The organism is Lysobacterales bacterium (assembly GCA_019634735.1).
Lineage (GTDB): Bacteria > Pseudomonadota > Gammaproteobacteria > Xanthomonadales > UBA2363 > Pseudofulvimonas.
This window is the reverse complement of sequence record JAHCAT010000006.1, coordinates 1-57,671: the sequence shown is the minus strand read 5'-3', so window position 1 is coordinate 57,671 and position 57,671 is coordinate 1. Positions and strand designations below refer to the sequence as shown.

The 57,671-nt window shown below is 71.0% G+C and carries 44 protein-coding genes, 1 pseudogene and 1 riboswitch (1 of these 46 running past the window's edge); of the genes and pseudogenes, 30 read left to right on the top strand and 15 right to left on the bottom strand.

Annotation, left to right across the window (positions count from 1 at the left end; all coding sequences use genetic code 11):
- Positions 1 to 206, bottom strand: the 5' portion of a protein-coding gene (locus KF823_07310) for a fused MFS/spermidine synthase (protein MBX3725712.1). 2,821 nt of this gene lie to the left of the window's left edge; 206 of the gene's 3,027 nt are visible here — the first part of the coding sequence; it begins with the start codon at positions 204 to 206; the stop codon falls past the left edge of the window.
- A gap of 431 nt (positions 207 to 637) precedes the next feature.
- On the opposite strand from KF823_07310, the gene KF823_07305 reads away from it, so the two are divergent.
- From KF823_07305 to KF823_07275, 7 genes are all read left to right on the top strand, one after another.
- A complete protein-coding gene (locus KF823_07305; protein ID MBX3725711.1) occupies positions 638 to 1,045 on the top strand; it encodes a pilin in 408 nt (135 codons plus the stop codon).
- A 135-nt stretch (positions 1,046 to 1,180) separates the two neighbouring features.
- The gene (locus KF823_07300) at positions 1,181 to 1,588 is read left to right on the top strand and encodes a pilin (GenBank protein ID MBX3725710.1); all 408 of its coding nucleotides are present in this window, start codon (positions 1,181 to 1,183) and stop codon (positions 1,586 to 1,588) included.
- A gap of 112 nt (positions 1,589 to 1,700) precedes the next feature.
- Positions 1,701 to 3,524 (top strand): hypothetical protein, encoded by a 1,824-nt coding sequence (locus KF823_07295; GenBank protein MBX3725709.1) that lies wholly within the window; start codon positions 1,701 to 1,703, stop codon positions 3,522 to 3,524.
- Positions 3,525 to 3,532: 8 nt separating this feature from the next.
- The gene (locus tag KF823_07290; protein ID MBX3725708.1) at positions 3,533 to 3,991 is read left to right on the top strand and encodes an acyltransferase; all 459 of its coding nucleotides are present in this window, start codon (positions 3,533 to 3,535) and stop codon (positions 3,989 to 3,991) included.
- A gap of 15 nt (positions 3,992 to 4,006) precedes the next feature.
- Complete coding sequence (locus KF823_07285; GenBank protein ID MBX3725707.1) at positions 4,007 to 5,503, top strand: acyltransferase; 1,497 nt, start codon at positions 4,007 to 4,009, stop codon at positions 5,501 to 5,503.
- A 165-nt stretch (positions 5,504 to 5,668) separates the two neighbouring features.
- Positions 5,669 to 6,820 carry a glycosyltransferase family 4 protein gene (locus tag KF823_07280; protein MBX3725706.1) on the top strand — a complete coding sequence of 384 codons (1,152 nt, stop codon included), beginning with the start codon at positions 5,669 to 5,671 and terminating at the stop codon, positions 6,818 to 6,820.
- Positions 6,817 to 7,734: an NAD-dependent epimerase/dehydratase family protein gene (locus KF823_07275; protein ID MBX3725705.1), complete on the top strand. Its 918-nt coding sequence runs from the start codon at positions 6,817 to 6,819 to the stop codon at positions 7,732 to 7,734. Before KF823_07280 ends, KF823_07275 begins: the two co-directional genes overlap by 4 nt.
- Before the next feature lie 19 nt (positions 7,735 to 7,753).
- On the opposite strand, the gene KF823_07270 is transcribed toward KF823_07275, so the two are convergent.
- Genes KF823_07270 through KF823_07255 form a run of 4 tightly spaced genes read right to left on the bottom strand, consistent with a single transcriptional unit; the run spans position 7,754 to position 11,108 of the window.
- On the bottom strand, positions 7,754 to 8,656 hold the full coding sequence (locus KF823_07270; GenBank protein MBX3725704.1) for a hypothetical protein: 903 nt from the start codon (positions 8,654 to 8,656) through the stop codon (positions 7,754 to 7,756).
- Positions 8,657 to 8,713: 57 nt separating this feature from the next.
- Complete coding sequence (locus KF823_07265; GenBank protein ID MBX3725703.1) at positions 8,714 to 9,475, bottom strand: class I SAM-dependent methyltransferase; 762 nt, start codon at positions 9,473 to 9,475, stop codon at positions 8,714 to 8,716.
- On the bottom strand, positions 9,472 to 10,251 hold the full coding sequence (locus tag KF823_07260) for a class I SAM-dependent methyltransferase (protein MBX3725702.1): 780 nt from the start codon (positions 10,249 to 10,251) through the stop codon (positions 9,472 to 9,474). Before KF823_07260 ends, KF823_07265 begins: the two co-directional genes overlap by 4 nt.
- Complete coding sequence (locus KF823_07255; GenBank protein ID MBX3725701.1) at positions 10,248 to 11,108, bottom strand: glycosyltransferase family 2 protein; 861 nt, start codon at positions 11,106 to 11,108, stop codon at positions 10,248 to 10,250. Before KF823_07255 ends, KF823_07260 begins: the two co-directional genes overlap by 4 nt.
- Before the next feature lie 100 nt (positions 11,109 to 11,208).
- Between KF823_07255 and KF823_07250 the strand changes: the two genes are divergently transcribed.
- A complete protein-coding gene (locus tag KF823_07250; protein MBX3725700.1) occupies positions 11,209 to 12,621 on the top strand; it encodes a type II secretion system F family protein in 1,413 nt (470 codons plus the stop codon).
- Positions 12,622 to 12,945: 324 nt separating this feature from the next.
- Here KF823_07250 and KF823_07245 read toward each other — a convergent pair whose 3' ends face one another.
- On the bottom strand, positions 12,946 to 15,948 hold the full coding sequence (locus tag KF823_07245; protein ID MBX3725699.1) for a hypothetical protein: 3,003 nt from the start codon (positions 15,946 to 15,948) through the stop codon (positions 12,946 to 12,948).
- Between the two features lie 298 nt (positions 15,949 to 16,246).
- Here KF823_07245 and KF823_07240 point away from each other — a divergent pair, with 298 nt between their 5' ends.
- Positions 16,247 to 16,651, top strand: a complete 405-nt coding sequence (locus KF823_07240) for a globin (protein ID MBX3725698.1) — start codon at positions 16,247 to 16,249, stop codon at positions 16,649 to 16,651.
- A gap of 370 nt (positions 16,652 to 17,021) precedes the next feature.
- Positions 17,022 to 19,469, top strand: coding sequence for an EAL domain-containing protein (locus tag KF823_07235; protein MBX3725697.1), 2,448 nt, complete (start codon positions 17,022 to 17,024; stop codon positions 19,467 to 19,469).
- Between the two features lie 243 nt (positions 19,470 to 19,712).
- Here KF823_07235 and KF823_07230 read toward each other — a convergent pair.
- Positions 19,713 to 20,721, bottom strand: a pseudogene (locus KF823_07230) (IS30 family transposase).
- Positions 20,722 to 20,994: 273 nt separating this feature from the next.
- On the opposite strand from KF823_07230, the gene KF823_07225 reads away from it, so the two are divergent.
- Positions 20,995 to 21,150: a hypothetical protein gene (locus KF823_07225; protein ID MBX3725696.1), complete on the top strand. Its 156-nt coding sequence runs from the start codon at positions 20,995 to 20,997 to the stop codon at positions 21,148 to 21,150.
- Between the two features lie 444 nt (positions 21,151 to 21,594).
- On the top strand, positions 21,595 to 23,100 hold the full coding sequence (locus tag KF823_07220; protein ID MBX3725695.1) for a sigma-54-dependent Fis family transcriptional regulator: 1,506 nt from the start codon (positions 21,595 to 21,597) through the stop codon (positions 23,098 to 23,100).
- Positions 23,101 to 23,206: 106 nt separating this feature from the next.
- Here KF823_07220 and KF823_07215 read toward each other — a convergent pair whose 3' ends face one another.
- Together KF823_07215 and KF823_07210 are read right to left on the bottom strand one after the other, a co-directional pair.
- A complete protein-coding gene (locus KF823_07215; GenBank protein ID MBX3725694.1) occupies positions 23,207 to 23,419 on the bottom strand; it encodes a type II toxin-antitoxin system HicB family antitoxin in 213 nt (70 codons plus the stop codon).
- Between the two features lie 59 nt (positions 23,420 to 23,478).
- Complete coding sequence (locus tag KF823_07210; protein MBX3725693.1) at positions 23,479 to 23,688, bottom strand: hypothetical protein; 210 nt, start codon at positions 23,686 to 23,688, stop codon at positions 23,479 to 23,481.
- Positions 23,689 to 23,847: 159 nt separating this feature from the next.
- A riboswitch (cyclic di-GMP riboswitch) is annotated at positions 23,848 to 23,942 on the top strand.
- Between the two features lie 136 nt (positions 23,943 to 24,078).
- Here KF823_07210 and KF823_07205 point away from each other — a divergent pair.
- The 7 genes from KF823_07205 to KF823_07175 all read left to right on the top strand — a co-directional run bounded on the left by KF823_07205 (position 24,079) and on the right by KF823_07175 (position 33,581).
- Complete coding sequence (locus tag KF823_07205; protein ID MBX3725692.1) at positions 24,079 to 24,567, top strand: spore coat protein U domain-containing protein; 489 nt, start codon at positions 24,079 to 24,081, stop codon at positions 24,565 to 24,567.
- The gene (locus KF823_07200) at positions 24,567 to 25,307 is read left to right on the top strand and encodes a molecular chaperone (protein MBX3725691.1); all 741 of its coding nucleotides are present in this window, start codon (positions 24,567 to 24,569) and stop codon (positions 25,305 to 25,307) included. Before KF823_07205 ends, KF823_07200 begins: the two co-directional genes overlap by 1 nt.
- A gap of 5 nt (positions 25,308 to 25,312) precedes the next feature.
- A complete protein-coding gene (locus KF823_07195) occupies positions 25,313 to 28,027 on the top strand; it encodes a fimbrial biogenesis outer membrane usher protein (protein MBX3725690.1) in 2,715 nt (904 codons plus the stop codon).
- Entirely contained in the window at positions 28,018 to 28,473 is a 456-nt protein-coding gene (locus KF823_07190) for a spore coat protein U domain-containing protein (protein MBX3725689.1), read from the top strand. The genes KF823_07195 and KF823_07190 overlap by 10 nt, the downstream gene beginning before the upstream one ends.
- Before the next feature lie 134 nt (positions 28,474 to 28,607).
- The gene (locus tag KF823_07185; protein MBX3725688.1) at positions 28,608 to 30,503 is read left to right on the top strand and encodes a PAS domain S-box protein; all 1,896 of its coding nucleotides are present in this window, start codon (positions 28,608 to 28,610) and stop codon (positions 30,501 to 30,503) included.
- Positions 30,500 to 31,762: an EAL domain-containing response regulator gene (locus KF823_07180; GenBank protein ID MBX3725687.1), complete on the top strand. Its 1,263-nt coding sequence runs from the start codon at positions 30,500 to 30,502 to the stop codon at positions 31,760 to 31,762. Before KF823_07185 ends, KF823_07180 begins: the two co-directional genes overlap by 4 nt.
- A 160-nt stretch (positions 31,763 to 31,922) precedes the next feature.
- A complete protein-coding gene (locus KF823_07175) occupies positions 31,923 to 33,581 on the top strand; it encodes a HAMP domain-containing histidine kinase (GenBank protein MBX3725686.1) in 1,659 nt (552 codons plus the stop codon).
- A gap of 331 nt (positions 33,582 to 33,912) precedes the next feature.
- Here the strand turns inward: KF823_07175 and lpxL are convergent, their stop codons facing one another.
- The gene (lpxL, locus tag KF823_07170; GenBank protein MBX3725685.1) at positions 33,913 to 34,947 is read right to left on the bottom strand and encodes an LpxL/LpxP family Kdo(2)-lipid IV(A) lauroyl/palmitoleoyl acyltransferase; all 1,035 of its coding nucleotides are present in this window, start codon (positions 34,945 to 34,947) and stop codon (positions 33,913 to 33,915) included.
- 266 nt (positions 34,948 to 35,213) lie between these two features.
- Here lpxL and waaA point away from each other — a divergent pair, with 266 nt between their 5' ends.
- Together waaA and KF823_07160 are read left to right on the top strand one after the other, a co-directional pair.
- Entirely contained in the window at positions 35,214 to 36,542 is a 1,329-nt protein-coding gene (gene waaA / locus KF823_07165) for a lipid IV(A) 3-deoxy-D-manno-octulosonic acid transferase (protein ID MBX3725684.1), read from the top strand.
- A 107-nt stretch (positions 36,543 to 36,649) separates the two neighbouring features.
- Positions 36,650 to 38,233: an AbgT family transporter gene (locus KF823_07160; GenBank protein MBX3725683.1), complete on the top strand. Its 1,584-nt coding sequence runs from the start codon at positions 36,650 to 36,652 to the stop codon at positions 38,231 to 38,233.
- Between the two features lie 432 nt (positions 38,234 to 38,665).
- Here KF823_07160 and KF823_07155 read toward each other — a convergent pair whose 3' ends face one another.
- Positions 38,666 to 40,924 carry an EAL domain-containing protein gene (locus KF823_07155; GenBank protein ID MBX3725682.1) on the bottom strand — a complete coding sequence of 753 codons (2,259 nt, stop codon included), beginning with the start codon at positions 40,922 to 40,924 and terminating at the stop codon, positions 38,666 to 38,668.
- A gap of 114 nt (positions 40,925 to 41,038) precedes the next feature.
- Positions 41,039 to 42,418, bottom strand: a complete 1,380-nt coding sequence (locus KF823_07150) for a YfcC family protein (GenBank protein ID MBX3725681.1) — start codon at positions 42,416 to 42,418, stop codon at positions 41,039 to 41,041.
- 336 nt (positions 42,419 to 42,754) lie between these two features.
- On the opposite strand from KF823_07150, the gene KF823_07145 reads away from it, so the two are divergent.
- The gene (locus KF823_07145) at positions 42,755 to 44,134 is read left to right on the top strand and encodes an MFS transporter (protein ID MBX3725680.1); all 1,380 of its coding nucleotides are present in this window, start codon (positions 42,755 to 42,757) and stop codon (positions 44,132 to 44,134) included.
- Between the two features lie 395 nt (positions 44,135 to 44,529).
- On the opposite strand, the gene KF823_07140 is transcribed toward KF823_07145, so the two are convergent.
- The gene (locus KF823_07140; GenBank protein MBX3725679.1) at positions 44,530 to 44,970 is read right to left on the bottom strand and encodes a winged helix-turn-helix transcriptional regulator; all 441 of its coding nucleotides are present in this window, start codon (positions 44,968 to 44,970) and stop codon (positions 44,530 to 44,532) included.
- A gap of 147 nt (positions 44,971 to 45,117) precedes the next feature.
- On the opposite strand from KF823_07140, the gene hppD reads away from it, so the two are divergent.
- From hppD to KF823_07105, 7 genes are all read left to right on the top strand, one after another.
- Entirely contained in the window at positions 45,118 to 46,200 is a 1,083-nt protein-coding gene (gene hppD, locus KF823_07135; GenBank protein MBX3725678.1) for a 4-hydroxyphenylpyruvate dioxygenase, read from the top strand.
- Positions 46,201 to 46,223: 23 nt separating this feature from the next.
- On the top strand, positions 46,224 to 47,534 hold the full coding sequence (gene hmgA, locus KF823_07130; GenBank protein MBX3725677.1) for a homogentisate 1,2-dioxygenase: 1,311 nt from the start codon (positions 46,224 to 46,226) through the stop codon (positions 47,532 to 47,534).
- Positions 47,531 to 48,190, top strand: coding sequence for a hypothetical protein (locus KF823_07125; GenBank protein ID MBX3725676.1), 660 nt, complete (start codon positions 47,531 to 47,533; stop codon positions 48,188 to 48,190). The genes hmgA and KF823_07125 overlap by 4 nt, the downstream gene beginning before the upstream one ends.
- A gap of 94 nt (positions 48,191 to 48,284) precedes the next feature.
- Entirely contained in the window at positions 48,285 to 49,265 is a 981-nt protein-coding gene (locus KF823_07120; protein ID MBX3725675.1) for a fumarylacetoacetate hydrolase family protein, read from the top strand.
- 164 nt (positions 49,266 to 49,429) lie between these two features.
- Positions 49,430 to 50,089: a maleylacetoacetate isomerase gene (gene maiA, locus KF823_07115; protein MBX3725674.1), complete on the top strand. Its 660-nt coding sequence runs from the start codon at positions 49,430 to 49,432 to the stop codon at positions 50,087 to 50,089.
- Positions 50,086 to 50,997 (top strand): rRNA methyltransferase, encoded by a 912-nt coding sequence (locus KF823_07110; protein ID MBX3725673.1) that lies wholly within the window; start codon positions 50,086 to 50,088, stop codon positions 50,995 to 50,997. Before maiA ends, KF823_07110 begins: the two co-directional genes overlap by 4 nt.
- A gap of 84 nt (positions 50,998 to 51,081) precedes the next feature.
- Positions 51,082 to 52,302 carry a hypothetical protein gene (locus KF823_07105; GenBank protein ID MBX3725672.1) on the top strand — a complete coding sequence of 407 codons (1,221 nt, stop codon included), beginning with the start codon at positions 51,082 to 51,084 and terminating at the stop codon, positions 52,300 to 52,302.
- 110 nt (positions 52,303 to 52,412) lie between these two features.
- Here the strand turns inward: KF823_07105 and KF823_07100 are convergent, their stop codons facing one another.
- A complete protein-coding gene (locus tag KF823_07100; GenBank protein ID MBX3725671.1) occupies positions 52,413 to 53,807 on the bottom strand; it encodes a M28 family peptidase in 1,395 nt (464 codons plus the stop codon).
- 258 nt (positions 53,808 to 54,065) lie between these two features.
- Complete coding sequence (locus KF823_07095; GenBank protein ID MBX3725670.1) at positions 54,066 to 54,752, bottom strand: fumarylacetoacetate hydrolase family protein; 687 nt, start codon at positions 54,750 to 54,752, stop codon at positions 54,066 to 54,068.
- A gap of 108 nt (positions 54,753 to 54,860) precedes the next feature.
- On the opposite strand from KF823_07095, the gene KF823_07090 reads away from it, so the two are divergent.
- Positions 54,861 to 57,671: S8 family serine peptidase (locus KF823_07090; GenBank protein ID MBX3725669.1), on the top strand; the 2,811-nt coding region annotated here is incomplete at its 3' end.

Genomic DNA, 57,671 nt, shown 5'->3' with positions numbered 1-57,671 from the left:
ACGCCGAAGGCGCTGACCAGCCAGGCGCCGATCGCCATGCCACCCATGAAGATGGCCAGCACCAGGGTCTGCGCATAGGCGGCGTGGCCCAGACTGAGCCCCAGATAGTGCGACCAGATCGCCTGGTAGATCAGCCCGGCGAAGCCGGACAGCACGAACAGGGCGAGGAGCGCGCGCTCCAGCCCCAGCCTGCGGACGTGGGTCATGGGTTCCTCCCGAAAACCGGGCCAGCCTACGCAGGAATCGGGCGGTTCGCCAGCAATCCGCCGGAGGTGACACTGGATGGTTCGTCCGCGGATCCTGGCCCGGCGCTTGCGAGGTAGCCGGCGACACCCTTGATGCAAAAGGTGATTCGCATCACACAGTGCCCCATTGCGGTCGGATGGGTGACGCAGGGGGTCACTTTGTGACCAATGTCGTCAAGGGGTGCGGGCGGCGGCGGGCGCAGCGCCGGGGAATTGTGTCGGCGTCGGGGGTCTGGCGGGGGGGAATGCAAACTCCCGTGACCTGTGTCTCGTTGGCAGGGTTGGCACGCGGCATGCTCAATCTCCTTCGCCGGCGCGGGCGTAACACCGCCCGGTGCCGAAGCACGCTCAACACCACTGTTGCTACTCCTAGGAGAGTCACCATGCAGAACATCCGTCGCAACCAGGGCTTCACCCTGATCGAGCTGATGATCGTCGTCGCGATCATCGCCATCCTGGCCGCCATCGCGCTGCCGGCCTACCAGAACTACGTCGCCCGCTCGCAGGTCACCGCCGGCCTGTCCGACATCCGTGGCGGCGTGACCGCGTTCGAAGAGTACGTGCAGCGCGGCAGCGCCGCGGCGATCACCCTGGCCAACCTGGGCCTGCGCACCCCGACCGCCCGTTGCTCCACCGTCGCCGCCGCCGCGGGCGAGACCGGCAACATCACCTGCAAGCTCGCTGGCAACCCCAAGGTCGAGGGCAAGATCGTGACCCTGACCCGCGAGACCAGCGGCAACTACGCCTGCACCGTCACCGGCGGCCTGGATAGCCGTTACCTGCCGACCGGCTGCCAGTAATCGAGTCATCGCTGTTCCCGCCAGGAGGGTTCGCCCTCCTGGCGTCTTCTCCAGCCTGCAAGGGGGCCGGCTGCTTAGCACCACCGATTCCCGCCGTCACTGCGGCCGCAGGCCGCGCCGACCCGAGCAGCCGTCATGAATACCCGTTCGCAAGGCTTCACCCTGATCGAACTGATGATCGTGGTGGCCATCATCGCCATCCTGGCCGCGATCGCCCTGCCGGCCTACCAGAATTACACCATCCGCTCGCAGACCGCGGCCGGCCTGTCGGACATCGCCGGCGCCCGCTCGGCGTTCGAGTCCCTGGTGATCGCCAACAGTCTCACCACCTTCGATGTCGCCGACATCGGCCTGCGTCCGGCCACCACCCGCTGCCGGGTGATCGACATGGCACCGGGCGCCAGCGGTTTCATCCGCTGCGAGCTGGAAGGCCATCCCATCATCGCCGGGCAGACCCTGACCCTGCAGCGCACCACCGGTGGCTCCTGGGACTGCCAGACCACGGTGACCGATCCGCGCTACCGTCCCGCCGGCTGCACCTGAGCCTATACTGGCCCCGGTCGCGCGTCGCCTGTCGGCGCCGCCGAAGTCGATCGATGCGACCGGCGCCGCGTGCGGCCCGGTCGACCACGAGGGGGCCACCGGATTGAATGCCATGCTGCGGGCGGTCGCCGCCCTGCTTGTCCTGCTGCTGGGCCTGACCCTGCTCTACCTGCCCGGCCTGTCCGGCGGTTTCCTGTTCGACGACTATCCCAACATCGTCTTCAAGGAACAGGTCCACGCCGCCAGCCTGTCGCCCGAGACGCTGCGGCGCGCGGCCGGCAGTTACCGTGACGGCCTGGGCCGGCCCCTGTCCACGGTGAGCTTCGCCATGGACCATGCCGCCGCCGGCGGCCTGGAGCCGGCCCGCTTCAAACGCACCAACCTGGCCATCCACCTGGTCAATGCCCTGCTGGTGTTCCTGCTGGTGCGCCGCCTGCTGCGACTCGATACGGGCCGGCGCTGGGGGCCCTGGGCGGCGTTGCTGCTGGCCGCCGCCTGGGCGGCGCATCCCCTGCAGGTGTCGACCGTGCTGTACGTGGTGCAGCGCATGGAGATGCTGGCGGCGCTTTTCATGCTGCTGGCCCTGGTCGCCTACCTGCGCGGCCGCCAGGACCAGATCGCCGGGCGGCGCGGCTGGCCCTGGCTGGGAGTCGCTGCCTGCTGGTCCGGCCTGGCCGTGCTGGCCAAGGAAAGCGCGGTGGTGCTGCCCCTGCTGCTGTTCGCGGTGGAGGCGCTGCTGCTTCGCTTCCGCAGCGCCGGCGGCGTTTCGGCGGCGCTGCGCGGCGCCTGGCTGGCGGTGCTGGCGGCGGGCTTCGTGGTGTTCGCGTTCTGGCTGCTGCCGCGCTTCGGCGCAGCCGAAGGATTCGCCATTCGCGACTACGACGGTTACCAGCGGGTGCTCACCCAGATGCGCGTGCTGCCCGGCTACCTGCTGTGGTCCGTGTTGCCCTTGCCGGGCTTTCTGGACTTCTACTACGACGCCTATCCGGCATCGCGCGGCTGGTTCAGCCCGGCCACGACGGCGCTGGGCGCGCTGCTGCTGGCCGGCCTGCTGGCCCTGGCCTGGCGGCTGCGCCAGCGCGCGCCGCTGGCCGCCCTGGGCATCGTCTGGTTCTTCGCCTGCCATGCCCTGACCAGCAACTGGGTGAACCTTGAGCTGGTCTTCGAGCACCGCAACTACCTGTCGCTGCTGGGCGTGCTGCTGGCTGCCGCCGATCTGCTCAGGCGCCTGCCCTGGGGCAAGCTGCGCCCGGTGCTGGTCGGCGTGGCGCTGGCGGCCCTGGCCGCCGCCACCTTGCTGCGCACGGCGACCTGGGGCGACCCCACCCTGCTGGCCCTGGACCTGGCCGAGCGCAATCCGACCTCGCCACGTGCCGCCACCGACCTGGCCGAACAGTACATGCACGCCAGCGGCTACGACCCGGAGCACCGCGCCTACGGCCTGGCCAGGGCCGAATTCCAGCGTGCCGCCGACCTGCCGGGCGCCTCGCCGCTGCCCGAACAGGGCCTGATCCTGCTCGCCACCGCCGCCGGCCAGCCGGTCGATCCGGCCTGGTGGGCGGCGATCGAAGACAAGCTGGCGCATCGGCGGGTTGGACCCCAGGAAGTGGTGGCGGTGACTGGCCTGCTGCAGCGCCACCAGGAAGGCCTGACTCTGGATGCCGAGGCGCTGTACCGGGTGCTGGCGCTGTTGCTGGTGCGGCGCCCGGACCTGCCGGCGCACATGGCCATGGCCCTGGCCGACCTGGCCATGAAGGACCTGGACGATCCGGAGCGCACCCGTGCCGCCCTGCGTGAGGTTGCCCGGCGCAGCGCGGGCGACCCGGCCTATGTGCGCCAGGTCGCCGGGGTCCTGGCCGCCGACGGCCATGCCGAGGAGGCCGCCTGGCTGCTGCAGGCCGCGGAACGTCTCGCCGCCGACGCCGACGGGTCCTGAGTGCCGGCATGAGTGCGGCGGCCGGCGGCGGCGACTACCGCCCGGACATCGAGGGCCTGCGCGCTTTGGTGGTCTGCCCCGTGGTGGCCTGCCATGCCGGCGCGCCCGGCATGGCAGGCGGCTTCATCGGCGTCGACGTGTTCTTCGTCCTGTCCGGCTTTCTGATCACACGCCTTCTGGTGGCCGAGCACCGCCGCAGCGGTGGCATCGACTGGGCGCGCTTCTACGCGCGGCGCTTCCGCCGCCTGCTGCCGGCCCTGCTGCTGATGCTGGCGGTCACTGCGCTGGCCGCACTGCTGTTGCTGCCGCCGCACCTGCAGGGCGACCATGCCATGGCGGCGGCCAGTTCCGCCCTGTGGCTGTCCAACCTGCATTTCCTGACCGCGGCGGTCGATTACTTCGGACCGGCCGCAGCAGGCAACCCCTTCCTGCACACCTGGTCGCTGGGCGTCGAGGAGCAGTTCTAACTGGTCTGGCCGGCGGTGGTCGCCGGACTGATGGTGGCCGGTCGCGGCCGGCCGGCGACCGGCTTTGCGGTGCTGTTGCTGGTCAGTCTGTCCGCCTGTCTGCTGGTGCTCCCTTCCAATCCGGCAGCCGCGTTCTATCTGATGCCGACACGGGCCTGGCAGTTCGCGGCCGGCGCCCTGGTCTGCCTGTCGGCTCCGCGCCCTGGCGACGGTCGATGGGCGGGTGCGGCCGGCGTCGTCGGTCTGGGTCTGATCCTGGCCGGCGTGGCCGTGCTGGACGAACACCAGCCCCATCCCGGCCTGGCCGCCCTGTTGCCGACGCTGGGCACCGCGCTGGCGTTGTGGGCGGGTGGCCTGGCACCGCGCGCCTTCGCCAGCCGCCTGCTTTCGGCACCCATGGCGCAGGGCCTGGGCCGGCTGTCCTACGGCTGGTACCTGTGGCACTGGCCGGTGCTGGTGATCGGCGGCCACCTGCTAGGCGCCGGGCGTCTGCTGCCGAACCTGGCCCTGGTCCTGCTGGCCCTGCTGCTGGCCACCGGCAGCTACCGTCTGGTGGAGGCGCCCCTGCGCCGCCAGGAGTGGTTCCTGCGGCCGCCCAGGCGCGGCCTGCTGGCCGCGGTCGGCGCCATGGCGCTGGCGGTGACCCTGGCCCTGCACTGGCAGGGACTCGCCGCCGGCCTCGCCCAGGGCCGCGTGGAAGCGGGGCGGTCGGTGGCGGTGGTGGAGGCGCCGGTGATCTACGCCATGGATTGCGACGACTGGTTCAACAGCGACCAGCTCAAGCCTTGTGCCTTCGGCCCCGAGCGGGCGCCCCGGACCGCCGTCGTGCTGGGCGACAGCGTCGGACTGCAGTGGTTTCCGGCCCTGGCCGAGGTGCTGGCCGCGCCGGACTGGCGGCTGGTGGTGCTGACCAAGTCGGCCTGCCCGATCGCCGATGTCGAGCTGTTCTATCCGCGGATCGGCCGCATCTACAGCGAATGCACGCGCTGGCGCGCGGCGGCCCTGGACTGGATCGAAGCGCAGCGCCCGGACCTGCTGGTGATCGGCTCCAGCCACACCTACCCCCTGGATGCACAGACGTGGCAGGCGGCCACGGCCCGGGTGCTGGACCGGGTGGTGCCGGCGGTCGGCCAGGTGCGCCTGCTGCGCTCCACACCTCGCCTGCGGTTCGATCCCCGTCAATGCGTCGCCCGGCAGGGACTGCTTCTGGAATGGCTGGGCACCAGGCGTGGTTGCGAGGCGCCGCCGCTGGATGAGGTGGAGAATGCGCGCGTGCACGACGCGCTGCGCGCCGCCGCAGCAGCCTATCCGACGGTGGCGGTGATCGACCTCAACGCAGCCGTATGTCCCGAAGGTCTGTGCCGCGCGCTGCATGAGGGATACCTGGCGTTCCGCGACGAGCAGCACCTGAACGGCAGTTTCGCGCGCCGCCTGGCGCCGAGGCTCGCCGCGGCCCTTGCGATCGGCGGGTACGCCGGGGGCCCAGCGGAGAGTGCCGGCACGACGCGCTGAACCGGCGCGCTGCGCCGGCCGGCGCCCGGCCGCTGTTGGCAACCCGGTATCCCGTCGTTGTCCGGCGTCATGGCGGCAGCCCGGAAGCTGGACTGGCCGTCGTACCATGCGGCCTGGGCCGGCACGGCGCCAGCAAAGGGGGGCAGGGTGGAAACGGTGGGTGAGATGCGACTGGCCGACCAGGCGCCGGATGCGGACATCGTTCGCCGGTTGCTGATGGTCAGCACCTCCTACCCCGCCGGCCCCTCCGACTGGCGGGGACTGTTCATCCGCCACCTGACCCACGCGCTCGCCCGCCGCCGCGATCTCGCACTGCGCAACTGGAATCCGCCGGGCGAACTGCCGGACAACGTCGCCGACGCCGCGACCCCCGCCGAGTCGGCCTGGCTGGCCCGCCTGATGGCGGCCGGCGGCATCGCCCACCTGGTGCGCGCCGGCGGCCTTCGCGGCCTGTGGCAACCGCTGCGCCTGCTCGGCCATCTGCGCGCGCTGTACCGCCGCGAGACGGGTCTCGACCTGCGCCATGTCAACTGGCTGCAGAACGCGCTGGTGCTGCCCGGAGACCGGGTGCCGCTGCTGACCACGGTGCTGGGCACCGACATGCAGCTGTTGCGCCTGCCCGGCATGACCTGGCTGCTGCGGCGGGTGTTCCGACGGCGGGCCACGGCGATCTGCCCCAATGCCGAATGGATGGTGCCGGAGCTGGAGCGTCGTTTCGGCGATGTCGCCCGGGTTCGCTTCGTGCCGTTCGGCATCGATCCGTGCTGGTTTGCGGTGCAGCGCGCGCCCGCGGCGCCGGCGCGCTGGGTGTGCGTGAGCCGCATCACCCACGGCAAGATCGGCACCTTGTTCGACTGGGCCGCGCCGCACTTCGCGGACGGCCGTCGCGAGCTTCACCTGTATGGCCCCATGCAGCAGGACATGCGCCTGCCGCCCTGGGTCATCCACCATGGCCCCGCCACCCCCGAGCAGTTGTGCGCGCAGGTCTTTCCGGCGGCGCAGGGCCTGATCACGCTCAGCCAACATGCGGAAGGCCGTCCCCAGGTGATGCTGGAAGCCATGGCCGCCGGCCTGCCGATCATCGCCTCTGGCATTGCGGCGCATCGAGACCTGCTGCGTCACGGCGAGACCGGCTGGTTGTGCGAACGCGCCGAGGCGCTTGCGCCGGCCTTGGAGGCGTTGGAGCAGCGCGAGCGCAACCACGCCATCGGTGTGGCGGCGCAGGAATGGGTCAAGGCGCAGATCGGCACCTGGGACGATTGCGCTGCGCGCTACGTCGCGCTGTACCGTGAGCTGCTCGCAAGGGACCGGCCATGAAGATCGCGGTGCTGGGCGGCGGCGGATTCATCGGTCGTGCCACCTGCGCACGACTGGCCGCGGGTGGCCACGAGGTGGTTGCGCTGCTGCGCCGACCAGCGCCCGGGCTGGCCGTGGCCTGCCAGGTCGCCGATTTCAGCGATCCGTTGCAGTTCCGCGAGGCGCTCGAGGGGTGCGATTGGCTGGTCCATGCCGCGGCCGGAAGCACGCCAGGCAGCACCCTGGGCCAGCCGCGCGCGGAGATCGCCGCCAACCTGGCGGTATCGCTGGCACTGGTCGAAGCGCTGCAATCGGTGGCCGGCTGTGGGGTGCTGTACCTGTCGTCCGGCGGCACCGTCTACGGCGACTGCGGCGATGCGCCGGTGCGGGAAGCCCAGCCCCTGCGGCCGCGCTCCTACCATGGCGCGGCCAAGGCGGCGGTCGAGCTGTTCCTGTCCGCCTATGCCAGCCAATACGGCGGCGCGGTGGTGGTCCTGCGGCCCAGTAACGTCTATGGGCCCGGCCAGGGGCAGCGCGGCGGTTTCGGAATCGTGCCCACCGCGATGGCGGCGGCGCTTTCAGGGGAGCCGGTCACGCTCTGGGGCGATGGCTCCACCGTGCGCGACTACCTGTACATCGACGACCTGGTCGACCTGATCGAGACGGTGGTCCGCGCCGGTGCCTTCCCGGGTTTCTCGGTCTTCAACGCCGCAAGCGGTCAGGCCGTGAGCCTCGTCGACTTGCTGGACACTGTGGCCACGGTGTGCGGCAGGTCGATGCACCGGGTCTTCCAGCCGGGTCGGCGGGTGGACGTGGCGACCATTGCACCCTCGTCGGCGGCGGCGTTCGAGTCCCACGGTTGGCAGGCCCGTACGTCGCTTGAGCAGGGACTTCGCCGGACCTGGTCCTGGTTCCAGGAGCCCGGGCCGCTCTGACAGCAAGTGCGGATGCTCATCAGCCAGATCTTTGCGACTTCGTTGGCACGAAAGGCGCGAACAGCAGGCCAAGCACAAGGTCGCCGGACAATAAGCTGACCCGTCCGGCAATAGCCAGGTAGGCAACGACATCCGCCCCCGCATCGTGTGCGAGCGCGGCGAACACCAACTCACGCACGCCCAGACCGGACGGACTCACCACAGTGGCGTAGCCCACGAACCAGGCGATCATGTACAGGGCCAGCAGGCGGGCACCCTCCGCGGGCTGCAGCGCCGGGTAGGCGGCGGCGAAGCACAGCCACGCGCCGTACATAGCGATCCAGCTCGCCACGAAGGCGAGGGCGGCATGTCCTGCGTCCTGGGTGCGGGCGCGCGCTGCGCTCCCGACGACAACCCTGAGCGCGGCCCCGGTCCGGCCGCGCATCGGCGCCACCTTTCGAGTCAGCCATGTGGCGCGCGCGAGGCGCCACCCGACTGCGTACAGCGCGAGGCCGGCGGCACCGGCGAGTACGGCCAGCGGTACGTCCCCTGGGACCAGCAGGACCAGGGCCGAGGTCAGCAGGGCAAAGTAGATGGCCAGTCCCATGTGCAGGACATTGACGACCAGCCAGGCGCCGACCGAGCCGCCTGGCCGGCCACCGGCGATCTGGTAACCGATGCCCCATATCCTGCCGGGCAGATGCCGCAGCAACTGCGATGTGAAATGCAGGTGGCCGAGCTGGAGCGGCGATAGGCCGGTGATGCCGGACACCCGTGCCAGGGGCCGGAATGCCTCGAAAACCAGGAGAGATGCCACCGCCACCAGAGCGAATCCCGCCAGCATCATCGGGCGGTCGACCTGGCCAAGGCCCTCCCGGAAAACGGGCCAGGTCCGCCACAGCAGCACGCCGACCCATGCCAGGGCCGCGCCACTGACCACCACGCCCAAGATCGTCCGCCAGCGACGGTTTCTATGGCTTTCCGGGCCGAGATCCATGCCTCAACGACCCGGCTGCTTCCAGAGCAGCCAGATGTACCCCGGGAAGAGAGGGCGCAGCAGGGTGAACCAGGCGCGCGCCAGCCATCTCGTAGGCCGGCGGGAGAAAAGGTAGCCCGCCTGGTAGCGATCCGGGTCGGCAAGGATCGCGCCGGTGCGATCCTCGATTCTGAACGCCCGGGCCAGCCGGCGCAGAGCGAAGTAGCCCAGGTGCCGCTCGTAGTAGCGGTCACCCCGCCGCATCAGCCGCAGGTAACCATTGGCCATACGTTGCGGAAGCCAGGACAGCAGGGGCAGGTGGTAGTGCTGCTCGATCAGCGCCCACCGGTTTGTGGCGGCGAAATAGCACACGCCTCCCGGGGCCAGCACGCGCTCGATCTCCGCAATCAGGCGCGTCGAATCCGGCACATGCTCGTAGACCTGCGAGCAGATGACGATGTCGAAACTGCCGTCCGCAAGGTCAAGCGCCATGGCGTCGGCCACCCGGAAGCTCAGGTTGCCGCCGGCACGCGTTCGCATCGCTGCTGCAACCGCATCACTGTCGATGTCGACGCCCAGCACCGTACCGACGTGGGGTGCCATGAACGCGTCGATGATGCCGGCCGAACACCCAAGGTTCAGCAAACGGGCCTGTGCCAGGCGGTCCGGGCCCAGGGCCTCGCCCAGGACGGCCAGCATCGTGGCCGCCTTGCGCTGCCTGCCCTGTTCGGCATGCATCTGCGGGTTGATCGCCGCGTAGCCGTGCTGGTAGCCGCGGTCGGTCATCCGACGGCACCCCGGCAATCAGGGATTGCCCGGCCGTCAGAACCGGCTGTCTCCTCTGCCCGCGCGACCAACACGAACCCGCTGGTGAAGGCCTCCCAGTCGGGCAGGAGGTGGCCAAGCAGCCAGCCGGCAAGGTTGACCAGCGGGATCAGCGCAAGCAGCGCAGGTGCGAGCAGCGCGCCCGGATGCCGTCGCCGTGCCGCCGTCAGCACGGTTCCGGCCAGGGCGATATTGAACAGCAGGGCGGCACTGGCGACGCTGCCAAGCGAAGGTTGTAAGTGGCGGATCGCCAGGCCCGATGCCGCCAGTTCGCGCTCCAGGCCATGGCGGGTGTAGCGCTGGTAGTCGTGCGGTGCATCGTGGAGGGGATAGAGAAAGGGCATGCTGACGATGGCGATGCCGCCCGGCGTCAGAACACGCCTCGCCTCCGCCAGCGCCTCCCGCGGGTACCGCAGGTGCTCCAGCACTTCCAGCATGACCACTGTGTCGAACGTCGCCGAGCGGATGGGCAGCCGCGCGGCATCGCCGAACAGGTCGGGTCGTGCACGGTACAGTCCGGCGCCGGTGGCCGGATAGTCGAGCGCCACGTATTCGGCGTCCTCAGGCAGGTGTCCACGCACCCAGCGGTCCGCGCAGCCCACGTCGAGGACTCGCCCGCGGGCATGTTCGCGGACCCAGGGGGCCAGGCGACGGGCCGGTCCAAGCAGCCACTGCGGATGCAGCGGCGTGCGCCGCAGCGGCGCCAGCAGCCTGCGCGCGAGGCCGCCGACGCTCATTCGCGCTCGTCGCGCCGGTAGGTGAGGCTGGTGATCTGCTCGGACACCAGGCCGACCAGGAACACGATCACCGCGGCGCTCAGCAGCAGGGCGCTCATGTTGGTGAAGCGGCCCTGGGTGGCAAAGGTGTAGGCGTAGTGCCCCAGTCCCAGCATCGCGAACGCGAAGGCGGTCGGCACGAACAGCTTCAGCGGCGAATACAGGGTGGCGATCTTGAAGATGATCAGCAGGAAGCGCAGGCCGTCCTTGATCGGGCGGATATGGCTGGTGGTGCCCTCGCGGCGCGCCACCGGCACCGGCACGTAGGCCACCGGGAAGGCGCTGCGGAAGAACGCCATGGTGATGGTGGTGGGGTAGCTGAAGCCGTTCGGAAGCAGGTGCAGGAACTCGCGGAACCGGGTTGCGCGCACGGCGCGGAAGCCCGAGGTCAGGTCCAGCACCGGATGGCCGGTCATCCAGCTCGCCAGGCGGTTGTACAGGGCGTTGGCCAGGCCGCGGTGGCGGCTGGCCTGGCCGCTGCTGTCGCGGGCGCCCACCGCCATGTCGTAGCCCTGGTCGAGTCGGGCCAGCAGCTCGGGGATGTGCGCCGGGTCGTGCTGGCCGTCGGCGTCCATGAACACCAGGACCTCGCCGGTCGCCGCGCGGGCGCCGCGCTTGATCGCCGCGCCGTTGCCCATCGAGTACGGTGAGGACAGCACGGTGGCGCCGTGGCTGCGGGCCACGGCGGCGGTGTCGTCGGTGGAGCCGTCGTCGACGACGATCACCTCGGCGTCGGGCTGCCGGCTGCGCAGGCCCGGCAGCACCCGGGCCAGGCCGATGGCCTCGTTCTTGGCGGGCAGGATGATGCTCAGCTTCATTCGGAATCCCCTCAGGCGGCAAGGTTAAACGAATCGCAGCGGTCGAAGGCGGCGGGGGAGGCCGCCCGCGCAGGTCCCGGCCCGCGTGTCCCGGAACGTGATGCCGGTCCCGTTTGTCGGGTCCAGGTGCGCGGAACCGGAGCCAACTCCTGTGCTGGCGTCCACAATCCGCCCGGAAGTGCCTGAGATTGCTTGCCTGGCGCCCAGGGGTCCGGTAAAACGGCAGTCTCTATCCGAGTGTCTGTGGGGAGACATTCCCGTGGCGACAGCGACTGCAACCCGGGGCGCGACCCGCGCCGCCGTGTCCCAGACCCAGCCTTTCCTGTGGCAGGGCAAGGACAAGCGCGGTGTCATCCTGAAGGGCGAGGTGGTCGGCAAGTCCGAAGCCCTGATCCGGGCCGACCTGCGCAAGCAGGGGCTGTCGGGCATCCAGGTCCGCAAGAAGCCCAAGTCGATCTTCGGCGGCGCCGGCAAGACGGTGAAGGCCAAGGACATCGCCTTCTTCTCGCGCCAGATCGCCACCATGATGGCCTCCGGCGTGCCCCTGGTGCAGAGCCTGGACATCCTCGCCCAGGGCCAGAAGAACCAGAAGTTCAAGAAGCTGATCGAGGCCATCAAGACCGATGTCGAGGGCGGCTCCACCTTGCACGAGGCGCTGGCCAGGCATCCGGTGCAGTTCGACGAGCTCTACGTCAGCCTGGTCAAGGCCGGCGAGGGCGCCGGCGTGCTCGACACCATCCTGAAGACCATCGCCGACTACAAGGAGCGGATGGAGTCGATCAAGGGCAAGATCAAGAAGGCCATGTTCTACCCGGCCATGGTCCTGGTGGTCGCCATGCTGGTCACCGCCCTGCTGCTGATCTGGGTCATCCCGCAGTTCCAGGAATCGTTCCGCGCCTTCGGCGCCGACCTGCCCGGTTTCACCCTGCTGATCATCAGTCTTTCCGAATGGATGCAGTCGAACGGCATCTACCTGCTGGTCCTGGTCGTCGGTGCCATCTCCGGCCTGATCTATGCGCGAAAACGCTCGCGCAACGTCGCCCGCACCATGGACCGGCTGATGCTGAAGATCCCCATCGTCGGGCCGATCATGCACAAGGCGGCGCTGGCGCGTTTCGCGCGCACCCTGGCGATCACCTTCAAGGCCGGCGTGCCCCTGGTCGAGGCCCTGGAGTCGGTGGCCGGTGCCACCGGCAACATCATCTACACCGAGGCCACCCTGCGCGTGCAGCAGGACGTCGCGGTGGGCCATGCGCTCAACCTGGCGATGTCGCAGACCAACCTGTTCCCGCACATGGTCATCCAGATGACCGCGATCGGCGAGGAGGCCGGCGCGCTCGACGCCATGATGGTCAAGGTCGCCGAGTTCTACGAGGAAGAGGTCAACAACGCGGTCGACGCCCTCAGCTCGACGCTGGAACCGCTGATCATGGTCATCATCGGCGCCATCGTCGGCACCCTGGTGGTCGCCATGTACCTGCCGATCTTCCAGTTGGCGGCAACCGTCGGCTGACGCCGCGCAGCGCCAGATGCATTCCGCACGGGGCGCCTTCGGGCGCCCCGTTGCGTTTCCAGCAACCCCGCACCCGAACGCGGTTCCCCTGCCACCACCGTGGCAGGAGCGCGCTCGCGCGCGAAAGATGCCGGGGTCAGGCGCGGGCAGGGTGTGGCGGCTGTGGCCAGGGCGTGGCAATGGTTGCGCGCGGGTGCCTCCTGCGGCAGCCGGGGCGCTGGGCGGCATGGCGTCACGCCCCGAGGCATCCCTGCGGCCGCTGGGGCTGAGGCCCGGCCTGGACCTCAGCGCACCACGGCCCCGGATCTGCCCAGGTTCCCAGCCTCAGCGGGGGACGACCGGGCTGTCCGGCGTCCCCGACTCGAACCCGTTGGCAAATAGCAGCTCCGAAGGCGGCTGATACAGCCCCATGTCGGCCGCGGGGAACAGGAAATCGTCGTAGCCGCCCCCCACGGCCAGAAGATCCACGCCGTCCAGCCAGGTGGCAGCGTGCGCGCCACGCGCCGTGGGCGCGTTCGTAGGGCTGATCGGCAACCAGCGATCGCCGCTGGGTGCCAGTCGTGCACCATCCGCCAGGCCCTGGTCCGACTGGAAGCCACCCCAGACCACGACCGAATCCCCCGTCCATGTGGCCGTATGGCCCCAGCGTGCCGAGGGTGCACCCGCGCCGGGCAAGGTGGACCACGCATCGTCGCCGGGGCGCCAGAACGCGCCATCGCCCAGTTCGCTGCCATCCGGCCCGAGGCCACCCCAGACCATGAATCCCTCGCCGGTCCAGACACCCGTCGCATGGTTGCGGGCGCCCGGGCTGCCCGCGTATGGCAGGGGCTGCCACTGGTCGCTGGCCGGTGAATAGATGAAACCGTCGGCAAGTGTGTCCCGACTCCTGATTCCGCCCCACACCAGCAAGGCGTCGCCGGTCCACGCGCTGGCGTGGTGCCAGCGCCCCGGGGGGCCCGGGGCGATCATCTGCCAAGTGTCGGTATCAGCATGGTAGCGCCCGCCCGCTCCAGATCCCTGGCCATTGATGCCGCCCCCCCAGACCAGCAGCTCCGTGCCGGTCCAGGCCCCACTGGCGAACCGGCTCGATAGTGGTGAACCTGTGGCGTTCATCGAGTGCCAGGTGTCGGTGTCCGGCCGATAGCGTCCACCGACGTTGGTCGGTGGTCCCCCACCCCCCCAAACGAGTACCTCGCTGCCGGTCCACGCGCCGACCATGCCGATCCGCGTGCCCGGCGCACCGATCGAGGTGGTCTGCTGCCAACGGAAGGTTGCCGGGTCGAAGCGCATGCCGGTCCTTCCGAAGTCGTCACCCCAGATCACCAGTTCCGCACCGGTCCAGACCGAGGCGTGGCCGACCCGCGGCCACGGCCCGTCACCGCCCGGCAGCGCGGTCCAGTTCGCGGTGGTTGGGTCGAATCGTGCGCCGCTGTCGAGGATGGTGGTCAAGGGGGAGCCACCCCAAAACATCATTTCCGTACCGGTCCAGACCGCGGCTACCTGCCGCCGCCCGATGGTCGTGGGGGCATAGGGAATGGGCGTCCATGTATCGAGGTCCGGACGGTAGCGTCCACCGTCACGCAGTGCGATTCCTGAGGGAATCGGCCTGCCGCTCCAGACCAGGACCTCGTCGCCGGTCCAGACCATCGCGTGACCGTCGCGCGAAGAAGGTGCGTCCACGGTCGACATCGGGGTCCACTGCAAGGCGCCGGGTGTCCAGCGGGCACCCACCGGGACGAAATGGCCGCCCCAGACGATCAGCTCCGTGCCGGTCCATACGGCCGCCTGCCCCTCGCCGGGCATGGCCCCCGCGGCGGGCAGCGGGATCCAGGCGCTGCTGTCTGGATCCAGACTGGCGCCATACATGAACGGCCCGGGGCCACCGGTAGGCGACGAGCCAGCCAGAACCACCAACCGGTCCCCGGCCCAAACCACCGCTGGCCGGTTGCGGGGTTGGGGCGCGCCCGCAGAGGGCAAGGGCGACCAGGTCCAGGTCGAAGGATCGAACACGGCGCCGTTGGCCAGCACGGTCGTGCCGCTTCTGCCGCCCCACACGTACATGTGTTCACCGGACCAGACGGCTGCATGTTCGTGTCGCGGCGACGGCGCTCCGGCCAGGGGCAAGGCGGTCCATGCGCCGGTGGCCGGATCCCATGCGGCGCCGGAGTCCAGCGGATCGCCGACCTCGTTGCGGCCGCCCCACACGATCATCTGCGTACCGGTCCAGACGGCAGTGTGGTCTTCCCGGAGTCCTGCCACCGCATCGGGTGGAATCGGTGTCCAGCGGTCCAGGGTGCGGTCGTAGCGACCGCCATCGTCGTGCACGCCAAAGCGCCAACCGCCCCAGACGACCAGCTCGGTGCCGGTCCATACCGTGCTGTGCCGGATCCGGCCTGCGGGCGGATGCCAGCCGGTCAGCCATTCGCCCGCGTCGGTGGTGCCCTGCGTTCTGAGTGGCGCCTGCAGGCTGAAGTCGCCCGAAGGTGGGCCGACGGGTGCGAGATCGGATCGGCGCAGCACGGCCCAGGTCTCGTCGCTCGAACGCTTGTCGAACTGCCAGTAGGCAAGGACGATCTCGTCCTCGCTGGCCGATTCCAGATGGATGACCTGCCAGCCGTGCCGGGTTTCCTCCAGCACCGGACGGGCAGGGCCGTTGAGGCAGGCGCCGGGCGCGGTGCAGGTCTGGCCGGGATGGAAAGGCGCCAGCAGGTCGGGCCAGAACGTGGCGTCCACCAGGGTGTCGGCACTCGTGCCATCGCGCCACGCCGGTGCCTGCGATGCGGTGACGAACCGGCGCCGCTCGACCCTTGCATCGGGCGGTGGCTGGTCGAGCGGCCGCAGCAGGGCGGACTGGGCCGCCTCACGCGGGCCGGACTGCAGCTGGTCATCCGCGTGGACCGCCTCGTCCAGTGCCGTCCTTACCAGGTGCGGCCAGGCCAGGCAGCGGGCGGCGCGCTGCGGGTCGTCGTCGAGTGCGGCGAACAGGGCGGCAAGGCGGTCGGGCGCCACGCTCTGCTGCGCCATCCGGTCCAGTTCGCGCTGGACGTCGCCGGCGGTGATGCGAAGCCCGTAGCGCTGCTGCAGGACGCCGGCCATCAGCGGAAGATCGCGGGCCTGTTCCTGGCTGCGCTGGCGCTGCAGGTGGGCGGATGCGTCCGGACGCGGGCCGGGATTCTCATCGGGCCAGATGCGCGCCGCCTGGTAGACGGCCTCGACGCTGGCCAGGCAGTCGGCAAGACTCTCGGCCTGTGTGGCATCCGCCTGTGCCCCCAGGGAGGACCAGCCTGCCGCGGTCAGCAGGGTGATGGCGATGGCGCGGATCGTCATGGCTGACTCCGAGGGGTGGAAGGGCGTTGATGCATCTTCGTGCCTTTTGCGGCGCATGCGCAAATTTCGAGGCGATCGCGCGCCGCCACAGCGGGCAGCGGTAGGGCCCCGTGACGTACCAGGCAGATGTTGCCGAACGGGGGCGCGGGATCGCGGGTGGGTGCGGTCTGCCGCACGTTCGCGGAGGTCGCGGGTCGGGGGCCGACGCATCGGGGCCCGTTGTCAAGGGCCTGGGTCAAGGCGCTCCCGGCCGCCTCGGCGGACACTGCCAGCGTGCCCGTCTCCGTCCGATGCCGCCATGTCCGATTCCTTCGACGACCTCCAGAGCAGCTACGGCCGCGCCCTGCGCGGCGGGCCGGTGATCGAGGCCTTCTACCGGCGCTTCCTGACCAGCCACCCGGACATCGCGCCGATGTTCGCGAACACCGACATGGGCCGGCAGCGCATGGCGCTGCGTCGCGGGCTGAGCATCGCCATTTCCCATGCCGGCGGCAGTGCGCTGGTGCAGCGGCCGGTGCAGCACATGGCCGATGTCCACTCCCGTCGCGGCCATGCGCCGGTGCCGCCGCACCTGTATCCGTACTGGGTTGATGCGCTGGTCGTGACCCTGCGCGAGCACGACCCCGAGTTCACGACGGCGCTGGAAGCGCGCTGGCGCCGGGCGCTGGCCGTGGTGGTGGCCACCTTCACTGCGCGCTACTGAGCGTCCGGGCAGCCGCTTGCCGCCTCGCCGCCCCGCCGCCCCGTACAGTTCGGTACGGTTCGGTACGGCCGGCTTGCGCGCCGCTGTCGGCCGCTGTCGGCCGCTGTCGGCCGCGCCGTTTGCAGCTTGCCAGGCGCACGCCAGCACCCCGGCGACCTTGCCGACCGCCCCGGCGACTGTGGGACATGCGGCCGGCGCCGGCCTGGGCTACCCTTCGGGCCTGCCAGCGGCCTGGCCGGGGAGTCCGGGGAACGTGCATGAGCAAGCCAAAACGTCAGCGGCGGCTGCGCCGGTGACGGCGCCGGCGGACGCCTGCCCGGGCGCCGTCAGCGCCGTTCCCGCTGCCGGCGGCGAGGACGGTCGCGCCGGCATGCCCGCGCTGCCCCGTGTGCTGCCGCAGCTCGCCCAGGTCGCCGAGCGCACCGGCATGGCGGTTCTGCTGACCGATCCCGATGGCCGGATCACCTGGTGCAACGCCGGATTCTCCCGCCTGCTCGGCTGGACCGCGCCCGAGGTCCTGGGCCGGCCGATATGTGCGCTGCTCGACGAGAAGCGCGTGCCGGCACCGGTGCGCGCGCGCATCAGCCAGGCGCGCCGCGAGGGCGAGCCCCTGCACCTCCTGGTCTGGCGGTGCCGGCGCGAGGGCGCCAGCCTGCCCCTGGACATGGACATGGCGCCGTTGCGCGATGCCGCTGGCGAGCTGAGCGGCTTCGTGCACCTGGAGACCGACGTCTCCGGGCTGCTGGCGCGAGAGGAGGCGCTGCGCTCGCTGGTCGCGGCCCTGCCGGCGGGCATGGTGGTGCACGACCCCGAGGGCCGGATCCTGCAGGCCAACGCCATGGCGCATGCCATCCTGGGCATGGATGCCGATCTGCTGGCGGGCAGTTCGCCGCATGAACGGCGATGGCAGTTCGCCGACGGCGAGGGCCGGCCGTTGCCGGTCGAGCAGATCCCGCCCCTGGTCACCCTGCGCACCGGCGAGGCGATCGCCGATTTCCCGCTGGGCATCGCCCTGGCGGACGGCGAGCGCCGCTGGCTGCGCGTCAACAGCCAACCACTGCGCGGTCTGGACGGCGGCATCGAAGGCGTGGTGTCCTGCTTCACCGACGAAACGCGGGCGCGGCGCCAGGAGCGCTGGCTGAGCCTGGCGATGTCGGCCGCCCAGATCGGCCTGTGGAGCGCCCATCTGGCCAACGGCCGCATCGAGGGCGACGAGCATTGGCATGCCCTGCTTGGCCTCGAGCCGGACCTTGCCACGGCGCTGCGCTGGGACGACCTGATCGCCGCCGAGGACCTGCCCGCCCTGCGCGAGCGCCTGGATGAATACCTCACCCATGGCCGCGGCCTGTTCCAGGCCGAATTCCGGGTCGCCGACCGTGCCGAGGGCGCCTGGCGCTGGATGCTGGCGTGTGGTGCCGTCACCGAGCGCGACGGCGAGGATGCGCCGCTGCGCATGGCGGGCGTCCTGCTCGACATCTCCGGGCGGCGCGAGGCCGAACTGTCGCTGCGCCGCGCCGCCACCACCGACGCGCTGACCGGGCTCAGCAACCGCGACGTCGTCACCATCCGCCTGCGCGAGGCCCTGGTGGCGGCGCGCCGGGCCGGCCGTTTCGGCGCCCTGGTGTTCATCGACCTCGACGGCTTCAAGGGCATCAACGACAGCTTCGGCCACCTGGTCGGCGACGAGGTGCTGCGCGAGGTGGCGCGCCGGCTGAGCGCGGCGGTGCGCAGCGGCGACACCGTCGCCCGTCTGGGCGGCGACGAGATGGTGGTGCTGCTGCCGGTCTGCGGCGAATCGGCCGACGATGCCGAGCAGACCGCCCTGGAGCTGGCGCGCCGGCTGATCGAGGAGATCCGCCGGCCGTTCCAGCTGAACCAGCGCGCCTTCCGGCTGGACGCCAGCGTCGGCGTCACCGTGTTTCCCAAGGTGCTGGTCGAGAGCCACGACGACCTGATCCGCGAGGCCGACACCGCCATGTACGCGGCCAAGGCGCGTGGCGCCGGCCGCGCGGTGGCCTTCCACCAGCAGATGCACGACGCGGTGCGCGCGCGCCTGGAGCTGGAGCAGGACATGCGCGTGGCCCTGGAGCGCGGCGAGTTCCAGCTCGCCCTGCAACCCAAGGTCGATGGCGAGCGCAGGCTGTGCGGCGCCGAGGCGCTGATCCGCTGGAAGCACCCGCAGCGCGGCCTGGTGATGCCGGCCGAGTTCATCCCGCTGGCCGAGGAAACCGGCCTGATCGTGCCGGTCGGTGCCTGGGTGCTGGCCGAAGCCTGCCGCCTCGTCGAGGCCAGCTCGGTGTTCGGGCCGCCGGTGCCGCTGGCGATCAATGTCAGCGCCCGACAGCTGCAGGAGGACGGCTTCGTCGAGGCGGTCGAACTGTCGTTGTCGCGCTTCCGCATCGACCCGGGCTGCCTGACCCTGGAGCTCACCGAGGGCAGCATGCTCGACCACTCGCAGCTGATGCGCGAGCGCCTGCGGCGGCTGGCCGAGATCGGCGTGCGCCTGTCGCTGGACGATTTCGGCACCGGCTACTCCAGCTTGCTGCACCTGAAGAACCTGCCGTTCCACGAGGTCAAGGTCGACCAGGGCTTCGTGCGCAACGCCGATGCCGACCGCGGCGATGCCGCCATCGTCCGGGCCATCGTCCACATCGCCGACGAGTTCGGCCTGGTCGCGGTGGCCGAGGGCGTGGAGACGCCCGAACAGTGCGAGCACATGCGCCGCGCCGGCTGCGGCGTGCTGCAGGGCTTCCTGTTCGCGCGCCCGATGCCTGCCGCGCAGTTCATGCAGCAGCACCGCCTGGGCGCGCCGCTGTAACCCCGCGCCGCTTTGCTTCCCTTTCCACCTGGGAGAGGGAGCGGGGGAGAGGGCCGGGGCTGGCCATGATCTGCTTCGGCGCCGGACCGGGATGTCTGGGTTTACCGGAAACGTGCCGCTGCCCCGCTGGCGTGCGGAAGCCGTCCTTGGCGTTGTCGTCGCACATCCCTGTGTGCTGAGTTTCGCTTCTTGCTCTCCAAGAGAAAGTAGCGGCGGATTCAAGCTGGAAGTGCAACGCCTTGACTACTGTGCTGTCTTGCTCGTGGCTTCGGCCAGAGTCAACGCCAGAGCAAAGGTTTGAAGTGGTGTTCGCCAGTCCAGTGTCTTGCGCGGGCGAGTGTTGAGCAGATTCGCTATCGCATCGAGCTCTTGCTGGCTGTGGGCCGACAGATCTGGAACCTCTTTCGGCAGGTACTGGCGAAGCAGTCCGTTGGTGTTCTCGCAGCTACCCCCTCTGCCAAGGACTGTGTGGATCGCAGAAACACACCTGAACCCTGTCTGTCACTCAGTTCTGCAGTATGCTCGCCATCTCCTTGCCCTGATCGTAGGCTGGTCCGTCGCATGGGTCTGGCAATCGAGTTCAACTTCTGGTGAAGCCAGTCAGAGCAGCTTCCGCTGTCGCGCTCTCCATCTTCGCCAGCAATTCATCAACCGGCTGTGGCGTTCGAACAGACGCCCACCGAAGACTGGTTGGTGCGGATCCCTGTCGAAATCGCCCTCCCAGTGACCGGGTATCAGCCGCCTCCACCTCTGGAGGGCGCACGTGAATGCTCACGATGTCTTGCAGTACTCCGCGCCTTTGGTGCCCGGCTGCAGTGACGGCGTGCCGCGACCTTGGCGAAGCAACTTCACCAACTCCCTGGCGCAATTCGCCGCGAGGAGCGTAGATCGCTGTGTAGATTGTCTCGTGGCTAGCTTGCAAGGCGGGCTGCCTCGGGGTGCCTCCTCACGCTTGAGTGCGTGGCTGCGCGACTCGTTCCGGGGACCATCTCCTTGCTCGAGCAGCCGGCGAACGCCTGCCCAGAGCAAGGTCCCTTTCCTGCAGCCTGTGGCCTTCGCGCCGCCTGGCGCACTCGGCGGCTTTCTCACGCCTGCTCGATGAGCGTCAGCTCCCCAGCAATGCGGGAGGGACGACCATCCGCCCGACCTCATGGGCGGCCTTGTAGTCGTTCCGCCGGAGCTCACGAGTGATCGTGCTGGCAGATCGGCCAAGACAACGAGCAATTTCCCGTGCGCTTCTCTCGTCGCACTTTCATTGCCATGATCGTGCCGCGCTCTTCGGCGCTCAGTTGGTGGTAGCTGGAAGGCATCAGATTCTTCGCTCGAGCAGGGGTGGGGGGTGCTGTACTCCAGTCTAGAGACCACCAGCCGAGAGAGAAGGGCGCCCCAGGCGGTCCGCCCCACGGGCATCCTGCCCGTGGGGTTCGCGTGCCCCGTCCGGGCCGACGCTCAAGGGCCATCCATCGCCCCCGCGTCGGACGGCGCCTCGGGCGCCGTCCGCGCCTTCGGCGCGGCTGATCCGGCCGTGCCCCGCCGGACCGCGTGGGGCCCCGGGAAAAGCGCGGACATCCTGTCCGCCAACGCCAACGCCAACGCCAACGGCAACAGCAACAGCAACGGCAACAACAACAGCAACAGCAACAGCAACAGCAACAGCAACAGCAACAGCAACAGCAAATGACAGAGCGAGAGCCAGAGCGAGAGCCAGAGCGAGAGCGAGCGTGTCAGGGGCAGCGAGCGCGACATCGGCCCTCTCTACCTTGCGACGGCACCGCACTTCTCCCCTCCCCCGCCTGCGGGGGAGGGGCCGGGGGAGAGGGGCGGGGCTTGCCAGGGTCTTCAGCCAGAGCGAGAGCGAGCGTGTCAGGGGCAGCGAGCGCGACATCGGCCTTCTCTACCTTGCGACGGCACCGCACTTCTCCCCTCCCCCGCCTGCGGGGGAGGGGCCGGGGGAGAGGGGCGGGGCTTGCCAGGGTCTTCATCGGAGCCAGACCCGGGCGCAAGGAATCCCAGGAGGGTGCGGTGATGACCATTGCCGGGAAAGCTGCCGCTGCCATGCGCGGCCGGAGGCCGGTACGGCGGCCCGGATCGCCTTTTGCCGCGGCGCGGGCTAACCTTGGCGGCCATGACCCCCACCCCCGCCGCCCTGGTCGTCGAGGACGAGGCCGATCTGCGCGAGCTGATCGAACTGTCGCTGGCCGGCATGGACCTGGACGTGGTCGGCGTCGGCACGCTCGCCGAGGCCAACGAGCAGCTCGCCCGGCGCAGCTTCTCGCTGTGCCTCACCGACCTGCGCCTGCCCGACGGCATGAGTCTGCCCTTGGTCGAGAAGATCGGCCGCGAGCACCCGCACACGCCGGTGGCGGTGCTGACCGCCTACGGCAACGTCGAGACCGCGGTGCAGGCGCTCAAGGTCGGCGCCTTCGACTTCGTCGCCAAGCCGGTCGACATCCAGCAGCTGCGCCGCCTGGTCGAGACCGCCCTGCGCCTGGGCGCGCAGCGGCCGGTGGCGGACGCCACCGCACGCCTGATCGGCGAGTCGCCGGCCGTGCAGCAGGCGCGCGCCACCATCGCCAAGCTGGCGCGCAGCCAGGCGCCGGTCTACATCTCCGGCGAATCCGGCAGCGGCAAGGAACTGGCCGCGCGCCTCATCCACGAGCTGTCCCCGCGCGGCCACGGGCCGTTCGTGCCGGTCAACTGCGGCGCGATTCCCGCCGAGCTGCTGGAGAGCGAGTTCTTCGGCCACAAGAAGGGCAGCTTCACCGGCGCCGCCGCCGACAAGCCGGGCCTGTTCCAGGCCGCGCACGGCGGCACCTTGCTGCTCGACGAGGTCGCCGAGCTGCCGATGCCGATGCAGGTCAAGCTTCTGCGGGCCATCCAGGAGAAGGCGATCCGGCCGATCGGCGCCAATGTCGAGCAGCCGGTGGACGTGCGCCTGATCAGCGCCACCCACAAGAGCCTGCACCAGCTCGTCGAGCGCGGCGCCTTCCGGCAGGACCTTTACTACCGCATCAACGTCATCGAGCTGCCGATGCCGCCGCTGCGCGAGCGTCGCGAGGACATCCCGATCCTGGCCCGCCACATCCTGGGCAAGCTCGACCCGGGCGGCCGGGTCGAGCTGTCCGCCGAGGCGATGGACGCGCTGCGCGGCTACGGGTTCCCGGGCAACATCCGCGAGCTGGAGAACGTGCTCGAGCGCGCCATGGCCCTGTGCGACGGCGACCGCATCGGCGTCGACGACCTGCACCTGCCGCAGGCCAGCCCGGTGCCTGGTGCCCAGGCGGCGCAGCCCGGCATGGCTGCCGGCACCGTCGTGATGACGGGCGCGGCGGCCATGCCCTCGCCCGGTGCCGCCAATCTCGGCCCCGGCTGGGGCAGCGGCGGCGGCGCCTTCGCGCCCGGCGTTCCGGTGCCCGCGCAGGTGCCCGTGGCAGCGCCGCCTGCGGGGGCTGCCGGCGCCGCGGAACCCGGGCGCGATGCGCCGCTCGAGGACTACATCGAGCAGCTCGAACGCGACCGCATCATGAAGGCGCTGGAAGCCAACCGCTACAACAAGACCAAGACCGCCCAGGCGCTCGGTATCACCTTCCGCGCGCTACGCTACCGGCTGAAGAAGCTCGGCATCGAGTAGGGCCGATCGCCCGCTCGGCGGCGAGCCGCCGGCTTCATCGCGGCTTCGGCGGAGTCCACGCTTCCTGCAGCCCGCGCCTGTTCCAGGGCGGGTAGGTCAGTCAAGGTCAGGCGGCGATGTCGACGTACTCCACGACGCTCGCCGGGCTGGGGATCGACAGTCCGTCCGCCCTGAGGCCTTCCGCGTGGAACCCGATCGTCTCCCGGATTCCGGCTTCCACGGCGGCTACCGTCTCACCGGTGGCAGTGCAGCCTGGACGGTGGGGCACGTAGGCCGACCAGTTGCCTTCGGCCTTTTCGATGACGATGGCAAAACGCATGGGGTGACCTCTTCTGGGCGGCTTGCTTGAGTACGCTGTTCGAGGTTCCAGGCGCCAGGTCATCGCTGGGCTTGCCGCCGCGCTGGCCGAGGAGGAAGCGCGGTGGCCTGCAGCAGGTGGCTGCCGTGCTCGCCACGGAACTGCCGCTGCGCCATCCGCCGCAGTTCGTCGCAGGTGGCCCGGAAGAACCGTGCGCCGGCGGCGGTATCGCCGCGCGCGGCCTGGTCGAGCAGCAGGGTCAGGTCGGCATCGTCGGCCATGACGCGCATGCCTTGGGGAGTGCGGACGCCATGATCGCGCAATCGGGGCGTGCTGCCCATCGACGGGCGCCACTGGGCTGCGGCAGGACGAATGCACGTTCTGCAAACATTTGTGAAGCGTGACTTCACACTCAGTCGCTGTCGCCGCGGCAGCGCAACATGGCACCCGCACGACAAAGGCAAACCCATCGAAAGGTGGGGACGCAAAGTCACCGGCCTAACGGCCCGGGTCATCCCGGGCCCACGGTAGCGGGACCGCCGAACGCAGCGCGGAACGCCTCCAGGGCCCCGGGTCAGTCCCGTTCGCCCCGGCATCAGGCTCCGCTCGGGCGAACTCTGTCTTTCGTGCGCCGTTGCACCCGGCACGGGTGCGTTTTCCACGAAGCAAGGAGCCTCACCATGAACCTGATCCGCACCTCCCTGGCCGCCGCCGTGGCCGCCGTCTGCTGCGCTTCCCTGGCCCAGGCCGGCACCGCCGGCGACGACTTCCAGGTCAGCGCCGAAGTCATCGCCGCGTGCAGCATCAACGCGTCGGACCTGAACTTCGGCGACTACAACCCGGTCGTCGGCACCGCGGTCGATGGCTCGTCCACGATCTCGGTGACCTGCACCAATGGTGCCGCCTACAGCATCGGCCTGAGCGCCGGCGCCAGTGGCAACGTCGCGGCCCGCGCCATGGACCACGACACCGAGAACGCCACCCTGTCCTACGGCCTGTTCAGCGACGCGCTGCGCGAGGAGATCTGGGGCGACGTGTCCGACACCGTCGACGGCGTCGGCACCGGTGCCAACCAGAACGTCACCGTCTACGGTCGCGTGTTCGCCAGCCAGTCCACCGCCCTGGTGGGCAGCTACGCCGACACCATCACGGCGACGGTGGAATTCTGATGGCCGCAGGTCCGGAACAGCCGGTCGTCCAGGCGCCCGGCGGCTGGCGCCGGCTGCTTCCGGGCCTGCTCCTCGTCCTGTGCGCCTTTGGCGCACAGGCCGTGGAGATCCAGCCGATCCGGCTGCAGGTGGCCGCCGGCGCCCAGGCCGGCGACCTGTCGGTGCGCAACCCGCGCGCCGAGGTGCTGCGCCTGCAGGTCGATCTCATGCACTGGCGGCAGGGTCCGGACGGCGACGTCCTCGAGCCCGCCACCGATGCCCTGGTGGTGCCGCGCATGCTCAGCCTGGAGCCGGGTGCGACCCAGCGTCTGCGGGTCGGGTTGACCGCCGGTCCCCGCGACCGCGAGCGTGCCTATCGGCTGCGTATCCGCGAACTGCCGCAGCCTGCGCCCCCGGACTTCGTGGGGGTGCGTACGATCATGGAATTCAGCGTCCCCATATTCTTCGACGGTGCCGCTCGCGGTGCGCCGCCCGAGCTCGCCTGGCAGGCCAGCCGCGACGGCACCGGTGCGGTGCTGCTGCAGGCCCGCAACGACGGCGCGCGACATGCCCGCTTCTCCCGCGTACGTCTGCTCGACAGCGCCGGCAACGAACTGGCGCGCTCCGAACGCCCCCACTACGTCCTCCCCGGCGCCAGCACGCGCTGGCGGCTGCCGGTCGAAAGCGCGGTGCCCGACACCCTTCGCCTGGGACTGAGCGAGGGCGGCAACGAGCGCCAGACGGCCCTCCGCCTGGAGTGATGGCCATGAAGCGCGTCCCTTCCCGGCTGGCCGTGGCGCTGGCCCGGCCGCTGCTGGGCCTGCTCTGCGCGGTCGCCGTCGCGCAGGCGCAGGCGCAGACTGGGCCGCGCGAGCTGTGGCTTACCGCCAGCATCGGCGGCGCCGATGCCGGCCTGGTGGTCCTGGTCCTGGTCGACGCCGACGGCCGCCGGCTTCTGCGGCGCCTGGACCTGGGCCTGCTCGGCATCGCCGTGCCGCAGGTGCCGGCGATCTCGCACCAGGGCGAATGGTTCGTGCCGGAAACCGCGCTGGCTGGCCACCGCCTGGTGGTCGATGAATCCACGGGCCGTCTCGACGTGCAGCCGGCCGCCGCGTCGGCAGTCGTGGTCACGACCACGCCGCCGGCACCGCCGCCGGTGCGCTCGCGTCCGGAAACGCAGGCCAGCACCGGCTGGGTGGCGCCGCCGCCGGCAGCGGCCGAGCCTGCGCCCGTGGTCGCGCCGGCGGTCACGGAGCCGGCCGCGCCGCCCGCCGATGCCGTGGCGTGGCTGCTCGATGTCGAGATCAACGGTCGGCCGGTGTCTGGCGTGCACGCGGTCAGCGAATCCGGGGGCCGGCTGTGGCTGTCGCCGGGCCTGCTCGAGGCCGCCGGCGTGCGTCCGCCCCCCGGCGCGCGGCCCGGCGAGCCGATCGCACTCGACAGCCTTGCCGTCGGCACGCCGAACCTGGACACCACCCAGCTTCGCCTGGCCTTCGAGGTCGACCCGGACCGGCTGCCGGCACAGCGCATGGACCTTGCCGACGACTTCCGGCCCGGTCCGCCACCGGGCGGGCTGTCGGCGGTGATCGGCTACGACCTGGGCTATGCGCATGCCACTGGCAGTCCCGGCAGGCTGGGCGCCGCGCTCGATGCCGCGCTGTCGGCCGGTCGCGCCACCTGCGGCAGCGGCCTGCTGGTGTCGAACCGCGGCGATGCCCTGCGCCGCGGCGACAGCCGCTGCCAGTTCGACTGGCCGGAACGGATGATGTCGCTGACCGTCGGCGACGCCATCGGCGGCGATTCCGCGCTGCTCCCACCGGTGCGCTATGGCGGCGTGCGCATCGGCTCCGATTTCGAGACCAACCCCTACTTCAACACCCGGCCGCTGCTGGCTGTGGAGGGCAGCGCCCGCCTGCCGTCCACCGTGGAGCTGTACCTGGACCAGCAGCTCGCCCTGCGCAGCGAGATCGCACCCGGTCCGTTCCGCATCGAGGACCTGCCGGCGCACACCGCCAACGGCGAGCTGCGCGTGGTGGTGACCGACGCGCTGGGTCGGCAGTCGGTGACCAGCGCGCCGGTGTTCGTCGACCCGCGCCTGCTGCGTCCGGGACTGGTCGACTGGAGCGCCGAGGCCGGACGGCTGCGCCTGGACTACCTGGGCGAGGGCGACCGTTATGGCGAGCGTTTCGCCAGCGCCCGCTTTCGCCGCGGCATCAGCGACCGGCTGACCGTGGGTGGCCAGGTGCAGGTGCGCGAGGAGGGTGGCCTGGTCGGTGCAGAGCTGGCCTGGCAGGCCGGTGCGCGCGGCATGCTGGAGGCGGCCGTGGCGGCCAGCCGCGACGATGACGGGGCGGGGCTGGCCTGGTTGCTGGGCTATGCCTGGCGCGGCCGCGCGCTGTCGTTCGGGCTTCGCCACTGGCAGGCTGACGACGGCTTCTCCAGCCTCGCCTGGGACGAACCGGGCCAGGCGCCGGAGCGCCTCACCCAGGGCTGGCTGGGTTGGCGGGTGAGCGACACCGTGTCGCTTTCGCTGTCGCTGCTGGAGCGCCGCCAGCGCGCGCTGGACGACCAGCGCCTGGCGACCCTGGGCCTGAACCTGCGGCTGTGGCACTGGTCGCAACTGCTGGTCTCGGTTTCCCACCCGCTCGACGGCAGCGACGACCTGCGCGCCAGCCTGGTCCTGAGCGTGCCGTTCGGCCGCGGCTATCACGGCCGCGCGGGCGTCCATCACGATGGCGAACGCACCGGCCTGCGTGCCGGTGTGCAGTCGCCCTGGCCGGACGACACCGGCGTCGCCTGGCGACTCGATGCAGAGGCCGGCGGCCACCGCGATTCGCTGTCCGGCAGCGCCCTGTGGCGTGGCCGGCGTGCCCAGGCGCAGGTCGCCGGCTTCCACGACCTGGACGGCGCCACCTCGCTGCAGGCCGGCCTGACGGGCAGCGTGCTGCTGGCCGGTGGCGGCGTCCATCTGGCCCGACCGGAGACCGGCAGTTATGCCCTGGTCCGGGTGCCGCAGGCCGGCGTGCGCGTGCTGCGCGACAACCGCGTGGTGGCGGTGACCGGCGACGACGGCGTCGCCCTGGTCCCGGGCCTGCGGCCGTTCCAGCGCAACCGGGTCGCGCTGGAAGGCGCCGACCTGCCGCTGTCGCTGCGCACCGGCCATGCCGCCCTCGATGTGGTGCCCGGGCGTCGCCAGGTGGTGACAGCGGATTTCGCGGCGACGCGTGTGCGCTGGCTGTCCCTGCGCATCGCCTTGCCCGGCGGCGCCGTGCCACCGCCGGGTGCGGCGGTGCGCGGCGCCGGACTGGCCGGGGACTCGGTGCTGGGCTTCGAGGGCGAACTGTTTCTCGAGCTGGCCGCCGACGTGGCACCCGATGCCCTGGTGCTGAGCTGGCCCGGCGCGACCTGCCAGGTCCGCTTGCCGACGCTGCAGTGGAAGGACGAGCTCGCCGTCATCGAGGAGATTCTGGAATGCGCATGATGCCCTTGCTGCCGGACGGACCGGCACGGCTGCTCGGCCTGCTGCTGGCCGGTTGCGTGCCACCCCTGCAGGCGGCCTGCGTGGTGTCGGCGACGGGCCTCGCCTTCGGTCCGGTCAATCCCCTGTCCGGCGCCCCGGTCGACAGTGCCGGAACCCTGACCGTGAACTGCGCGGAAACCACCGCCTACAGCATCGCCCTGGTGCCCGGCACCGGGCCGGGGGGATTGCACGAAATGACCAGTGGTCCGGACAGCCTGCTGTTCGGCCTGTATGTCGATCCGCTGCGCAGCATTCCGTGGGGCGACGGCAGCGGCGGCAGCCAGGTGGTCGCGGGCAGCGCCGGACCGACCGGCAGCGCGCATACCGTCCACGGGCGGCTGCCGCCGCAGCCGCTGGCGCGCGCCGGTCACTATGCGGGCGTGGTCGTCGTGCAGGTGACCTGGTGAGCGCGCAGCCGCCGCCCGAGGGGTGCCGGCCCGGCCCGCTTGGGGCGCGGCTGCCGGCCCGCACCCGTCGACGGCCCGCCGGCCGCGCCCCATCCGGCACGCCCGACGGCAGTCCGGCGGGGCCTCTGGCCGCCATGGTCGATGCCATTCCGGCCGACATCGTGCTGGTCGATGGCCAGGGCCGGGTCGTGGCCAGCAATGCGCCCGGCCTGGGCATCGCGGATCCGCCTGCGCGCGGCGACGACTTCGTCGCCCACTACCTCCACCATGGGGAGGGCGTGGTGCCGCCCTCGGCCTGGGAAGCGGCGGATGCCGTGGTGGAACTGCTGACCGGACGCCGCGGCGCGTTCGACATCGAGTACGCGTGGCCCGACGGCGTGGAAGAGCGTTGGCTGCGCCTGGTCGGGCGGCCGGTTCCGCCGGGCGCCGGGGATGGCGCGGTGCTGGTGCGGATGGACATCACCGCAAGGCGCGACGCGCAGGAGGCGGTGCGCCGCAGCGAGGAGAAGTACCGGCTGCTGTTCCGGCGCAATCCGCATCCGATGTGGGTGTACGACCTGGAGTCGCTGCGCTTCCTGGAGGTCAACGGCCGCGCCGTGGAGCGCTATGGCTGGAGCGAACGCGAGTTCCTGTCCATGACCATCGAGGACATCCGGCCGGTCGGCGACCGTGCCCGGCTGGCGGCGTTCGACGCCACGCGCCGGGAAGGCATGGTCAATGCCGGCGTGTGGACCCACCTGTCCCGCGATGGCGAGACCCTGCTGGCCGAGGTGCACGCCGACGACATCGTCTACGCCGGGCGACCGGCGCGCATCGTCATGGCGGTCGACATCACCGAGCGTCGCAGGCTTGAGGAGCAGCTTGCGCAGTCGCAGCGGCTCGAGGCGCTGGGCCAGCTCACCGGCGGCGTCGCCCACGACTTCAACAACCTGCTCACCGTCATGCAGGGCAACGCCGAGCTGCTGACCGAGGCGCTCGCCGGCGAGCGCCCGGACCTGGCCGAACTGGCCGGCATGATCGGCGCCGCGGCCGACCTGGGCGGCCAGCTCACCAGCCGGCTGCTGGCGTTCGGCCGGCGCCAGCCGCTGGCGCCGACCCGCATCGACGTGGCGGCGCTGGTCCAGGGCATGCTGCCCCTGCTCCGGCGCAGCCTGGGCGGCGGTGTGGACATCACGGTCGCCGGCGCGCCCGCGCGCTGGTGCGCCCTGGCGGACGCCGGCCAGCTGGAGAACGCGCTGCTCAACCTGTGCCTGAACGCGCGCGACGCGATGCCGGCGGGCGGCCGCCTGCTGCTGGAGACCAGCGACGTCTTCCTGGATGCCGACTACGCGGCCGGCCACCCTGGCGTGCAGGCGGGCGACCACGTACTGCTGGCGGTGACCGACACCGGGTGCGGCATCGCACCGGCGGACCTGCCCCGTGTCTTCGAGCCGTTCTTCACGACCAAGCAGCGCGGCCACGGCACCGGTCTGGGCCTGTCGATGGTCTGGGGGTTTGTGAAACAGTCGCGCGGCCATGTCGCGGTGTACTCCGAAGCTGGGGTCGGCACCACGGTGCGGGTCTACCTGCCGCGCGCCGATGCCGTCGCCGGGCAACCGCGCGCGCTTCCGGTGCCCGCCGAGCCACCGGCCCGTGGCTCCGGCGAATGCGTGCTGCTTGTCGAGGACGACGACCTGGTACGCGAATACGCCCGCGAGCAACTGCTGGCCCTGGGCTACCGCGTGCGGGTCGCGGCGTCGGGCAGCGAGGCGCTGGCGCTGCTCGGGCAGGCTCCGGACATCGATGTGCTGTTCACCGACGTGGTGATGCCGGGTCGGCTCGATGGCCGGCAACTGGCGACCGCCGCGCGCGACCTCCGCCCGGCCCTGCCGGTGTTGTACGCCTCTGGTTTTCCGGAGAACGCACTCAGTCTCGACGGTCGCCTGGAGGCGAACGTGGTGCTGCTGAGCAAGCCCTACCGCCGGGCCGACCTGGCCCGCAAGCTGCGCCTGGTGCTGGACGCCTGCCCCTCCCCTGGAACGACGCAATGAAAGCGCAACGACTGCTGGTGCTGGACGACGACGCCCTGGTCGCCGGGACGATCCGACAGATCGCGCTTTCGGCCGGATTCGAGGTGCAATGCGCCGGCGACGGCGAGGCGTTCCTGCACGCGCTGGCGCAGTTCCGCCCCGACCACCTGGTGCTCGACCTGGTGCTGCCCGGAATGGATGGCGTGCAGGTGATCGAGCGGCTGGCGCAGGTGGGCTGCCGCGCGCGCCTGGTGATCGTCAGCGGGCTCGACTGCCGGGTGCTGGAGGCCGCCAGCCGCACCGCAGGGGAGTTGGGCCTGGCGATCGCCGGCATCCTGTGCAAGCCATTCCGTCCTGCGCAGCTTCGCGCGCTGTTGCGGGATGCGGGCGAGTGCCCTGCCGCTGGGGGATCGACCGAGCCGTGTCCGGAACAGGCCGGTGCCGACCAGTCCCTGGCCGAGGATCTCGCCGATGCCATTGCCGAACGCGATCTTTCGGTGGCCTATCAGCCCAAGATCGATTGCGGCAGCGGAAAGCTGGCGGGGTTCGAGGCGCTGGTGCGCTGGCAGCACCCCGTGCTTGGCACCATCGGGCCGGCGCGTTTCGTGCCCATGGCCGAACGGCTGGGCCTGGTCGACGGCCTCACCGACTGCGTGCTCGACATTGCGCTGGACTGGTATGCGCGCCTGCGCGACACATTGCCGGCCTCGGCCCTGGAACCCGGCCTGCAGCCCCAACTGTCGGTGAACCTGTCGCCCCGCACCCTGTCGGACACTGGCTTCGTGGAGCGGGTATCGGCGCGTTGCGAGCGGGCCGGCCTGGTGCCTGCCGAGGTCATCTTCGAGCTGACCGAAACGGCGGCGATGGACGACCCCGTCGCTTCCCTGGGCCTGCTGACCCGTCTGCGCATGAAGGGCTTCCAGTTGTCGATCGACGATTTCGGGACCGGGTTCTCGTCCATGCTGCAACTGGTCCGGCTGCCGTTCTCGGAGGTCAAGGTGGACCGGTCCTTCGTTTCTTCGGCGACCCGCTCGCACGAATCGCGGGCCGTGGTGAAATCGATCATCGATCTGGGCCACAGCCTGGGTCTTCGGGTCGCCGCCGAGGGCGTCGAAGACGAGGCGACCATGAATCTGCTCGTCGATGCCGGCTGCGACCTGGCCCAGGGCTACCTGGTGGCGCGCCCCTTGTCGCCCGAGTGCGTGCTGCCCTGGATCCAGGCCCGCTGGCCGGCCGCCGGCGCCAGGACCGCGCCGCGCCCCGTCCGCATCCCGGCCTGACCTGCACGCCGGGCGGCGCCGGCATAGCCGGTGTCCGCCGTTCGCGTCGCAGCCGCCCCCAGGGTGCCAACGGCGGATTCACGCCGCGCGGCCGCTTGGTCGCGGTTGCCGCCATGCGGCTATGCTTGTGCCGCCAGCGCAGGGCAGCAAAGGAGCGACGATGGAACAGCGGCGCAACAGCCTGGTCGCCACCTTCATGGACATGGTCCAGGCAGGCCAGATCGCCGCACCGCAGCGGCGCGAGCTGTACTACCTGCGCGCCTACCGCCTGCTGCTCGGCCTGCTGGCGGTGGCGCTGACCTTCGGCGCCTACGACCGCGAATGGGTGCGCTTCGGCGACCTGCACGTGACCCGCGCACTGGCGATCTGCTACCTGGGCGCCGGCCTGGTGCTGACCCTGTACGCGCTCAACGAGAGGATCAGCGGCGCGGTCGAACTGGTGCTGGGCCTGCTCATCGACATCGTGGCGATCTCCCTGGCCATGCTGCTGACCCGTGGCCTGGAATCCACCGTGCCGCTGCTGCTGCTGGTGTCGCTGGCGGCGACCGCCAACTACCTGCCGGTGCGGCTGGCGATGGGCGCCGCGGCGCTGGCGGTGATCGCCATGCTGGGTGCGGTGTTCTCGCACGGCATCGGCGGTGGCGCCATGGAACACGTCACTGCGAACGCCGCCGCGATCAGCGTGGTCTGCTTTGTGGTCGCGGCGGTCGCCTCGCTGATGGGTCGTCGCGCACGCCTGGCCGAGGCGCTGGCGGAGCGGCGTGGCGCCGAGCTGGTCGACCTGGACCGGCTGAACGACCTGATCGTGCAACGCATGCGCACCGGCGTGCTGGTGCTCGATCGCGAGGGCCGCGTGCAGCGCATGAACGAATCGGCCTGGCGCCTGCTCGGAACCCGACGGCGCGGCGTCGCGCCGGTCGGCCAGTACAGCGTGCCGCTGGCGGAAGCCTGGCAGCGCTGGCGCACCAGCGGCGAGCAACCGCATAGCCACACGGCGCTGAACGAGGGCGGCGATCCGGCGCTGGCGCGTTTCCTGCGCCTGTTCGCCGAGAGCGACGGCCTGACCGTGGTGTTCCTGGAGGACACCCGGCTGCTCGAGCTGCGCGCCGAGGAGCTGACCCTGGACACGCTCGGCCGCCTGAGCGCCAGCATCGCCCACGAACTGCGCAATCCGCTGGCGGCGATCCAGCAGGCAGGGCAACTGCTGGGTGAATCCAAGGACCTGCCGGCGCGCGACCGGCGCCTGGTCGAGATCATCGACAAGCACGGCCAGCGGCTGGAGCGGATCGTGCGCGGCGTGCTCGACCTCGCCAAGCGCGAGCGCGCCAAGCCGGAGACCGTCGAGCTGGAGACCTGGCTGACCCGCTACCTGGACGAGTTCCGCCTGACCCGGCTGCCGGAGGGCGACGAGCTGGTGATACGCACGCCGGGCCGCGCCTGCGAGGTGCTGTTCGACCCGGTGCACCTGGAGCAGGTGGTCGGCAACCTGCTGGGCAACAGCCTCAACTACGGCCGCCATCCGGAGCGGCCCCTGCGCATCACCGTGTCGCTCAAGGCCGCCGAGGATGGCGCACTGACGCTTTCGGTGGCGGACAACGGGCGCGGCATTCCCGCCGATCGCGTCGAGCAGGCGTTCAAGCCGTTCTACACCACCGGCGCCGGTACCGGCGGCACCGGACTGGGCCTGTACCTGTGCCGGGAACTGTGCCAGGCGAACAGTGCCGACCTCGACTACCGCGACGCACCCGATGCCCAGGGCGGCGCCTGCTTCGTGATCCGCTTCCATCGTCAGGCCCTGATCCATCACGACGCGGCCTGATGCCTGATGCCTGATGCCGGGACTCGGGACCCGGGACCCGGGACTCGGGACTCGGGACCGGGGACAGGGGACAGGGGACCGGGGACCGGGGACCGGGGACTCGGCCCACGGGACTTCGGACATGGGACCCGGAACCGGGAAAGTCGACACCGGCATCCGTGATTCGCACCCGGACTTGGGAGCCGAGTTCCAGGCCCCTGCCATGCGGGCGACGACACTCGCCTTCTCATCGCTTGCGTGGGAGACGACGACAACGCGCCCAGCGCGAAACGCATCCCGCTGCCCTGATCCCTCGTCCCCGGTCCCCGGTCCCCTGTCCCCGGTCCCCGCCTCAATAGACGCCGGGCTCGCCCGCAGGCCGTGTCTTGAACCGCTTGTGGATCCACAGGTACTGCTCGGGTGCGGCACGCACCATGGCTTCGATCGCCGTGTTGACGCGGCCGGTGTCGGCGACCTCGTCGGCCGACGGGAAATCCGCGAGCGGCGCGCCGATCTGCAGTTCGTAGCCGGCCGATCCGGGCAGTCGCCGGTGCGAGAACGGCAGCACGGCAGCGCCGGACAGGCGCGCCAGGTGGTGCGTTGCGGTGATGGTGCTGGCCTGGACGCCGAAGAACGGGGCGAACACGCTGTCCTTGCCGCGCATGTCCTGGTCCGGGGCGTACCACAAGGTGCCGCCGGCGCGCAGGTGGCGCACCGTGGCGCGCAGCTCGCGACGCCCGAACATCGCCTGTGCGTAGCGCAGGCGGCGACGTTTCACGGCCCATTCGAACACCGGCGAACCGTGTTCGCGGTACAGGCCGGCCAGCGGCACCTGCTGCGCGACCAGGCGGGCGCACAGCTCGAGGTGGCTGAAGTGGCCGCCGACCAGCAGGGCGCCGCGGCCCTTCGCCTGCACGGCGGCCAGGTGTTCCAGTCCGCGCAGGCGACAGGGAATGCGCGCGAACGCGCGGTCGCTGGCCATCCAGCTCAGCGCGAACTCGGCCAGCATCCGCCCCAGGTCGGCGAAGTGGGCGCGCAGCAGGGCCTCGCGCTCGGCAGCCGGCAGATCGGGAAAGCACAGGGCGAGATTGCGTCGGGCGATGCGACGCCGTGCCGTCATGAGCGGGCGCAGTGCCGTGCCGAGCGCAGCACCCGCCGGCAGGGCCAGCCGCCACGGCAACCGGCCGATCAGCCAGACCAGGCCCAGGCCCAGCCAGGCCGGCCAGTGCCACGGCGCCAGCAGGCGCAAGGGCAGGCGCAGGGCAGGGGCGGCGCTCACGTCGCGAACAGGCGGCAGTCCATGGCGGCATTGTAGGCGCCGTCGCCCCCATGACCTGCGCCCCCGCCGGCGGCCACGCGCACGGACCCGCACGCGCGGCGCGCGCATCGACGTCTGCCGCGCCCCGGATCAAGACGCGCGCCGCCGCCTCTCTCATCCACCCGCCGTCGGCGGGAGCAGAATGGCCACGCCCCTTCCCCCCATTGCGCTGGCCTCACGCTGCCACGCTGCCATCCCTCTTGCCGATCTCCGTGCCAAGGTCCGCACGACCCCACTGCCCGGCCCCCGATCCCCCGCCCTGGCCGCGATCTCCCGCCCCCGGTCCCCGGTCCCCGGTCCCCGGTCCCCAGTCCCCAGCCCGCTAGAATCCCCACATGCCCGGCCCGACACCGATCAAGCAGCCGCACTCCTGGCCGACCCGCCTGCGCCTGCTGCTGCTGCGCCTGGTCTACACGACTTTCATCTACCTGGCGACGCCGATCATCCTGTACCGCCTGCTGGTGCGCGGCCTGAAGCTGCGCAGCTATCTGCAGCGATGGTCGGAGCGTTTCGGCCATTTCCCGCGCCCGGGCTTCCCGACCGATTCGATCTGGGTGCATGCGGTGTCGGTGGGCGAGCTGAACGCTGCCATCCCGCTCATCCATGCCCTGCGCGAGCGTTACCGGGACTGGCCGATGGTAGTGACCACGGTGACCCCGACCGGGTCGGAGCGTCTGCGCCAGGTGTTCGGGGACAGCATCTTCCACGTCTACCTGCCTTACGACATCCCGGCCGCGGTGCGGCGCTTCCTGGACCGCGTGCGGCCGCGCCTGGCGGTGATCATGGAGACCGAGATCTGGCCCAACCTGTATTTCATCTGCCGACGCCGCGGCATCCCGGTGGTGATCGCCAATGCCCGTCTGTCGGAGCGCTCGCTGCGCGGCTACGGCCCGGTGCAGCCGCTGGCCGGCGAGGCGATCCGTTCGGCCACCTTCATCGCCGCGCAGTCGCAGACCGATTACGATCGCTTCCTCAGCCTTGGCGCGCAGCCCGAGCGCCTGGCCATGGTCGGCAACCTCAAGTTCGACTACGAGCTGCCGGAGGCGACCGTGACCGCGGGCGCGACCTGGCGCGCGCAGGCCGGCGCCGACCGCCCCATCTGGGTCGCGGCCAGCACCCACGAGGGCGAGGAGCAGGCCGTGCTGACTGCGCATGCCCAGGTCCTGCAGCGTTTTCCGGACGCCCTGCTGGTACTGGCGCCGCGCCATCCGGAACGCTTCCGCGCCGTCGCCAACGCGGCGGAAGCGGCCGGCTTGCAGGTGCGCACCCGCAGCGAGCACCAGGTCGCGGAGCCCGGCACCCAGTGTTTCGTTGCCGATTCGCTGGGCGAGCTGATGACCTTCTTCGCCGCCTGCGATGTCGCCTTCGTGGCCGGTTCGCTGGAGCCGATCGGCGGCCACAACGTGCTGGAGCCGGCGCTGGCCGGGCGCGCCATCGTGGTCGGTCCGCACACCTTCAATTTCGCCGAAGTCACCGACCTGCTGCTCGAGGCGGGCGCCGCGCTGCGCGTGGACGGCCCGGAGGGCCTGGCGCCGGCGGTGATCGAACTGTTCGAGGATCCGGCGCGCTGCGCCGACATGGGCCGGCGCGGCGCGGCCCTGATCGCTGCCGAGCGCGGCGCACTGGAGCGAACCCTGGCCGTGATCCGGCACATCGCCGGGTAGCGGGGTCGCGCGCCTGCCCGCCGCCTTGGTTCGCCCGGCGGACGGCGGCCGCCGGCAGCGGGCCGCTGCGGTAGGATGCCCGCTGGCCTGAAGGAGGGATCCGCGCCATGAACACCCCCGAACCCGTGCCGGCACCGGTGCGCCGCAGCTTCGTGACCCGCTTCCTGGACGGCGTCGAGCGCGTCGGCAACAAGCTGCCCGATCCGGCGATGCTGTTCCTGATCGCCATGATCATCGTCTGGGTGCTGTCGGCGATCTTCGCCAGCATGCAGTTCGCTGAGGTCGACCCGCGCACCGGCGACCCGATCCAGATCCGCAACATGCTGGCCGGCGCCAGCCTGACCACCTTCATGGCGGACATGGTCCGCACCTTCGTCAACTTCGCGCCGCTGGGCGTGGTCCTGGTCGCGATGCTCGGCCTGGGCGTCGCCGAGCACACCGGCTTCATCAACGCCGGACTGCGCTCGATGCTGTCGGTCACCCCGAAGATGCTGCTGACCCCGATGCTGATCGCGGTCGGCGTGCTCAGCCATGTCGCGGTCGACGCCGGCTACGTGCTGGTGATCCCGCTGGGCGCGGTGATCTTCTACGCCGCCGGGCGCCACCCGCTGGCCGGCATCGCGGCGGCCTTCGCGGGTGTCTCCGGTGGCTTCTCGGCGACCTTCTTCGTGCCGTCCAGCCTGGACCCGCTGCTCGCCGGCCTGACCCAGGAGGCGGCGCGCATCATCGACCCCTCGGTCCAGGTCAATCCGCTCAACAACTACTTCTTCACCACCGCCTCGACCTTCCTGATCATCCTGGTCGGCTGGTTCCTGACCGACAGGGTGATCGAGCCGCGCCTGACCGCCACGGCGGTCGACGGCGACACCAGCCAGCTGCCCTCGATGCAGCCGCTGGAGCCGCGCGAGCGGCGCGGCCTGCGCTGGTCGCTGCTGGCCATGGGCGTGGCGATCGCCGCCTTCGTGCTGACCCTGCTGCCGGAAGGCACGCCGTGGGCCGCACGGCCCGACCAGGTCACCGCCGGCCAGAACCCGCTGCTGGTGGCGGCCGCGCCGCTGATGCAGTCGATCGTGGCGCTGATCTTCGTGCTGTTCCTGATTCCCGGCGTGGTCTACGGTTATGCCGCCGGCACCGTGAAGAACCACCGCGACATCATCGCCGGCATGAGCAAGGCGATGAGCGGCATGGGCTACTACATCGTCATGGCCTTCTTCGCGGCGCAGTTCATCTACGCCTTCGGGCAGTCCAACCTGGGCGCGCTGCTGGCGATCAAGGGCGCCAACTGGCTGCAGGCGATGGGCTTCCCGATGGCGCTGACCCTGATCGGCATCGTCCTGCTGTCGGGCATGGTCAACCTGGTGGTCGGCTCGGCTTCGGCGAAGTGGGCGCTGATCGGCGCGATCATGGTGCCGATGCTGATGCAGCTCGGCGTGTCCCCGGACCTGACCCAGGCCGCCTACCGCGTCGGCGATTCCAGCACCAACATCATCACCCCGCTGCTGCCCTACTTCCCGCTGATCGTGGTGTTCTGCCAGCGCTACGTGAAGAACGCCGGCATCGGCACCCTGCTGGCGCTGATGCTGCCCTTCTCGGTCACCCTGCTGGTGGTCTGGACCGGCTTCCTGCTGCTGTTCTGGGGCTTCGGCATTCCGCTGGGCGTGGGCGCCAGCTACGTCTACCCCGTTCCCTGAACTCAGATCCAGGTAACCCGCTTACCCTCTCCCCCGCCCCTCCCCCGCAGGCGGGGGAGGGGAGAAGTGCGGTGCCGCGGCCCGCTCGCGAATAGGCTCTCTGCCTCCTGCCTCCTGCCTCCTGCCTCCTGCTCCCAGGTTCCCGTTCCTGGTCCCTGTTCCCTGGTCCCCGGTCCCCGGTCCCCGGTCCCTGGTCCCTGGTCCCCGGTCCCCGGTCCCTGGTCCCCGGTCCCCGGTCCCCGGACCCTGGTCCCTGGTCCCTGGTCCCCGGTCCCCGGTCCCTGGTCCCCGGTCCCCGGTCCCCGGTCCCCGGTCCCCGGTCCCCGGTCCCTGGTCCCCGGTCCCCGGTCCCTGGTCCCTGGTCCCCGGTCCCCGGTCCCCGGTCCCCGGTCCCCGGACCCTGGTCCCCGGTCCCCGGTCCCCGGTCCCCCGCTACAGCATCGCGGCAGTGCGCAGCAGGTCGCTGGCGTAGAAGGCATCCGGGGCCATCGGCCGGGCGATGTGGTAGCCCTGCGCGGCGTCGCAGCCTGCCTGGCGCAGCCATTCCAGGGTGCCGGCATCCTCGATCCCCTCGGCGGTGACCGTGGCGCCGAGCACGTGGGCAAGCTGGATGCTGCTGCGCACGATCGCCTGATCGCCGGGTGAGCCGAGCAGTTCGGTGATGAACGAGCGGTCGATCTTGAGTTCGTCCGGCGCCATCCGGCGCAGGTAGACGAACGAGGCGTGGCCGGCGCCGAAGTCGTCCAGCGAGATGCGGATGCCGCGCTGGCGCAGGCGCTGCACCGAAGCCAGCACGATGTCCGCATCGCGCATGACGTCCGTCTCGGTCACCTCCAGCACGAGCTGGTTGCCCAGGTCGCCGACCTGCCCCAGCAGGTCGGTGACCAGGTCGTCGTCGGCGAGGTCGTTGACCGAGACGTTGACCGCCACCGAGATGTCCAGGCGCTGGTCGCGCAAGCGCTGCAGGTGCTCGACCGCACGACCGATCATGTAGCGGGTGAGGGCGCCGACCATGCCGGTGCGTTCGGCCAGGGGCACGAAACGCGAAGGCGGCACCGGGCCGCGGACGGGATGGTGCCAGCGCACCAGCAGTTCGGCGCCCACCACCCGGCCGCTGGCCAGGTCCAGTTTGGGCTGCAGGGCATGGCCGACGGCGCCGCTGGACAGGGCATCGCGCAGCTCGGCCAGAACGGACAGGTTGATCGGGTCGGGCTCGAGGCGCGGCCCGTACAGGAGCACCTGCCCGCCGCGGTCGAGCGCAGCCGTGCAGGCCATCTCGGCGGCGCGCAGGACCTGGCTGGCCTCGCTGCCGTGGTCGGGGAACAGGGCCACGCCTGACGCGAAGCGCGGCTCCAGGCTGACCCCCTCGATCAGGACCCGGCGCGACGCCCGCTCCAGGTGCTCCTGCAGGCGCGCGCGGGCGCCATGGCCATCGCCCACGTCGGCCAGCAACAGCGCGAACTGCCCGCGTCCGACGCTGTAGGCGGTGGCGTCGCGCCCCGTGTCGGCGAGCGCGAGCCCGACGCTGGCGACCATGGCGTCGATCGCCGCATGGCCGGCGACCGCGTGCACGAGATCCAGCCCCAGCAGGTCGATGCGGGCCAGGGCCCCGGTACGCCCGGCGGCCAGTGCGGAAGGCAGGGCCTGCGTCAGCGCCAGGTTCAGGGCGTTGCGGTTTGGCAGGTCGGTGTGCGGGTCGTTGTAGGCCAGGTAGTGCACGCGCGCCTCGGCGTCGCGACGCAGCACCGCCTCGCTGTCGGCGCGGCGCAGGTGGCGCTCGGCGTGACGGTGCGCGCGGCGCCACCACACCAGCGCCAGGATGGCGGCGAGCAGCAGGGGGACCCCCAGGGCGATACCCAGCATCAGGCCGGAACGGAACGAGGGCGGCTCGGGGCCCAGGCGCGCCAGCCACGCCAGATAGAGACGGTCGTGGACGCCCGCCGCGCGGACCTGGGCCAGGGCCTGGTCGATGGCCGGCACCAGGGCGGCCTGGTCGGGCCGGACCGCGAACGCGTAGTCCAGGCTGAGCACCGGCGGACTGAGCGCCACCACCTGGTCCAGTCCGTGGCCGAGGATCGCTTCGTAGCCGATGGTCATCGGCGCGACCGCGTAGTCCGCCTCGCCGCGCGCGACCGCCGCGACCGTGTCCGACTCCACATGCAGGGGGATCAGAACCGGGCGAGGTCGCAGGGCGGACAAGGCCTCATGGGCGAGCCCGGCATGCTGGACCGCCACCCGGCGACCGGCGAGTTGTTCCAGATCGTCGACGAAGGCGCCGCCGGCACGGCCGAACACCAGGTGGTAGCGGGTGAGGTAGGGCTGGCTGAACGCGAAGCGCCGCTTGCGCGCTTCGGAGACGAACATCGGCACGATGTCGACCTGGCCGTCGGCCAGGGCGCTCAGGGACTCGCCCCAGTCGCCCAGCCGGTAGTCGACGCTGGTGCCGAGTTCCGCCGCGATCGCCGCGAGCAGCTCGACATCGAAGCCGGCGGCCGCGCCGGTCGCATCGAGGAAATGGAACGGCCGGTAGTTCGCGTCGCCGGCCATCACCAGGCGTTCGGGGGGTTCCGGCTGGCTGCCGGCCGGGGCCGGGACGGCGAGCGTCAGGAGGGCCGCCAGCAGACAGGTCCGCGCGGCGGCACCGGGGTCACGGCCACGGATGCGGACCTGCAAGGCGGCCGGTCGCTTCAACGCGCGGACTCCTCGTCGACGGAAGGCACTGCACTTGGGAACTTGGCAGCATTCCGCAGCGGGGTCAACCGTTGCCGCCGCGCCCGCCCGCGACGGCAGCCCGGCGGAGCGGGTTCAGGCGTAGCCGATCCAGACCGCGACCACCAGGGCCGCCGCGGCCAGCACCATCAGCTTGAGGAACAGCGGCGCAACGAAGCGCAGCCAGCGGTCGTAGGGAATGCCGGCGACGCCCAGGATCGCCATCAGCACGATGTTGGTCGGGATGATGATGTTGGACAGGCCGTCGCCGAACTGGAAGGCCAGCACCGCGACCTGGCGTTCCAGGCCGACCACGTCGGCGAGCGGCGCCATGATCGGCATGGTCGCGAAGGCCTGGCCGGAGCCGGACGGGATGAACAGGTTCATCAGCGTCTGCAGCACCAGCATGCCGACTGCGGACAACTCCTGGCCGAGTGCCGCCAGCGGCATCGAGGCGCCGTGCACGATGGTGTGCAGCACCTGGCCGTCCTCGAGGATCATGCCGATCGAGCGCGCGAAGCCGACCAGCAGGGCGACCACCGCCAGTTCCGAGGCGCCGATGCCGAACTGCTTGGCGGTCTCGCTGGCGCCCAGGCCGCCGACCAGGCCGGCGGCCATGGCCACCGCCAGCCAGATCGCGCCCAGTTCGGTCAGGTACCAGCCGTGCCGGGCGATGCCGTAGACCATGGCGACCAGGCCGGCGACCGTGATCAACAGCACCAGCCAACGCTTGCGGTCCAGCGCCGGATAATCAGTGGCGGCCGCATGGCGGGCGCTCTCGACGTCGGCGACCAGGCTCGCCGCGGGGTTCGCGGCCACCTTCGACGCATAGCGCCAGATGTGGTGCACGGTGACCGCCACGAACGGCACGAACAGCACCAGCCGGTACTCCCAGCCCGACGTCGGCGGCAGTCCGGCGACGCCCTGCGCCACCATCACCGTGTAGGGGTTGGTCCAGGCGATGCCGTAGCCGACGCCGTAGCCGCAGATCATCACGCCCATCGCCGTCATCGCGTCCATGCGCATCGCCACGCACAGCGAGATCAGCACCACCGCGAACGGGATGTACTCGGTGGAGACGCCGAGCGTCGCCGAGCCGGCCGCGAACACGCTGGTGCCGAACACGATGAGCATCGCCGGCGAGTGGCCGATCAGCCTGAGCAGCCGGCCGAGCACGGCGTCGATCATGCCGGTCGCGCGCAGCACGCTGATCGCGCCGCCGACGATCAGCAGGAAGAAGATGATCGCCTGGGCGTCGGCCAGCGCCCGCGGCACCGTGGTGAACAGGGCGGTCGGCGACAGCCAGACCCGCTCCTCGTGCACCTGGTAGCTGCCCGGCACCACCATCATCCGGCCCGCCGCATTGGGCTCCTGCTGGAAGCTGCCCTGGGGCAGCAGCCAGGTGGCGACCAGGGCCACCGCCATGATCGCGAACAGCAGGACGAGGGTGTGCGGGATGCGGAGGCGACGGGACATGGGCGGACCTGCGGGCCGAAGCGGCGACCAGGCATGCTAGCAGGCCGCGCCGCGCACGCCGCCGCGGCGCGCTGCCGTCCTCGATGCGCGCACCTTCGCCACGCAGGAGCGCCGCACGCCGAATCCCGCACCCCGAGTCCCGAGTCCCGAGTCCCGAGTCCCGAGTCCCGAGTTCCGGGTTCCGGGTTCCGGGTTCCGGGTTCCGGGTTCCGGGTCTCGAGTCCCGAGTCCCGAGTCCCGAGTCCCGAGTCCCGAGTCCCGAGTCCCGAGTCCCGAGTCCCGGCCCTGGCCCTGGCCCTGGCCCTGGCTCCCCCGGCGCCGGCTCGGGCAGGTAAAGTGCGGCGCACGCAGGTCAGGAGGAAGCCCGCCATCGACACGTCCGCAGCCCACCGGTCCGCCCTGCCGCGGCCCACCCCCCTGTACCGCTGGCTGGCCCTGCTGTTCGTCAGCCTGGCCATGTTCGGCAACTACTACGTCTACGACGCGCTGAACCCGGTGATCGACCTGCTGCGCGAGCAGGAGGGCTTCACCTACAAGCAGATCGGCCTGCTGTCGACCGCCTACAACGTCGCCGCCGTGCTGGCCTTGCTGGGCTGCGGGATCCTGATCGACCGCTGGGGGACCAAGCGCGCGCTAGCCCTGTTCGCGCTGATCTGCCTGCTGGCGGCGGCGCTGACCGCCGCCACCAACCGCTACGAGCTGATCCTGTCCGGCCGCTTCCTGCTCGGCCTCGGCGCCGAACCGCTGATCGTCGCCGCCACCACGGTGCTGGCGAAGTGGTTCAAGGGCAAGGAGCTGGGCCTTGCGTTCGGCCTGAACCTGTCGATCGCCCGTCTAGGCTCGGCCTCGGCCGACTGGTCGACCGGCTTCGCCGCGCCCCTGTACACCAACTGGCAGGATCCGCTGTGGCTGGCCACCGCCGTCACCGCCGTGTCGCTGGCGGCGGGGCTGCTGTACTGGATGGCCGAGAAGCGTGCCGAAGGCCGGTTCGACCTGGGCGACGCCGGTCCTGTCGAGAAGCTGGACCTGCGGCGCATGTTCAGCTACAGCGCCTCGTACTGGTACATCGTCGCGCTGTGCGTGGTGTTCTACTCGACGGTGTTCCCGTTCCGCACCTTCGCGATCGACTACTTCCAGCAGGCGCACGGCATGGACCGGCAGACCGCCGGCCTGCTCAGCAGCATGCTGCCGATGGCGGCGATCATCGCCACGCCCCTGTTCGGGTTGTGGGTGGACAGGGTCGGACGGCGCTCGCTGTTCATGGCGGTCGGCTCGCTGGTGATGCTGCCGCTGTTCCTGGCGGTCACCTACCTGCCGCCGGGGCCGTCGGTGCAGTTGCTGCCGTTCCTGTGGGGGCCCGAGGTGCCGCTCACCCTGCTGCTGGTGATCCTCGCCCTGGGCGGCGTGTTCTCGCTGATTCCGGCAGTGATGTGGCCGTCGGTCGCCTACATCGTCGACGGCCGGCGGCTGGGTTCGGCCTATGCCCTGATGACCCTGTGCCAGCAACTGGGCTGGGCGACCGTGCCGTTCGTGGTCGGCTTCCTCAACGACCGCGCCGGTGCCGGGCCGGAGAATCCGGCCGGCTACGCGGGCAGCATGTGGTTCTACACGGCGCTTTCGTCGCTGGGACTGGTGTTCGCGTACCGGTTGTGGCGCGCGGAATCCGGTCCGGGCGGTCATGGCCTGGAGACGGTCACGGTCCACCGGGGCAGCTGAGCGGCGCTTGTCAGGATCGTCTTCGCTCAGGGTCCAGGCGCGCGCGCTGGCCGGGGCGGCCCTCTCCCCCGCCCCTCCCCCGCACGCGGGGGAGGGGAGAAGTGCGGTGCCGCGCTCTGCTCGGGACTCGGGACTCGGGACTCGGGACTCGGGAAGCGGAAAGCGGAAAGCGGAAAGCGGAAAGCGGAAAGCGGAAAGCGGAAAGCGGAGCTCGATCTGCTCCCCTCTCCCTCTGGGAGAGGGGCCGGGGGAGAGGGCCGGGGCTTGCCATGATGCGGATCGATGCCGGACCGGGGCGCCGGGCTTGCCGGCAGCGTTCGGCTGGAACGCCGGCTGGGGCGCGGCGCGTACCCGGGACGGCCAGGGCTCGCGGCGGACAGGGGGCCGGAGCCGGGTCAGGATTGCTGGCTGGCCTGTTCCAGGCGGTCGAGCAGATGGTGCAGGTGCCGGCGGTCGTCGTCGGCAAGGCGCGTCAGCAGGCGCTGCTCGAAGTCCAGGGCCAGCGGCACGACCTGGTCGTAGATGCGCCGTCCGGCGTCGCTGAGGTGCAGCACCGAGCGGCGCCGGTCGCCGTCGGCGGTGCCGCGGTCGATGCGGCCGGCCGCGATCAGGCGGGCCACGGCGCGGCTGACCGCGACCTTGTCCATGGCGGTGCGCTGGGCGACCTCGCCGGCGCTCAGGCCGGGCTCGCGGCCCAGCACCGCCATCACCCGCCATTCGGTCACGGTCAGGTTGAAGCGCTCGACGTACAGGTCGGCGATCGCCTGGCTGATGGTGTTGGACAGCCTCGACAGCCGGTAGGGCAGGAAGTGGTCGAGGTCGAGGGAGTCGGCCATGGTGCGGCGCGCCTTGCAAATGGTTTCAAGTGAAACTATAACGTCGCGGCCGGAACGCGCAAGCGCGGCCCGCGCGGTCGAACCGCCGGCCGCACCGCGCCCCCGACCCGCCGCGCCGACCGCGGCCCCGAAACGATGGAGATACCGATGAGCGCGCAACCCAACCTCGGCATGCAGCCCACGACCTTCGAGAACCCGATGGGCATCGACGGCTTCGAGTTCGTCGAGTTCGCGGCGCCGCCAGGCAGCGTCGACCTGCACGACCTGTTCCGGCGCATGGGCTTCGCGGCGGTGCTGCGCCATCGCGACCGCGCGATCACGGTGTACCGGCAGGGCGGCGTCAATTTCCTGGTCAACGAGGACCCGGATTCCTTCGCCGCCGATTTCGCCGCCGCCCACGGCCCCTGCGCCTGCGGCTTCGCTGTGCGCTTCCGCAAGCCGGTCGACGAGGTCCACCGGACCGTGCTCGGCAATGGCGGCGAGGCGGTCGACCACAAGCCGGACAGCCGGGCGATCGCCGTGCCGGTGGTCAAGGGCATCGGCGACTGCATGCTCTATCTGTCGCCCGCAGGGCAGGATCCCTACGCCGCCGACTATGTCGCCATCGACGGGGTCGATGCCGAGCCGGCCGGCTTCGGGCTGACCTTCATCGACCACCTGACCCACAACCTCTTCTTCGGCAACATGGAGAAGTGGTCGGACTACTACGAGCGCCTGTTCAACTTCCGCGAGATCCGCTACTTCGACATCAAGGGCGCCAAGACCGGCCTGGTGTCGAAGGCGATGACCGCGCCCGACGGCATCGTCCGCATCCCGCTCAACGAATCCTCCGACCCGAAGAGCCAGATCAACGAGTACCTCGACCAGTACAAGGGCGAGGGCATCCAGCACATCGCCTGCTTCACCGACGACATCTATGCGACCGTCGAGAAGATGCGCGCCGCCGGCATCGAGTTCCTGAACACCCCGGACACCTACTTCGACGTCATCGACGAGCGCATTCCCGACCATGGCGAGGACGTGCCCCGCCTGGCGAAGAACCGCATCCTGATCGACGCCGACCCGGAGACCAAGTCGCGCAAGCTGCTGCAGATCTTCACCCAGAACGCGATCGGGCCGATCTTCTTCGAGATCATCCAGCGCAAGGGCAACGAGGGCTTCGGCGAGGGCAACTTCCAGGCGCTGTTCGAGTCGATCGAGCGCGACCAGATGCGCCGCGGCGTGCTCTGATCGGCCACCCCGGGAGCTGCGCCATGACCCTCGACTACCTCAGCGGCTTCGGCAACGAATTCAGCAGCGAGGCCCTGGCCGGCGCCCTGCCGGTCGGCCGCAATTCACCGCAGCGGGCGCCCTGCGGGCTGTACGCGGAGCAGATCTCCGGTACCGCGTTCACCGCGCCCCGCCACCAGAACCGCCGGACCTGGATGTACCGGATCCGGCCGGCCGCCGTACATGGCCGGTTCGCGCCCTTCGAGCATCGCGCCGAAGGCAACCCGGCCTTCCACAACGATTTCGGCACAGGGCCGGTGACTCCGGACCAGCTGCGCTGGAACCCGATGCCGATGCCGCAGGCGCCCACCGACTTCGTGGACGGGCTGTTCACGGTCGCCGGCAACGGCGGTCCGGAAGCCGGCAGCGGCATCGCCATCCATCTGTACGCGGCCAACCGGTCGATGACCGACCGCTTCTTCTACGACGCCGACGGCGAGCTGCTGGTGGTCCCCCAGCAGGGTCGGCTGCGGATCGCCACCGAGCTGGGCGTGCTCGAGGTCGAGCCCCAGGAGATCGCCGTGCTGCCGCGCGGCATCCGGTTCCGGATCGAGCTGCCGGAGGGTGCCGCGCGCGGCTACGTGTGCGAGAACTTCGGTGCCTTCCTGCGCCTGCCCGACCTGGGCCCGATCGGCAGCAACGGCCTGGCCAACCCCCGCGACTTCCTGGCGCCGGTCGCCGCCTACGAGGATCGCGAGGGCGATTTCGAGCTGGTCGCCAAGTTCCAGGGCCATCTGTGGCATGCCCGGATCGGCCATTCGCCGCTGGACGTGGTCGCCTGGCACGGCAACCACGTGCCCTGCAAGTACGACCTGCGCCGCTTCAACACCATCGGTTCGATCAGCTACGACCATCCCGACCCCAGCATCTTCCTGGTGCTGACCAGTCCCAGCGATACCCCGGGCGTCGGCAACATGGACTTCGTGATCTTCCCGCCGCGCTGGCTGGTCGCCCAGGACACTTTCCGGCCGCCCTGGTTCCACCGCAACATCGCCAGCGAGTACATGGGTCTGGTGCACGGCGCTTACGACGCCAAGGCCGATGGCTTCGTGCCCGGCGGCGGCTCGCTGCACAACTGCATGACCGGTCACGGCCCGGACGCGGCCACCTTCGAGAAGGCCTCGGCCGCCGACCTGTCCCGCCCGGACGTCATCACCGATACCATGGCCTTCATGTTCGAGGCCCGGCAGGTGATCCGGCCGGTCCGGCAGGCGCTCGATGCGCCCTGGCGCCAGTCGGACTACACGCACTGCTGGGCGGGCCTGCAACGGCACTTCAATCCGGAGGCACGATGATGGTATCGAAGCTGGGCACGTTCGCGATCGTCCTGGGTTTCTCCGCGCTGGTCGCCTGCTCCCGTCAGGCACCGGAACCGGAACGGGCCCCCGAGCCGGCACCGGCGTCGGAACCGGCACCCGCGACGCCGGTCGAGGAGGCCGCGGCGGTCCCGGAACCGGAGGAGACGCCCGCGGAGGAGATCCCGGCCGGCACCGACCAGGTGACCGGCTTCCACGGCTTCGGTCCGGCCCGCTTCGGCGACGACCAGGAGTCGGTGCGGATCTCCTGGGGCCGGCCGCTGGTGGCCGACCGGGAAGTTTCCCCGGACGACTCCTGCCATTACCTGGTGCCGGATCCGGCGCCCAGCGACGGGTCCCGCGTAGTCTTCATGCTCGAACAAGGCCGTTTCGTCCGCTATGACGTCACCGGCGACCTTTACGAGGCGCCCGGCGGGGGCCGCAACGGCAACCTCCGCGAGGCGCTGGAAGTGCTCTATGCGGGGCGCCACAGCCTGGCGCCGCACAAGTATGCGGAAGGGGGCGAGTACTTCATCGTCGAGGGCCCGGAGGGCAGCGGCAGCCGGCTGGTCTTCGAACTCGATGCCGCCGGCGTCGCCACGCAGTGGCGCATCGGCCTGTCGCCCCAGGTCGACTACGTCGAGGGCTGCGGCTGAGCGCCCGGCCCCGCGGCGGCCCGCGCCGCCGCTTCCGCCCGCGCAGGCCTCGGCCGGCGGGCGCCACACCCAACCGATGGCCGAGGAGCCAGCCATGAAACTTGCATCCCTCAAGGAGGGCGGCCGCGACGGCACCCTGATCGTCGTCTCGCGCGACCTTGCCCGCGCCGTGCGCGCCACCGCCATTGCGCCGACCCTGCAGGCCGCACTGGACGAGTGGGCGAGCGCTGCGCCGCGGCTCAACGCCCTGGCGATGGCGCTGGAGAACGGCGGCGTAGAGGGCGAATTCGCGCTCGACGCCGCACGCCTGGCGGCGCCCCTGCCGCGCGCCTACGAGTTCGTCGACGGCAGCGCCTACCTGCCGCACGTCGAGCGCGTCCGCAAGGCGCGCGGCGCCGAGGTGCCGGCCAGCTTCTACACCGATCCGCTGATGTACCAGGCGACCAGCGCCGGCTTCCTTGGACCGCGCGATCCGGTGCGGGTGACCAGCGAGGAGCACGGCATCGATCTCGAGGCCGAGGTGCTGGTGGTCACCGACGATGTCCCCATGGCGGTGACCCCGGAACAGGCCGCCGGCCACATCCAGTTGATCGGCCTGGTCAACGACGTGTCCCTGCGCAACCTGATCCCGGCCGAGCTGGCCAAGGGCTTCGGTTTCCTGCAGTCCAAGCCGCGTTCGGCGCTGTCGCCGGTGCTGGTGACGCCGGATGAACTCGGCGATGCCTGGCGCGACAACAAGGTGCATCTGCCTCTGGTCACCCACGTGAACGGCGAATGGTTCGGCGCGCCGCTGGCCGGCGTCGACATGCAGTTCGATTTCGCGCAGCTGGTCGCGCATGCCGCGCGCACTCGGCCGCTCGCGGCCGGCACCCTGGTCGGATCCGGCACCGTCGCCAACCAGGACACCTCGCTGGGCGCGTCCTGCTTCGCCGAGAGGCGCACCGTCGAGGCGCTGGAGCATGGCCAGCCGCGAACGCCGTTCATGAAGTTCGGCGACCGCGTGCGCATCGAGATGCTGGATGCCCAGGGTCGCAGCATCTTCGGCGCCATCGAACAGGCGATCGAGCAGGCCTGAGGCAGGCCGCCGCGCGACGCGGCCCCGAGAAGCAAGCCGGCGGCCGGGCGCCGGGTGCCCGACGCCGTCTCGCCGGGGCGTCCGGGCGCCGCGGCCCGGGCGGGCGTATGCTCTGCCCCGTGCCCGGCGAAGGTCGCCGGGTCGACGTACGGGAGGGGAGGGCCATGTCCTACGGAATCAAGCTCTACGACTACTGGCGCTCCAGCGCCGCCTGGCGCGTGCGCATCGGACTGACGCTGAAGGGCTTGCCCTGGGAGGCGGTTGCCGTGCACCTGGTGCGCGACGGTGGCGAACAGCACCAGCCGGCCTATCGCGAGGTCAACCCGCTCGGCCTGGTGCCGACCCTGCTGCACGGCGAGCGGCGCATCACCCAGTCGCTGGCGATCCTGGAATACCTGGACGAGACCTTCCCCGACCATCCGCGGCTGCTGCCCGCCGATGCCCGTGGCCGCAGCCGGGTGCGGGCGCTGGCGCTGACCCTCGCCGCCGACACCCATCCGGTGCACAACCTGCGGGTGCAGCGCTATCTCAAGGAGCAGGCCGGCCTCGACGACGCGGCAGTTGCCGCTTTCGTGCAGCACTGGATCCGCCTGGGCTTCGCCGCCTTCGAGCAGTTGCTGGTGGAGTCGACCGAGACCGGCAGCTACTGCCATGGCGACCATCCGACCCTGGCCGACTGCGTGATGGTGCCCGCGGTGTATGCGGCACGCCGTTTCGGCGCCGACATCGACGCCTGCACCACGGTGCTGCGCATCCACGACCACTGCATGGCGCAGGACGCCTTCCAGGCCTCGCATCCGAGCCGGCATCCCGACGCGGAGTGAGTGTCGACCGTCCTGGCCGTCGCGGGATTCGCCCGTCCGGCGCAGGTCCGGATGGGCGATCGGCGAAGCGGCCACAGGGAGCGTCCGGGCAAGGCCCGGCCGCGCGGGTCGGCACGAACTGGCATGATGGCGCGCCCGCAGAAGGTCGCATCGTGAAACCGGATCAGCGCCAGCGCGAGCTTCGGGTATTCGGCCTCAATGCCTGCCTGGCGGTGTTCAACAGGCGCCCGGCGGCGATCCGCAAGGTCTGGCTCGTGGAGGCCCGCCTCCCCGCCCTGCGGGAAGTGCTCCGCGACTGCGCAGCGCGCCGTGTCGGCTACCGGGTGGTTGCGCCGGACGATCTGGAGCGGTTGACCGGCAGCCAGCATCACGAGGGCGTCTGCTTCGAGGTGCTGCGCGCCGAGCCACCGGCGCTCGCCGACCTGCTGGCCGGCCTGCCCGCAGGGCCTGCGCAACTGGTGATGCTGGACGGCGTGGGCAATCCACACAATCTCGGCGCCACCCTGCGCTCGGCGGCGCATTTCGGCGTCGCGGCGGTGCTCGCCGAGGGCCTGCGGCCACCGCTCCTTTCGGGTGCCGCCTGCCGGGTCGCCGAGGGCGGCGCCGAACACGTGCCCCTGCTGCGCGTCGATACCGCCGGGTCGGCGCAGTTGCGCGATGCCGGCTTCCTGGCCGTCGCCACCGTGGTCCGCGGCGGACAATCCCTGCATCGGGCGGCCCTGCCGCAGCGCATCCTCTGGCTGCTGGGCGCCGAAGGTCCGGGCCTGTCGCCGGCGCGCCAGGCCGGTGCGGCGATGACCGTGCACATCCCCGGCAGCGGCGCGGTCGACAGCCTCAACGTCGCGGCCGCGGCGGCGGTGCTGTTCGGCGAGCACCTGCGCCAGCACCCCGCGCCCGGCATCGCCTGAGCAGGGCGTCGCCGGGCCGCCGCGGGCTTGGCCGTGCGTTCATGCTGCTGCGGCACAATGGCCGTTCCCGGTAATGGAGCCGCCATGTCCACGGCACGTCTGCTGTCCTGCCTGTTCGCCCTGCTGATCGTCCCGCTGTCCGTCGCGGCGGATACCTTCAGGGTCGATTACACGGTGCGCTTCCAGCCCGACCAGGGACATGCCGAAGTCGCCATGGCGCTGCGCAATGGCGAGGGCCGCGCCAGCCGCTTCGACCTGGCGATGCCGGCCGACCGCTACGACGCGGTCGCCGGCGACGGCGAGGTGGTGCGCGACGGCGACCGGGTGGTCTGGACGCCGCCGCGCGCCGGCGGCGAGCTGCGCTGGCAGTACCGGATCGACAAGCGTCGCCGCAACGGCGGCCACGACGCGCGCATCACCGACGACTGGACCATCGTTCGCGGCGACCACCTGTTTCCCTCGGCGCGGGTGCGCATGAGCGCCGACTCGCGGTCCGCCACCACGGTGCGCTTCGTGCTTCCCGAGGGCTGGACCAATGTCGAGACGCCCTGGCGCGCCGGCGAGCGTCCGCGCAGCTTCGTGGTCGACAACGACGAGGTGCGCTTCGCCCGTCCGACCGGCTGGATCATCGCCGGCGACGTCGGCACCCGGCGCGAGCAGCACGACGACATCGAGATCGTGGTCGGCGCGCCGAAGGGCGACAACATGCCGCGCCAGCAGATTTTGGCGATGATCGGCTGGACCCTGCCGGAGATGCGCGCCATCTTCGGCGAACTGCCGCCCAAGATCCTGGTGGTCGGGGCCGGCGACGCGATGTGGCGGGGCGGACTGTCCGGGCCGCGCTCGCTGTACATGCATTCCGGCCGCCCGCTGATCAGCGAGAACGGCACCAGCACCCTGCTGCACGAGTTCGTCCACCTGATCAGCCGGATCAGCGGCGCGCCGGGACACAAGTACATCTCTGAGGGTGTCGCCGAGTTCTACTCGATCGAACTGCTGCACCGCACCGGCGGCACCACCGAGGCCCGCTACCAGCGCACCAGGACGATGCTGGAGCGCTGGAGCGCCAACGTGAGGACGCTGGTCGGGGTGCGCGCCGGCGGCGCGGTCAATGCCCGTGCCACTTTGCTTTTCATGGACCTCGATGCCGAGATCAGGGAGGCCACCGACGGCGAGCGCAGCTTCGATGATGTCACCCGCCTGCTGATGGCGAAGCGGCGGGTCGACACCGCCGACCTGCGCGATGCGGCGGAGCAGGTGCTGGGTCGTCCGGCCCGCACGCTGGATTCGCCACTGCTGCGCTGACCGCACCGGCACCACGGCGCGAAGATCGGCGGTCGCAGTCGCGGTCTCAGGAGTGTCCAGGCCATGCTGATCGGACACGGGCGCCACGGCGTCCGTGCCCGGGCGTCTGCTCAGGGTGCCGGCACCTCGTGTTCGGCCACCAGGTAGACCAGCGAGACGTAGGCCGCGACGTTCTGGTCGATCTCCTCGCGGTCGATCTTGTCCAGGGTGTCGTTGGCGGTGTGGTGGTGGTCGAAGTACGCCGTGCCGTCCTGCAGCAGGCCGGCCAGCGGCATGCCCAGTTCGCGCATGGCGCTCAGGTCGGCGCCACCGCGGGCCTCGTTGCCGCCCCGCTCGATGCCGAGCGGCGCCAGCACGGCGGCGACCTGGTCCATCAGGGGCAGCATCGGTTCCGGCACGCGCGTGTCGAAGCGCCAGATGCGGCCTGCGCCGAAGTCGGACTCGGCGCCGATCAGGTGGCGCGCCAGGTCGTCGCCGTGGGCCTGGGCATAGGCCCGGCCGCCGTGCACGCCCTGCTCCTCGTTGGCGAAGGCGACCACCCGGACGCCGTGGCGTGGCCGCTGTGCCCTGGGAAGTTTCGCGATCATCGCGCCGGTGGCCATGGTGATGCCGATGCCGGCGCCGTTGTCGAGCGCGCCGGTGCCCAGGTCCCAGGAGTCCAGGTGGCCGCCGATCAGCACGAAGCGGTCGGACTCCTCGCGGCCGTCGACTTCGGCGATGACGTTCTGGCTGGTGTACTCGCCGCGGATACCGGCACCCAGGTGCAGCTCGACCACCACCGGTTCGCCCCGGCGCAGCATCGCCTCGATCAGGTCGGCGTCGGGGTTGGACAGCGCGGCACCGGGAATCCTGCGGAAGGCGATGTCGTAGCTGAGCATGCCGGTGTGCGGCGTGCGCGAGTTGGCGGCGGTGCCGATCGAGCGGATCAGGATGGCGCGGGCGCCCAGCTTGGCGGCGTGCGAGGCGCCGCGCGAGCGGGCGATCACCGCCTCGCCGTAGCCGCGGCCGTCGCGGGCCCGGCGCATGCGGTTGCCGATGTAGACGATCTTGCCTTCGACCGCCGCGGCATCGCCCTCGAGCAGGTCGGCATAGCTGTCGAAGGCGACGATCTCGGCCTGGATCCCTTCCTCGGGGGTGCCGATGGAGCCGCCCAGCGCGGCGATCGCCAGCGACTGCGGCCAGGGTGAGACCACCCGCGCCGATTCCATGCCGCGCGTCCACACCGGGAAGCTGACCGGCTCGGTCCAGACCCGGTCGTAACCCAGCGTCTTGAACGTGTCGATCGCCCACTGCACGGCGCGGGCATCGGCCTCGGTGCCGGCCAGGCGCGGTCCGATCCGCGTGGTCAGATCCTCGACGATGTCGTAGGCGCCGGAGCCGGCCAGGGCGGCGTCGCGCAGGCCGGTGGCGGCCTCGATGGCGGCACCGGGCAGCGGGCCATCGGCGGCGACCGGTGCGGCAATGGCGAGCAGGGCGGCGATCGGCAGCAGGGCGCGGAGCATCATCGGCAAGGATCCTGTTCAGTGATGCCCGGATTCTGACAGAGCCCCCCGCCGGTGCCCGGCGTCCTGCCGCGCCGGGGCCACGCACCGTCTATCGTCGATTCCTGTGCGGCTTCCGGCCCGGGAGGTGCCGGGCGGGCACGTCGCCGAGCTGACGCGCAGGTGGGCCTGGCGGGCGGTCAGGCCGCCAGGCGCCGCCGCGGCAGGATCGCCGGACCTTGGGCAGCCGCGCCAGGGCGCAGGCGGCGGCTCCGCGAATGCTCAGACCATCCGGCCCTCGACCTCGCCCAGCCCGGCGATCGCGGCCCGGAAGCGCTCGCCGCGCTGCAGCGGGCCGACCCCGGCCGGCGTGCCGGTGAACAGCAGGTCGCCCGGCGCCAGGGTGAACAGTCGCGACAGATGGGCGATCACCTCGGCCACCGGAAACAGCATGTCGGCCAGGTCGCCGCGCTGGCGAAGGGTGTCCGCCACGTCCAGGGTGATCGCACCCGCCGAAGGGTGGCCGACCTGCGCGACCGGATGCAGGGGGCCGCAGGGCGCCGCCTGTTCGAACGATTTCCCGGTGTCCCAGGGCAGTCCCCGGGCCTTGGCGGCACCCTGAAGGTCGCGCCGGGTGAGGTCCAGCCCGATGCCGTAGCCCCAGACCAGCGACAAGGCATCGGCGGGCTCGATGTCCCTGCCGCCGCCGTGCAGTGCGACGACCAGCTCCACCTCATGGTGCAGGTCGCTGGTGCCGGGGGGATAGGCGACCACGCCGGGCAGGTCGGTCACGCTGTCCGGAGGCTTCAGGAAGAACACGGGATTGCCCCGTTCGGGTTCCGCGCCCATCTCCCGGGCATGCTCGGCGTAGTTGCGGCCGATGCAGTAGATCCGGTGCACCGGGAAGCGCCGGCTGTCGCCGGCCACGGCCAGGCTGGCCTGGGGTGTGCTGGGAATCACGAAATCCATACGGTGGCGTCCATTTCCGGGGGGACGTCGGCGCGGCCGACCGGTGCTATGGTACGGCGCACCCGGGCCGTCCGGTCCGGTCGAGACACGCTTCCGGAGGGATCAACGATGTCCAGCGCGAGAACGGCCGGCCTGGCCGCGTTCATGGCCGCGGCGGTGGCTGCGGCAGGTATCGGCACCGGCGCCTGGCCGGGTCATGCTCAGGCGACCTCGGTCGACCTGGGCCACTCGGAGATCGTGGCGACGGCGAACGGCGCCCTCGGCGCGAACGCCGCCGGCAAGCGGATCAGCTTCGGCGACCTGTCCTTCGATCCACTGCTCACGCCGCCCGGCAATGCCGGCGACTACCGCACCGCCGGGAACGGCAAGGGTCTGCGCTTCGTCCAGTTCACCGACAAGGTTCGCGGCGACTGGCTGGCCGATCTGGCCGCGTTCGGCGTACGGCCCCTGCAGTACTACCCGCACGATACCTACCTGGTCTGGGCCGATGCCGGCGCCGGCAACGCGCTCGAGAACCTGGCCCATGTGCGCTGGCAGGGCGAATACCAGCCCGGCTGGAAGCTCGAGCCGGGCCTGGGCAAGCGCAGCGGCCTGATCCGCAATGTCGGCGTGCATTTCTTCAATGACGGCGACGTGCCCGGCGTGCTTTCCGCACTCGCGGCGCGCGGCGCCCAGGTCGTCACCCACGGTCCGGCGCAGGCCGACCGCACCTTCTTCGACGCGTGGGTCGAGGTCGACGCCAGCCGGCTTGCCGAGCTTGCCGCCCTGCCGCAGGTGGTCTGGCTCGAGTTCGCCGACCCCGATCCGATCCTCGACGACGAGATGTCCTCGCAGATCGTCGCCCGCAACTACAACGCGGCATTCACGCCGCAGGTCGGCTACCTGCCCTGGCTGGGGGCGCTGGGCTTCAACGGCAACGGCGTCACCTGGTCGGTGATCGACAGCGGCGTCGATCTGACCCACCCCGACTTCGCCGGGCGCATCGTCGGCGGCTTCACCTACCCGGGCTGCCCGGCGGGCAACGGCCTGGGCGACGATCCCTCGTCTGGCGGCCATGGCACCCACGTCGCCGGCATCATCGCCGGCAACGGCGCGGCCGGTTTCACCGACGCGCAGGGCTTCCTGTACGGCATGGGCATGGCGCCAGCGGCCGGCATCTTCGCGCAGAACCCGATCTGCGCCGGCGGCACGCCCTGGCCGCCGGCCGGTGGCTGGCAGATCCTTTCCAAGCACGCGCTGCTCGGCGGCGCGGTCGGCGGCAACGGCAGCTGGACCTCCGGCGAGAGCGGCGGCACCACCTACACCGCCGGCGCCCGCGCCTGGGATCAGATCGTCCGCGACGGCGACTTCGACACGCCGATCCACGAGGCGTTCGTCATGGTGTTCTCGGCCGGCAACTCCGGTCCGAACGCCAGCACCCTGACCGCGCCCAAGGCCGCCAAGAACCCGATCATCACCGGCAGTTCGCGCAATTTCCGGGCCGGCAGCATCAACGACCTGAGCGGGTTCTCCAGTCGCGGACCGACCCAGGACGGCCGCTTCGGCGTGACCGTCTCGGCGCCCGGCGAAAGCATCGCCTCGGCCCGGCGCGTCGCCGGCGCCAGCCAGTGCGCCACCGCGATCGCCGGCACCAGCAATACCTACGCGCTCTGCTCCGGCACCAGCATGGCGGCGCCGCACGTGTCCGGCACCGCGGTCCTGCTGACCCAGTGGTGGCGGAGCTTCAACGGCAACGCCAATCCCAGCCCGGCGATGATCAAGGCGCTGCTGGTCAACGGCGCCCGCGACCTGACCGGTGTTGCCGCGGCGATCCCGAACCCCAACGAGGGCTGGGGCCGCATCGACCTCCCCGGCAGCATGGGCCTGGATTTCACCGCCTCGGAATATCTCGACCAGACCCAGGTGCTGACCTCGGTGGGGCAGGTGTACGAGACGACGTACGGGGTCGCCGACCCGACCCGGCCGCTCAAGGTGTCGCTGACCTGGACCGATGCCGCTGCGGCGGCCGGCGCCAATCCGGCCCTGGTCAACAATCTCGACCTGGAGGTCATCACCGGCGGCCAGACCTACCGCGGCAACGTGTTCAGCGGCGGCGTTTCGGTCACCGGCGGCAGCGCCGACACCCTCAACAACGTCGAGAACGTGTTCGTCGCCAACCCCGGGTCCGATGTCACCATCCGGGTGATCGCCACCAACCTTCCCGGCGACGGCATTCCGGGCAACGGCACCCCGACCGACCAGGATTTCGCCCTGGTCTGCCGGAACTGCGTGCAGGGTGCGGGTTTCTCGCTGGCCGCCAATCCGACCAGCCGGTCGATCTGCGCACCGGCCACGGCCAGTTACGATCTCAGCCTCGGCTCGCTGCTCGGCTTCAACGAGCCGGTCGCGCTGTCCGCGAGCGGTGTCCCGGCGGGCGCCACCAGCAGCTTCTCGGTCAACCCGGTGCCGTCCCTGCCCGGCAGCAGCGCGATGACCATCGGCAACACCGGTGCCGCCGCGGCGGGCACCTACCAGATCGACGTCACCGGTACCGCCTCGCCCAGCGGCGAGGTCCGCACCACCAGCGTCGAGCTGAACCTGGCCACCTCCGTGCCTGCCGCGCCGGCGCTGACCTCGCCGGCCAACAACGCCACCAACGTCGTCGTGCAGCCGACCCTGAGCTGGGCGGCGGCGAGCCAGGCGGAGAGCTACCTGCTGGAAGTCGCCACCGATCCCGGCTTCAGCAACATCGTGGTGAGCACCACGGTCAGCGGCACCAGCTTCGCGCTGACCTCGCCGCTCAACTCCAGCACCACCTATCGTTGGCGGGTGAGGGCGGCGAACGTCTGCGGCGATGGCGCGAGCTCGTCGGTGTTCACCTTCACCACTCAGCCGGCCCCCGGCGACTGCGCCCCGGGCACGACGCCCTTCAACGTCTTC

Excerpts from the sequence above, each read along its gene's own strand:
- KF823_07300 (MBX3725710.1), top strand. The coding sequence starts at position 1,181 with ATGAATACCCGTTCGCAAGGCTTCACCCTGATCGAACTGATGATCGTG.
- KF823_07295 (MBX3725709.1), top strand. The coding sequence starts at position 1,701 with ATGCTGCGGGCGGTCGCCGCCCTGCTTGTCCTGCTGCTGGGCCTGACC.
- KF823_07290 (MBX3725708.1), top strand. The coding sequence starts at position 3,533 with ATGAGTGCGGCGGCCGGCGGCGGCGACTACCGCCCGGACATCGAGGGC.
- KF823_07280 (MBX3725706.1), top strand. The coding sequence starts at position 5,669 with ATGCGACTGGCCGACCAGGCGCCGGATGCGGACATCGTTCGCCGGTTG.
- KF823_07275 (MBX3725705.1), top strand. The coding sequence starts at position 6,817 with ATGAAGATCGCGGTGCTGGGCGGCGGCGGATTCATCGGTCGTGCCACC.
- KF823_07265 (MBX3725703.1), bottom strand. The coding sequence starts at position 9,475 with ATGACCGACCGCGGCTACCAGCACGGCTACGCGGCGATCAACCCGCAG.
- KF823_07260 (MBX3725702.1), bottom strand. The coding sequence starts at position 10,251 with ATGAGCGTCGGCGGCCTCGCGCGCAGGCTGCTGGCGCCGCTGCGGCGC.
- KF823_07255 (MBX3725701.1), bottom strand. The coding sequence starts at position 11,108 with ATGAAGCTGAGCATCATCCTGCCCGCCAAGAACGAGGCCATCGGCCTG.
- KF823_07250 (MBX3725700.1), top strand. The coding sequence starts at position 11,209 with ATGCCGGTCCCGTTTGTCGGGTCCAGGTGCGCGGAACCGGAGCCAACT.
- KF823_07245 (MBX3725699.1), bottom strand. The coding sequence starts at position 15,948 with ATGACGATCCGCGCCATCGCCATCACCCTGCTGACCGCGGCAGGCTGG.
- KF823_07240 (MBX3725698.1), top strand. The coding sequence starts at position 16,247 with ATGTCCGATTCCTTCGACGACCTCCAGAGCAGCTACGGCCGCGCCCTG.
- KF823_07235 (MBX3725697.1), top strand. The coding sequence starts at position 17,022 with ATGCCCGCGCTGCCCCGTGTGCTGCCGCAGCTCGCCCAGGTCGCCGAG.
- KF823_07220 (MBX3725695.1), top strand. The coding sequence starts at position 21,595 with ATGACCCCCACCCCCGCCGCCCTGGTCGTCGAGGACGAGGCCGATCTG.
- KF823_07215 (MBX3725694.1), bottom strand. The coding sequence starts at position 23,419 with ATGCGTTTTGCCATCGTCATCGAAAAGGCCGAAGGCAACTGGTCGGCC.
- KF823_07210 (MBX3725693.1), bottom strand. The coding sequence starts at position 23,688 with ATGCGCGTCATGGCCGACGATGCCGACCTGACCCTGCTGCTCGACCAG.
- KF823_07205 (MBX3725692.1), top strand. The coding sequence starts at position 24,079 with ATGAACCTGATCCGCACCTCCCTGGCCGCCGCCGTGGCCGCCGTCTGC.
- KF823_07200 (MBX3725691.1), top strand. The coding sequence starts at position 24,567 with ATGGCCGCAGGTCCGGAACAGCCGGTCGTCCAGGCGCCCGGCGGCTGG.
- KF823_07195 (MBX3725690.1), top strand. The coding sequence starts at position 25,313 with ATGAAGCGCGTCCCTTCCCGGCTGGCCGTGGCGCTGGCCCGGCCGCTG.
- KF823_07190 (MBX3725689.1), top strand. The coding sequence starts at position 28,018 with ATGCGCATGATGCCCTTGCTGCCGGACGGACCGGCACGGCTGCTCGGC.
- KF823_07185 (MBX3725688.1), top strand. The coding sequence starts at position 28,608 with ATGGTCGATGCCATTCCGGCCGACATCGTGCTGGTCGATGGCCAGGGC.
- KF823_07180 (MBX3725687.1), top strand. The coding sequence starts at position 30,500 with ATGAAAGCGCAACGACTGCTGGTGCTGGACGACGACGCCCTGGTCGCC.
- KF823_07175 (MBX3725686.1), top strand. The coding sequence starts at position 31,923 with ATGGAACAGCGGCGCAACAGCCTGGTCGCCACCTTCATGGACATGGTC.
- lpxL (MBX3725685.1), bottom strand. The coding sequence starts at position 34,947 with ATGCGCGCGCCGCGCGTGCGGGTCCGTGCGCGTGGCCGCCGGCGGGGG.
- waaA (MBX3725684.1), top strand. The coding sequence starts at position 35,214 with ATGCCCGGCCCGACACCGATCAAGCAGCCGCACTCCTGGCCGACCCGC.
- KF823_07160 (MBX3725683.1), top strand. The coding sequence starts at position 36,650 with ATGAACACCCCCGAACCCGTGCCGGCACCGGTGCGCCGCAGCTTCGTG.
- KF823_07150 (MBX3725681.1), bottom strand. The coding sequence starts at position 42,418 with ATGTCCCGTCGCCTCCGCATCCCGCACACCCTCGTCCTGCTGTTCGCG.
- KF823_07140 (MBX3725679.1), bottom strand. The coding sequence starts at position 44,970 with ATGGCCGACTCCCTCGACCTCGACCACTTCCTGCCCTACCGGCTGTCG.
- hppD (MBX3725678.1), top strand. The coding sequence starts at position 45,118 with ATGAGCGCGCAACCCAACCTCGGCATGCAGCCCACGACCTTCGAGAAC.
- hmgA (MBX3725677.1), top strand. The coding sequence starts at position 46,224 with ATGACCCTCGACTACCTCAGCGGCTTCGGCAACGAATTCAGCAGCGAG.
- KF823_07125 (MBX3725676.1), top strand. The coding sequence starts at position 47,531 with ATGATGGTATCGAAGCTGGGCACGTTCGCGATCGTCCTGGGTTTCTCC.
- KF823_07120 (MBX3725675.1), top strand. The coding sequence starts at position 48,285 with ATGAAACTTGCATCCCTCAAGGAGGGCGGCCGCGACGGCACCCTGATC.
- maiA (MBX3725674.1), top strand. The coding sequence starts at position 49,430 with ATGTCCTACGGAATCAAGCTCTACGACTACTGGCGCTCCAGCGCCGCC.
- KF823_07105 (MBX3725672.1), top strand. The coding sequence starts at position 51,082 with ATGTCCACGGCACGTCTGCTGTCCTGCCTGTTCGCCCTGCTGATCGTC.
- KF823_07100 (MBX3725671.1), bottom strand. The coding sequence starts at position 53,807 with ATGATGCTCCGCGCCCTGCTGCCGATCGCCGCCCTGCTCGCCATTGCC.
- KF823_07095 (MBX3725670.1), bottom strand. The coding sequence starts at position 54,752 with ATGGATTTCGTGATTCCCAGCACACCCCAGGCCAGCCTGGCCGTGGCC.